This window comes from Flammeovirga sp. EKP202 (assembly GCF_014534745.1).
In the GTDB taxonomy this organism is placed as follows: domain Bacteria; phylum Bacteroidota; class Bacteroidia; order Cytophagales; family Flammeovirgaceae; genus Flammeovirga.
In genome coordinates this window covers 1-57,671 of record NZ_JACVVP010000033.1, presented here as the reverse complement: position 1 = coordinate 57,671, position 57,671 = coordinate 1, and the positions used below count along the sequence as shown (strand labels likewise).

Below are 57,671 nucleotides of genomic sequence, written 5' to 3'. Positions count from 1 at the left end.
ACAGCTTTTGGGAATGTTCCATTAAACAATGAATTAGAGGCTATAAACCTAATTCAGCTCACTCCAAGTGAACTCAAAAACTTCAGAACCTATTATGAAACGCATTGGAACCAATACCATACCATCAGAACTGTAGCATCAATGCTTTCATTTATCTTTTTACTCATCGTAACATTTATCCAAACATCACTTTAAATATTTATCATTATGAACTCAAACATTTTAGTCATTGGCGGTACTGGCAAGACAGGCCGTCGAGTTGTAACGCAATTAGAAAACAAAGGCATCACCCCAAGAATTGGCTCTAGAACTGCCCCTATTCCTTTTGAGTGGTCCAACCCAAGTAACTGGACAGAAGTCCTCTCTGGCATTGAAAAAATGTATGTCACTTATTATCCCGACTTGGCCGTTCCAAGTGCAAAAGAAGCCATTGAAACTTTAACGAAAATTGCAAAGGAAACGGGTGTTCAAAAGATGGTTTTAATGTCAGGCAAAGGGGAAACCGAAGCAGAAGCTTGTGAACAAATCGTGATGCATTCGGGGTTAGATTATACCATTGTAAGAGCATCATGGTTTAATCAAAACTGGAGCGAAAGTTTCTTTTTAGACCCCATTCTTTCCGGCGTCATTGCATTACCAATGTCGGACGTTCTCATTCCCTTCGTTGATGCGGAAGATATAGCCGAAGTAGCCACCACTGCTTTATTAGATGAACATTATAATGGGCAAATCATAGAAGTAACAGGACCTGAATTACTTACTTTTAAAGACATTGTTCAAACCATTGGAAAGGTGAGTAATAGAGATTTGATTTTCCATGAAATCACACTTGAACAATACGTAGGGGGAATGAAACAAATACAATTACCAAATGATGTGATTTGGTTGATCGAGTACTTATTTAGTCATGTACTGACCAACCCCAAGAATCAAATTGTGAGTCGTGATATCGAAAAGGTGTTAGGAAGAAAAGCTAAATCATTTTCAGCATTCGCGGAAGAAACTGTCAAAACTGGTGTCTGGAATCAAGTCGTTTCCCCTGCCAATTATTCATAGTACCCCTGACCACTCAGTGTATTTTGGTATGCTGGGTGGTGTTTTCACCTTTTTTCAAATTTTCAAGACTATATAAATTCTACTCCTCCCAACTAAAGCATTGTAAAAAAGAAAAAGACATAGTAACTTTCCTAAAAATAGACACCCAAAACTAAAAAGCACTATGAAATCAATTCATCGATTAATGACCAATATCTGCTCTGATAATTTGGCTGAAAGCCTGAATTTCTACACCGCATTATTCGACTTTAAAGTTGAATATGAGAGTGATTGGTTTATTCATCTTACTACAAAAGATGGAAAACTGGAACTTGGGATTATTGACCGATCAAATGAGATCGTACCCAAAGGTTTTCAAAATCATCCACAAGGTTTCTACCTCACTTTTGTAGTGGAAAATGCCGATGATTTTTTCGCAATTGCAAAGTCAGAAAATTTCAAAATCGTAAGTGAACCTACTGACACTTTTTATGGACAAAGGAGATTATTGTTAAAAGACCCCAGTGGAGCATTAGTAGATATTTCTTCTCCGATTAAAGAGTTTAAATAAAAAAACACTCCACTAACTTCAAGTGTTTTGAAGTTAAACGGATTGTAAACTAAATTATCGTCAACTTTCAATCGACCTTTCTACAAGCTTTTTATGTTCTGCTTTCAAACTTCTTTCCTCTTCGTTTTGTCTTGAAACAAAAAGAAGCAAAAAATTCAAGGCTTAGAAATCAAAAGCTAAATTCCATTTCTCTCGCCTATTGAAAGGATAACTCGATCAAAACTTCATCGTTTTGAGATGCTCAGACAGCAAAATCATTTTTAACGGCTCTATACATGAAATTTCTTCACGCTTTTCTCTTCAAGGCCGAGGAAGATACTACTAAATGATTGTCTAATTATATGTTAAAAGACAAAGGTTTTATAAAATGCAGTGCTGTAGGGACGTTACATTGCAACGTCCTCAAGAACCACAATACACTACCATTTATCTAGCATAAAAGGAACTATATTAAGTCACTAAAATTTAGTTTACAATGTATTAAATTACCTTCAACTATTAATCGATAGTTTTGCACCCTTTACTATACACTACTGTCAAAGTTCCTTCTTCTTATTTTTTGTCTTGAAGCAAAAATATTCGATTCTTTAGTTTAAGTACTAAGAACTCTTTTGCATAAACTTCAATAAAGTTCCCTCTCTATCTTCTTCTAGTTGCTTGGAAAACTGTTTTGCAGGCTCGTTAATATGATCATTGAGGTATTTATTACTCCAACGAACATACTCTGCAATTACAGGAAATAAATCCATCCCCTTCTCGGTTAATCGATAAACAAACACCTTTTTATTAGTAGGGTGATTTGACTTAATGATTAAATCTAATACCTCTAATTTACATAACCTGTCGGATAATCTTGCAGAAGATATTTTTTCATCTGCATTCGAAAAATCCTTAAACGTTCTCTCTCCAAAATAGACCAAATCTCGGATAACCAATAACGACCACTTATCTCCAAAAAGATCTAATGCAGAACTAATGGGGCAGTCTGATCTAAAATTTTCTTTTTTCTTTTTTGCTTTCATAATGAAAGTGATTTATATTTACTTCCGAATTGAAAGTAAAATTACTCATTTATTAAAAATAATAAAACTCAAAACATGAATACATCAGAACAAATCCTCACCGTCAACGCTTCCAAAGAACAAGTATGGGATGTTTTATTCAATCAATATGGAGATATACATATCCACAATCCAACAATGCAATCTTCTAACTACTTGAACAATTCTCAAAAAGGAGCATTAGATGTGGTACGCCACTGTATGTTTGATGATAAGCTCTTTGTGGATGAGAAAATTACAGCCTATGAGGAGTATGAAAGTGTAAAGGTTGAAGTAATCAAACACAATTTACCTATGCTTAAACACCTATCGGCTACTTATGAACTTAAAGCATTGGACAAAAATAAAACTGAACTTAGAATGGTTTCAAAAAACTCTGCATCTCCTAGTTTTATGATTCATTTGATGAAAGGACAATTAAGGAAGTCAGTAGGGAAGCACCTTTTTGGAATGAAATACTTTATTGAAACTGGCAATATTGTGGATATGAAAAACTACAAGGAAACGTATAAAAATTATAAGTAATTAAGATTTACAAACCTTGAGAAACGGAACATTAGTAAATATTTCTTCTCCTATTAAAGATTTTGAATTTTAAGAAATGATGAAACTATTTGTATTCTACTTCTTTACTTTATATTTCATGATTACCTTTATTAATGACAGTTAAAGACTTTTTATTATCACATTACCATGCAACGAGAAATTGATATTATTTTTTTAGAACTCTTTGTTCATCGACTTAATATGTATATTCCATCAGTTACTAAAGATAATATTATATCTTTTATACATGGTTATGAGTCTGGCAAAAAACAGAATGATCTAACACAAACTATATCTGAACTGTTAGAATCAAAATATAACATTGAAAAAAAAGCTTGTGGATGGCCTCATCAAATTCAAACCTATAGTAAACGAAAACGACTGAGTTGGGTTGATGGTTTTAAATTGATTATTAATGAAATAATAGAATTGAAAGACTAAATTGCAATAGTAAACTATTGATTCATGCATCACATTATCAATGTATGCTGAGTGATACTTTCATCTTTTTTTAAGGATTTGAATCAAAGTCAAAAGCGATTATGAAGGAAATATAACCATACAAATTACTATGTAGGGTCGTTGCATTGCAACGACCGCACGAACCATTACGAACCACAATCAGCTCCACAAAACGGCATTATTATTGAACTTTTCAAACTCAAACTAACGATTCATCACTATGAAAAATAGACAAACACTCCGTTTAACAGAGTGGGATTACCGATGGGAAGCGGACTATTTCATCACAATATGTACAAAAGATTTCAAGTCGAAGTTCGGAAAAATTGAAAATGGTAAAATGACTCTTTCACCTGTAGGTATCATCGCTGAACTCTTCTGGTACCAGATTCCAACTTTTAAAACAAATATTTCTTTAGGTACTTATGTTATTATGCCTAATCATTTACATGGAATCTTACAGGTTCGAGATTTCTCAAATAAAAAAGATGCTCAAAGTTTGATCTCTCCTCAAATACAATCCTACAATAGATCCTATTCAACTGCATCTCCAAAAGAAGGAAGTATATCAGCAATCGTGCGATCATATAAATCTGCTGTAACGAAACATGCTAGACGATTAGGATATTCATTTGAATGGCAACCTAAGTTTTATGACCATATTATCAGAGATGGTAAAGACTTTGTTAGAATTGAAAATTATATTGACAATAATATTGAGAATTGGAATAAAGATCGTTTCTTCAAGTAATATCACTCTACGGAGTGAATAACATGGAACTGATTGTGGTTCGAGGTGGTTCGTGCGGTCGTTGCAATGCAACGACCCTACAAAAATGAAGTAAATGAAAGCATATTGTATAAGTGGCTTAGGTGCAGACCATAGAGTTTATGAAAGTCTGAATGTTAAATATGAAAAGGTTGATTTAAAATGGATTGAGCCGTTGAAGAATGAATCTATAAAAGATTATTCTTTAAGATTATCTTCGAGGATTGATACCAATGAGGATTATATCATTATTGGTGTGAGCTTTGGAGGGATTGTAGCTGTAGAAATCTCAAAAGTGCTTACTCCAAAATTGACGGTTTTGATATCTACTATTGAACAATCTTCTGAACTTCCATGGCATTATAAACTTTTTAGAAAAGTGAAATGGGTAGAAATGCTACCTGCTTCATTTTTTAATATCCCTTATCCAATTGCTTCTCTTTTATTTGGAACTCGAAATCAACTTTTAAAGCAAATTCTTAAAGATTCTGACCACCAATTTACGAAATGGGCTATCTCCTCCCTCTTGAAATGGAGGAATCATACAACCATCAACAACAGTTTAAAAATTAATGGAACTTCAGATCTAATTTTAGCTTCTAAACAATCTGATTTTTATATTGAAAATGGTCATCATTTTATGATTGTAGATCAAGCTGAACAAATTACAGAAATCATTAATACATATCAATCCAGTACTCACTAAGAAGTGCATAAATAGATTATGAAAAAGACAGGAATAGGAATACTGCTATTGATTCTAACCACTATCTTGGTGGTACTTGGATCAAACTATGCTATTGAAAAGAATGCTGAAAACAAGACCTTCTCCAATTCATCTAAAATTGAGAAAAACAAAGTAGGATTGGTTTTAGGGACATCAAAAGTACTCAAAAATGGGAGGATCAACTTGTACTTTACTTATAGAATTAATGCTACTGTTGAACTCTTTCAAAACGGTAAAATTGACTTCATTTTGGTGAGTGGGGACAATGGAAACGAAAATTATGATGAACCCACTGATTTTAAAGAGGCCTTGATTAAGAAAGGAATTCCAGCTCACAAAATTTTTCTTGATTATGCTGGGTTTCGTACTTTAGACTCCGTAGTGAGAGCAAAGGAAATTTTCGGGCAACTTGAAATAACTATCATTTCTCAGAAATTCCATAATGAAAGAGCCATCTACCTCGCTGAGAAAAATGGCATATCAGCTGTAGGTTTTAATGCCAAAGACTTAACGGGAAAATACGGTATAAAAACACGCATTAGAGAATACTTTGCAAGAACAAAAGCCTATTTAGATGTGTTGTTGGGAATACAACCTAAATTCTTGGGGAAAAGTATTGAGATAAAATAAGGTCATCAATTGATTACGATTTCTTATAAGATGAATAAATGAAACTTCTAAAGATAATTTTAATTGTAGTAGTCACCTTCATGATGGCATTATATGCTTTCATTTATGTTTGGTTTCATAATTCTATAGATCGAGTTTTATCTTCTGAACAGCAAGGTTGGTTAATAAATGAGATTCAAAATACACCTCAACTGCCCGATAAGATTTATGATACAATGGGTAAATATTATCCCAGCTTTTATATAACAAATAGTTGGGAGAATAAGATGATGTATTTATTAGGTTTTGATCAACCCTGCCAATGTAATGATCTCTATTTACCTTTTATCCATGGAAATAGAAAATCAAAAGTTAAATGGGTGCCTTTCAATCAACAAGACCTGATTATTAAACTCTTTCTGGAGAAAAAAATCACACAAAAAGATTGCTTTACATACAGTATGAACATTTCATCGTTTGGATCTAATATTTATGGTATTGAATCCGCCTCACACTACTTTTTCAATAAGGTCCTAAAAGAGTTAAACGAAGAAGAAATAATCGGTTTATATCTCATTCAACAAGCTCCTTCTTTTTACAATCCAAATTATAACAAAGAGAGATATCTTGAAAAAGTTAGCGATATAATCAATAAAAATTAAGAATATCACTATTGTAATTATTTAGGATATTAAAGCTGAAGCAAAAAAAAGACACCCCAAATCATGAGGTGCCCTTTGTCATTTTGGGTAATACTCGTAAGTGAATTGTATAATTATCTAAGCTTATACACTTTGGTAGATTTGTTGTAATCCTCTCCCCTTATGGCTTTGAACGCTTCTAGCATTTGTTTTACTTTATCGGGATGAACTTTTGCTAGATTGTTTGTTTGGGAAGGGTCTTCTTTCAAATTGTACAATTGCATTTCGTTGTCGTTTCCAATTTCGATTTTTACTTTTTTCAAAGAAGCAGGCCCTTTATAAGGAGGGATCAACATCCAATCATTTTTTCTGAAGGCCGTTCTTGAAGTGGCTTCTAATACCAATTCCTCCCTTCCTGTTGTTGTTTGACCTAAGAAAGCATTTAATAGATCTTGACTGTCTTCTGTTCTTTGTTCACTTCCGACTAACGAAGCAATAGAGGCCAACAAATCCATTTGACAAACAATGGCATCTGATTTTAGAGGCTTGATTTTCCCTTTCCAATACGTTAAGAAAGGAACTCGTGCTCCTGCCTCAAACAAACTGTATTTTCCACCTCTCAATACACCGGCAGGTTGATGATCACCCAGTTTTTCCTCCGCATCATCATAATAGCCATCGTTTAATACAGGGCCATTATCACTTGACAAAATCACCAATGTATTTTCTAAAAGCCCTTCCTTTTTCAATGTGTTGATGATTTCACCAATACACCAATCCGCTTCAATGATAGCATCTCCTCTTGGTCCCATTCCTGATTTACCTTTAAATCTCGGGTGAGGAGTTCTAGGCACGTGAGGCTGTTGTAATGCGTAATACAAGAAGAATGGCTCACTTTTGTGGCTCTGAATGTATTGTTTCGCTTTGTCAAGGAAATGATCTGCCATTTTGTAGTCGTCCCATTTAGCAGAAGCACCGCCTTTCATAAATCCAATTCTTGGAATTCCGTTGACAATACTATTATTATGACCGTGATGCCATTTCATGTCCAACATTTCAGGGTTTGTTTTTGCCGTGGGTTCTCCTTCAAAGTTTTCTTTGTAATCTACTTCTATTGGATCATTCGGATCTAAACCAACCACTCTTTTGTTTTCAATATAAACGGTAGGTACTCTGTCTTGTGTGGCCGCCATGATGTAACTTTCATCAAAACCTACCTCATTGGGGCCTGGAGAAATTGTTGCATTCCAGTTCACATTACCATTACCCAAACCTAAGTGCCATTTACCTACAATTCCTGTAGCATAACCTTGTGATTTGAGCATTTTTGGAAGCGTTAATTGTTCCGTTCCAATAATTAATGGAGCTGTTCCCGGTAGAATTTTGGCATTTGTATTTTTCCATGGATAAGTTCCCGTCAACAAACCGTATCTACTAGGTGTACAAGTAGCTGAAGTGGCATAACCATTTGTAAACTGTACTCCATTATGAGCAAGGAAATCCATGTTAGGTGTTTTCAAATTTTTGGAAGCTCCATACGCTCCCATATCTCCATAACCTAAATCATCCAGGTAAATCAATAAAATATTTGGCTTGTCAGGAGTGCTTTTTTCCTTTTCAGGTTTTGTTGTACTGCATCCGTAAGCAATGACAGCCCCTAACAACAGTAAGATTCTTAACTTCATTATTTCGTTTTCTTTTTGTAAAAATTTTTAGAGAAATCAATTTGCTCCGCTGATAAATCCAAGAGCTTTCCCTCTTCCAATTGAGACCATACTTCAGGCTGATGCTCCTTTAGGTATTTCACAAAAGCAACACCTTTCGTCCCATCAGGTTTTACCTCTTCAAAACCTCTGTCTTGATGCTTTGACTGCCACTCTTCCATGTACCCTCTGAGTTTTTGCAACTCTTTTTTATACTTTGGGTTCTGGGCTAGATTGACCAATTCATCTGGATCATTTTTTAAATCATACAGTTCTTCCACCTCTTTTTTTGGATTGAAAAAATAAGCTTGAACATTGTTCAATTGACCTTCAGAATTTAAACGTCGCATTACATGAACGGCTGGTCGGTTGTATTCCAAATACGCTTGATGAGCGTCATAAGGCACTTCTGGCATATAGTTTTTAATGTATTTGAAACGTTGCGTAGTGATGGCTCTTGAACGGTCTTTTACTTCATCCCAAATATCCCTTGCCGAATACACATACGTTCTTTCATTTTCATCAAACAATGATGAACCCGTGCAATAATCCGGTAATGCAACTTGTGCGATATCAAGAATAGTGGCGGATATATCCGTGAACGTACATAACTGTTGATCCACTTTTCCTTTTTTGAAAGCCTTTGGATAATGAATGATTAATGGAATTCTCAAACCTGAATCATAGACATACCCTTTTCCTCTGATATTAGCCCTGCCATTATCACCCATAAAAATGATGACAGTATTCTTATCTACTCCATTTTCCTTTAATTGATCCATCAACATTTTCATTTCTTGATCCGCGTATTCAATTTGATCAAGGTACGTCGCCCAATCCAACCTGATCTCTGGGGTATCTGCTAAAAATGGTGGTAAAACCACCTTTGCAGGATCAACGGGATGTGTCGATTTAGCCCTGATATCATTCCACCAACTCCCTCTATGCGTCACTTTTAATTGCACTTGTGCGAAGAAGGGCTTTCCATCACTTTTTAAAGCGACAGACCTTGCGTCAAAAAGGCCAAAACTTGTCGTTCCATCATAATCACCCGTAGTTTGATGTTTGAAATTACAGTCGATTTTCTCACCCTTTTTCATCACCAATTGACTACCTACAATGGTACGGTAACCTGCTTCAGAAAGTAATTTTGTAATAGGCGTATATGGCTCATCTAAAGTTACTTTTCGGTTACTTCTATGATTGTGTGTGTTGGTGATGTTCTGATGTACACCCAGCATCAAAGCTGATCTACTGGGAGAGCAAATCGAATTGGTGCCTATGCAATTGGTATAACGGATTCCTTCTTTTGCCAATAAATTAAATGTTGGTGTTTTTACCGCTGGCATTCCATAGCAAGCCAAATCGTTACTGATATCTTCGGCCATGACCAACAATATATTCGGACGGTCTTGTGCTAAGATGCTATTGGATATGAACATACACATACCCAATAGCTGTACTATTATTTTTTTCATTTCTTATTGAAAATCAACGTTAACAGTACTTTCGTCACACTCCATCATTTTAGTTGCTTTCCCTTGAAAATCGTTGTTCTTGAACACTACATTTTTGGAAGATTTGATAATAAATGCAGGGTTTTCAGGATACAATTGAGGAAATACATTACTAGACAAAATCTTATTATTTTCAAAAAGAAGTTGGTCCGTATTGCTCACTTCAAGTACCAGATTATCAAACATCTTAAATGTATTATTTCTGATTGTAATATTATGGAAAGCGATGTTTTCATTTTCTTCATCCGTCACCAAACGAATAATTCCCCTGCTTGTGCCTCCAAAATTACAGTTGTCAAAGGTATTGCCTTCAATAATTAGATTAGCTTGAGCACCCGACTCATACCATTTTGAACTTTCCACTGGTAAGAAAATGGCATCCATTTCTGAATGAAAATAGTTGTCTTTCACCAACGCTTTTTTAGGGGTTGATAATAACACACCTCTTGCTCTATTCCCTTGGAATTTATTATTGATAAGTACCACTTCAGGATAAGCGGTCAAGTTTTCAATGTAATCTCCTTGTTCCACTTCAGCAGGCACTTTCTCTTTAAAAGTAATCACTTGATAACGTTGATTGATCACTTCAATAGATTCAATTGTCAATTCTGCAAAAGGAGCAAATGAATCTTCTATTCTAACAAAACCAATTTTATCGCCTTTTCTTCCGATCACAAAACCTTCTTGTTGATGATGTCCCATTCTGATACCCAGTTTTTTAGCACCTAAGTTTTCCACCACTTCTTGGTACGCTCCGTGAATATTGATACAATCATCCAACTGATTTTCTAATAATGAATTGGTCATTTTAATCATTCCTCTACACCCCACAAAGTGAGTGGCATCGGCAGTGGTCGATACCATTCTATTGCCTGAAGGAGAAATCGTCAATCGGTCGATAAAAATATCTTCAGAATTCTCCACCAAAAAGCCCATTCCACCAGCATGGTGAATTGTAACATTATCAAGATTGAACTGCTTCGTATTGTTCACTCTAATACCTGGTGCTACTCTATTTTCGCCTTGCTGACCTTTCGTCGACAAAATATCTCCAATAGGTGGCAAGCCTTTTTTGTGATTGTAAAAACGTACTACACCTGGCTCAATTTCCTTTACCTTCAATCTACTTTCCACACCCACTTTTCGAAGTGTAAGGTCACTTTTATCCACCTTGTATTTGTATTTCACCTGATCAACGCCATGTTGAGTTGTTGATTTTTGGGATGTAGAGATAGGACTTGTTTTCTTATTATTGTAAGAGATTGCATGTCTTTTTTTATCATATAAAATAGTCTGTCCTAGATCATGTTCATAGTATTCTTTGATAAAAAAGATTTGTTCATTTCGAATATCATAAGGGTAATCATCACTAAAACGCACATCAAAAGCATGTTCCTCTTTATGGTGAGCAATGACCTCTCCTTCACTATGGAATGCCATTGCCCAATCTATTTTCACATTTTTAATTGTAATATTTTCAGAATCATCTACTAAAAATGGAATCATCTTTCCATGAAAAATAAATGTTGAACCTTGCCCATCAATCGTAAAGTCTTTGAAGCTATCAATTGGAAACGCTAAGCTTACAAATACGTCTTTGTGATTGGAAATGTATACAAACTTATTTTGTCCTTTATCAGGATAAAAATGATACGTTCCCTTTTCAAATTGTATGGCATTTGCTCCTTTGTTTTCCTTCAACTGTTGTAATACATAAGGTGTTGCATCCTCAGTAATTAACGGTGAATTTTTAACCTGAATGATCTGTTTTGGTTTTGCACAAAATCCAGATACCGAAATCAGAAGAGAAACGATTACTATTAATTTCTTTAATGTTTTCATCTGCTATGTTTTAGTAGTCTCCATAATTTAATTGACCGCAATACGTATTTCTTTGAAGGTTGTTACGATTGAGATCTGTAATAATTCTTTCACAATACAAATGTGATGTAAACCCTAAAAACAACAGTATGTGGCAGTAAATCTAGTGTGTCATAGCATACAATTCACTGAATTTCAAGGGTTATACATTAATGAATTGGTGGTTGCAAATTGTATTTTGGTGAAGTAAAACGGGCGATCTTATGAGACCGCCCGCATCAAAAAAGAGAAATGAGATGTTTCGTACACCATAGTTAAAACTATGGGTAGGTGATAGAGCAACCTTATCAAGACTGAAGTCTTGAAGGTTGATAACGTAAGCAGGTGTCGTGGACCCATAATTCAAATTATGGGTTTTTGGAATCATTCCACTTCCGCATGATGTTCCTTACCGTATTTTCCTGGAGTAATTCCGTAGTGTTCTTTGAACATTCGGCTGAAGTGTGTTCTGCTTTTAAAGCCAGTTCTCAAGTATACTTCGGAAACGGTTAGCTTTTCATTGACCAACATTTCTGCCGCTTTCTTAAGCCTATAGAGCTTCAATAATTCATAAGGGGTATAATTGGTAATCGACTTCACTTTTTGGTAAAAATGAGTACGGTTGAGGTGCAACTCTTTGATGAAAATATTAATATCCAACTCTTCATCATCAAGGTGTTTTTCCATCAGGGCATATAATTTTTCCATAAATACCCTTTCGCTTTTATTATTGTTTTTCTTCTCTACTTCTACAGGGAAGTCAATTCTAAAACGCTCTCTCAACTGTCGGCGGTTCTTCAATAACATTTGTGCTGTTGCAATCAGATGTTTTAGGTCAAAAGGCTTGCTGATATATGCATCCGCACCACTTTCAAAGCCAGATACCTGATCATCAACAGATGATCTTGACGTAAGAAGAATCACCGGAATGTGACTGGTTCTGATGTCGGCTTTGATTCCTTTACAAAGTTCTAAACCGTTTAATTCCGGCATTAATATATCACTGATAATCAAGTCAGGCCACTCTTCCTCTACCGCTTCTTTGCATTGTCGACCATTGACAAAAGACGTTACATTAAAATACTCTGAAAGCGAAGAATGAACAAAGTCTCTAAGGTCTTTATTATCTTCAACGTAATACACATTTAATTCTTTTAGTGTCTCATCTTTCAAGCTCTCTGGAAGTTCGATACCTTTTGGTAAAGTTCTTTGTTTCTCATCATCCGTTTCTAAGGTCAGAATCTCTTGCAATCGTTCTTCATTGAAAGTATCTTCCAAACTTACTTCTACCGGCAATATTACTTTAAACGTAGTTGACTCTTTTACTTTGCTATCCACCGAGATGGAACCATAATGCAGTTCAACAATCCTCTTCGAAAAAGCCAAACCAATACCCGAACCTACTGTAGCTGTATTGACATCTTCTGACTGATAATAGCGTTCAAAAACATAAGGAAGATCTTTGGGTTTGATCCCTGCCCCAGTATCACTGACAGAGAAGACCAATTGATCCTTTTCAATTCCGTAAGCGAGTGTAATTTTATCCCCCGTCTTGGTAAACTTAAATGCATTGTTCAGAAGGTTGTTCAATACAATTTCCAATTTCTGACGATCTGCCAAAACAAATAACTGATTGGCCTCACCGATCACTTCAAACTTCCTCTCTGTATGTTCAGCCATTTGGTCAAACCCTTTTTTCACTTCGTTAATCAATGCTGTAAAATCAAAAGAAGTGATTTTCAATTTCAGTAAGCTTTGTTCTGCTTTCTGGAAATCCTGCACTTGATTGACCAATTGGAACATTTTCTTTGATTGGCTCTCAATTAGGCTTAAATGCTTGTATGCATCATTATTGGATTCGAATATCTTAATTAAAACCTGTAACGGACCCGAAATTAATGTCAAAGGTGTTCTAAATTCATGTGCAATATTCATGAACATTCTCGTCCTTGTTTTATTCAGCTCATCAATACGTTCCTTATCCATTTGTTCGATTTGAAGATCATGTTCAATCTTATTCATCTTCAAAATAACACGAATCACTACTATCAGAATTAGTGCAATAAGTACGATGTAAATAAGGTAAGCCAAAGGCGTTTTCCAATACGGAGGATGAATCACAATCTCAATTTTCTTAGAAGGCGACCATTCTTTTTTAGAATTGGAAACGGCTACTTCAAAAACATACTTCCCTGGAGGAAGACCATTAAAACTCGCCCATTTCACCTCTGATGCAGTAGTCACCCACTCTTCTTCCTGAGGTAATAATCTATAGCGAATCAAATTTCCTTTTTTATTGGAATAATGCAATGAGATAATTTCAAAAGAAAAGACATTCTGATCGTAATTCAGTTCTATTTTTTCCGTTTCATTCAATCCTTTTTGAAGCACAACTTGATCGTCCAAAGTATCCAAAACATTCACTTTGGTATTGAATAATCTGAAATCGCCTAAAAGTAAATTAGGCATTTCATCTTCCTCATGAATTTGATTGGGATCAAAATACAGCAAGCCATTTCCACCGGAAAAAATCAATTCATCATTTTTCAAAATAGCAGATGAAGGTTCGAAAGGCGATATCGGCACACCATCTCCAATGGTATAATTTCTAAACTTACGCGTCTTGAGGTCAAAAGCATTCAAACCCTTATTGGTCGTGATCCATAACCTATTTTGCTTATCTGGGAGGATACTTTTCACAATGTTATTATCCAATCCATCTTTCTCTTTAAACGATTTAAAAACACACGCCAATTGAGAGTTCTCGACCAAACAAATACCTCCCTCTTCAGTGCCAATCCATAACTCTCCATTTTCTAGTCTTTGAATGTTTGAAACATAATTATTGGAGATCGAATATTTGTTTTCGGGGTTGTGTACAAACTGTACCTTACGCATTTTATTGAGTCCTCTTTTTGGCGTATTATTAATTCGAATTAAACCATCTTGCCTTGTTCCTACCCAAATAAAGTTGTATTTGGGGTCTTCATAAATATACTTTATATCTTTAATTTCTTTACTCAAAAAGCCTTTGTAAACATCCATCAATTGAATGTCTTGAATCACTCCTTTTTTTGTCAATTTCAAGCGATACAATCCTCTACCGCATGCAATCCAGTGGTAACCATATTTATCTAACGTTACCCCTTTTATTTTGATATTTGAAAACTCAGGATGAAGTTTGCTTACCAAAGGCACCCATTTTTGTAATGTTTCACTGTAATAAAATATCTTTGATAACTTCCCTTGCTTTTTCAAAAACTGTCCCCCTTTGTTGTCTATTATCAATGAAGAATTTGCTTTTCCGTCTAGATCTTGAAGATGTGCCGGCAGGCTTTCAAAACTATTAGTATGTGTATTGAAGTTCAAAATCCCCCTAAAATGAACATTGATTAAGACATTGGTATCAGTCCATTTATGAAGATTCAACACGTGATTAGACCATTCCCCAGGTTGGTTATTGGATCTTAAGTTTGAATATTTAAAATTGTACTTCTTTGTAGGTAAATGATACAATCCTTTTCGAAAGGAACCTGCCCAAAAATTTCCTTTTGCATTAGAAATCATAGTACTGACTCTATAAATGGGATAAATCTCTTTTTTTAATACCTCATTTTTTCCCATCTGTTCAAGTTCCTCTTTTGTCGTTTTGTAGATCCCAAGTTCTTTATGTCCCAACCATATATTTTTTGAGGCATCAATATGAACCGTCTGAAATTTTTGATGAACCAAAGTATGTGTCAAATGGATGGTATCTTTACTATAATCCATCACTATCAGACCATTATTAACAACGCAATAATAGCGACGATCATCATACTTTACGATATCAAGATATTTATCAATTTTGGCTCCTTCAATCAGCGTTTTAGTTCTGTTTGGATAGTTGACTTTATACAGTCCTTTTGATGTCGCCACCAAGAGGTTATTGTTGTCTAGTGGTAAAGCCTTATAGGCAATCACATTCTCACTGAGAGTGATACTATTCTTTAATTTATTGGTTTTAGGATCAAAAAATAACAACCCTTGCTTTTCGGTGGTACAGAAAATATACTGTTTGAATTTGGATACCTGTCGAATGACCGGTCCCGTTCTTACACCTTTTCTAGTTTGAGATAGATAGACGTTTTCAAAATGTTGGGTGCTGTAATCGAAATTGCTTAAACCCTGATCCGTACCAATCCATATTTTATGATCTTCATCTTGAAATAGCGACCTAATTCTATTGCTATTCAGGTTTTTGACGTTTCTGAAAGTCTTAAATTCAAAGCCATCATAACTGTTCAGGCCATCAAATGTTCCCACCCAAAGTAAACCATTATGATCCTCTAAAAGTGAGGTTACACCATAATGTGACAACCCCTGAGGCATGGAATAGGCATTTAAAATTCCTCTTTCAAAATATTCATCTTGTGCACTACATAATAAGGGCAGTAGGCCTACCCAAAGTAATAATACTATCTGTGTAATAATTCTTTTCATCAACAATTCATCTAATAATAGTATCCCTAAAAAAAATTAAAGAAGAATGCCCTTATATTTCTGTAAACTTAGTCAATTTTAAAAAAATAAGGGCATTCTATGTTAGTATTAAGTAGTCACACATCAAGTTAGTTCGTAGTCACTTTGTTGCAGAGTAAAAATGCTGCTCGTTAAATAGGTTTATAAATTCAAACCGGTCCCTTGTAAACTATAGTCTTTCTCCCAGTAGATTTTCCACGGATCTTGTGTATCCTGCTGGAACTTTTTCAATTTCTTTTTCATCATTTCAAATACCTCCTGATGTTCTTTACTATTCACTAAGTTGTTAATTTCATCGGGGTCTTTGTCAAGGTCGTATAATTCTAATTCCGCATGATGCAGATAATCTTCCACCGTACGTTTACCATAATATTTAGCACCTGATCGGTAACGTTCTTGCCATGTTGATGAAACCCATAAATCAGATGCAAATGGATATTCTAAACCTGAAGCGATATTTAAAATTAGCTTATAGTTCTTATGTCTTACTACCCTCATAGGGTAATACATTGTGATTTCATGGAAAGTATGAGAAGCATAGATTTCATCTCTCTCTTTATCTTCAGTTCCGGTAAGTACTCCTGTAAAAGATTTTCCATGAAACTGGTTTTCCTGATAATTAATATTGGCCCAGTCTAAAATTGTCGGGGTAAGATCTACCCAAGAGATCAACGCATCATTTATTTTATCTTGATTTTTCACCAAAGGATTTTTAATGATACAAGGTAAATTCATACCCGGTTCATACAATGTGGTTTTAGCTCCTGGAAATGCAATTCCGTTATCTGAAATATAAATTACTATCGTATTCTCCATTTTCCCTGAAGCTTTTAAGTGTTTCATTAGTTGACCAAAACCCGTATCGATTCGTGAAACACTTTGGTAGTATTGTGCTAACTCTTCCCTTGCTTCTTTGGTATCAGAAATAAAACTTGGAACCAATACCTCATCTGGAGAATAAGTTACTTCTTCCACCCCTTCGTAGCCTTTTTTTCTATTGCCGAAACTATTGGGATCATTCCAATTTGGGCCCGTAGGCTGTCCTCTATGTGGGTCACCTGTACAGAAGTACAAGAAGAATGGTTCTTCTTTTTCAAAAACCTCTTTACACTTGTTCGCCATTTCAACGGTATTTCTTTGATTGGCTTTGATTACATTTTGAAAATGAAATACTTTTTCCGGTGCCAAATGATATTTCCCAATTCTAGCAGTATAATAACCATTCGCTTCCATTATCATTGGTAATGAGCTAACGGTATCATAAGTACTAAAGTGATGGTAATCGTGAGTATGACCATAAGAGCCTGTTGCGTGGCCAAATTTTCCTGTAAGGATTACCGACCTACTTGCTGCACAACTTGCACTTGTACAGTATGCATTATTAAAAACCGTTCCTTCACTTGCAAGATGATCCAAATTTGGCGTTTTAATTACAGGATTTCCATAACAACCTAACGCATCTTTACCGTGATCATCTGACACAAAGAGTAATATATTTGGTCTTTTCTCTACCTCCGTCACAACGTCTTTTTTAGTGCTTTGGCAAGCCGAAAAAGTAAGTAATAATAGACAAAAGGCTATACTTTTCATCTTATTTATTTCAGTAATAATTTTCATACTATAAAAAATCTTAGATCGTTTTCTTCGTTTGTTTTGGCAATATCCTAAGAGTAGTCCACTCGTTTGTATCTATCAATATTTACGTTGTATCCTTCAGTACTAACCACTGTTATTCAACCGCTTAAGGTTAATAAAAATACTTAAAAATACAGAATGGGGTACTGATAGATACAATTATTACCCCCTGCCTTACCGATCTGGAATTAGCGATTAAAAAACAGAAAAATCGGGTGTTTTTTGTTTCTTAGTCTCCTAAGACTTGTATCTTTCAATCCCAATAAACTACCAAATACACATCACAAACTATTACAGACAGCTTTTAAAGTTTTTACGCTTTTCTTTACCATAATTCTTTCACACAGATTATTTTCAAATTTCAATACATACAGAAATGAAAAACATAAGGTATTACTTTTATTTAATTACACTGTTATTACTTAGTGGTGGATGTGTATCCTCCTCCAAAAGTCAATCAACAGCTCATCAAACGAAGAAACCAAACATCATATATATATTGGCAGATGATTTAGGGTATGGTGATTTAAGTAGTTATGGACAAACAAAGTTTACAACTCCCAACATTGATGCTTTAGCAGAGTCTGGGATGAAATTCACACAGCATTATTGTGGTTCGGCGGTTTGTGCTCCTTCCCGCTCTTCATTGATGACTGGACAGCATACGGGGCATACACCTATTAGAGGCAACAAAGAAATTGAAGGTGAAGGTCAAGTTTCACTTCCTGCTGAAGCGTTTACCGTTGCTGAATTATTAAAGGAAGAAGGTTATACCACTGGAGCCTTTGGCAAATGGGGGTTAGGATTTGTAAATCACGAAGGAGACCCTAATAAACAAGGGTTTGATGAATTCTTTGGCTATGTATGCCAAGCTGCAGCACATCGTTACTACCCAGAGTACATTTGGCACAATGATCAAAAAGTATTCCTTGAAGGAAATGACTGGACCAATACAGTGACTTATGCACCTGATGTAATTCAAGATGCAACTTTAAAGTTTATTGAAAACAATAAGGATAACACCTTCTTTGCCTACGTTCCTTTTATTCTTCCTCATGCTGAATTAATTTCTCCAGAAGACTCCATCCTATCTAAATATAAAGGTAAATTTCCAGAAACTGCCTTTACAGAAGATAACAAGTATACGTCTGATTATGGTCCAAATATTCAGAAGCAAATGTATTGTTCACAAGAAATTCCTCATGCTGCTTTTGCATCAATGATCCACCGTTTAGATACCTACGTTGGACAAATTGTGGCCAAAGTTGAAGAACTTGGTATTGCAGATGAAACAATCATTATGTTTGCCAGTGACAATGGTCCTCATGCTGCAGGAGGTGCAGACCCTGAATTTTTCAATAGTGGAGGTAACCTAAAAGGTATCAAAAGAGATTTATACGAAGGTGGTGTACGTACTCCTTTTATCATTAAATGGCCTGGAAAAGTTGAAGCCGGTTCTACAAGTGAACACGTTTCTGCCTTTTGGGATATCTTCCCTACTTTCGCTGATATTGTAGGTAAAGGCGACCACTTTGATACAGATGGTATTTCTTTTTACCCTACTATGATGGGCAAAGGCCAACAAGAAGAACATCCTTACCTCTATTGGGAATTAAACCTTAGAGGAGGTAGACAGGCTGTTAGATTGGGAGATTGGAAAGGTGTTTTATACAAAGTGAATAATGGAAATTCACACCTAGAGCTATACGATATCGTCAATGATCCTGAGGAATCTATTGATGTAAGTGAAGATCATCCTGATATCGTAAAGGAAATTAGAGAAATAATGAAAGAGGCTAGAACTGAATCTGAAGTATTTCCACTTTTCACGAAAAAGGTGAAATAATCAATACAGAGGAAGCGATTGCCTACCCAATAAAATAATATTATAGGGGTTGTCGAAAAACCTTTTCCATTTTTAAGCTCAAGTGTTAAGTCGATAGCCAGCACTTGAAACATGATGATTTTTCATCACAAAGATGGGTTTTGTGACAGCCCCTTTTTGATAGGAGCAATTTCATTATCAAATATTCTAGTACTAATGTGGATTTTTAAAATGAAAAGAAAACTACTATTACAACTGTTAGTACTTCTTCCCCTCTTGAGCTTTTCCCAGAACAACGAAGTTTATGTTGTATTACTGGGAGGACAATCCAATATGGCAGGAAGAGGGCAATTTCAAGAACTTAGTTCCAGTAATAAAGATAGGGCTAATGAAGCCTCTCAATACGTTTCCATTGCAAGTGGATCAGCAAAATTAGCTCCCTTATCCTATACTGCTTCAGGCAAACGTCAGGTCAATTTTGGACCTGAATTATTTATTGGTATACGTCTTCATGAGCATTACCCCGATCGGAAATTTATCCTTATCAAAGAAGCTCAGGGAGGCACCTCACTTTATGGAGCATGGCATCCTCAATGGACCCAAGAAAGAGCTTTAATCGGAGAAAGAGATGATAAGAGACAAAAAATGAAGCTGTATGCTAAACACACTCAAGCGATCAAAACGGTCATAGAGCAACTCAAAGCCCAAAAAAATACTGCGATCAAATTTATGGGAATGTGTTGGATGCAGGGAGAAAAAGATTCTAGGTTAGAAGTGACAGCCACTGAATATGGTCAAAACCTTCAATTGTTAATTCAGAGCTACAGACATACTTTTGATGTCGAGGACTTACCTTTTGTATTTGGTCAAATCAACTGTCCACCTCGAACAAAGTTTCCAAAAGGTACAGCAATACTACGACAACAAATGGCCAATGTTTCCAATAGTGAAGATAATATTTACATGATTCCCACCTCAATGCAAGCTGATTGGAAAGATTTTCCGAAGCGAGAGGACAACGTGCATTACAATACATTGGGGCAAGAGAAACTTGGGACTGCTTTTGGTAATCTCTTAATTGAGAGTAATACAACTTTGTAATGGTCTGAAAAAATGGAACCGTCTACAAAAACAAAAGGCTCCCAATGAGGAGCCTTTTGTTGTACGAAAGATAAGAATAAAATAAAACCATAAAAGATTTTCTCCAAAAGATTAATAAAATCAATTGAATTAAATAACACTTTTTGGCATGTAATCACATATGTTAAGCGACAGCGTCATTTGTGCCCAAAAGATCACGAGAAACCTCCTGATTTATAAAAATCACAAATACCCCAAAATTCAGTTTTCAATGCGTTTGACCTCAGTAATTACATTGCAACTTTAAACAACTCTACCGCATCCTCAAAAGTTACTTCTCTTGGATTACCAGGAGCACAAATATCTTTTAATGCATTTTCGGCCATTAACTCAATATCCTCTTCTTTGGCACCTAAAGCACCGATTCCTGATGGAATATTTACTCTTTCCGCCATTTTAGTAATCGCGTCAATCGCTGCTTCGGCCCCTTGTTCGTTGGTCATTCCTGTAACATCAACACCCATTGCTTCTGCAACATTTTTCAATTTAGCTGCACATACTTTAGCATTATAACGCATTACATGAGGTAAAAGCACTGCATTCGCAACACCGTGAGGAATGTCGTATTGACCACCTAATTGATGTGCCATGGAGTGAACAAAACCAAGTCCTGCATTGGAGAAAGATTGTCCTGCAATAAACTGAGCCCAAGCCATTTTACTTCTTGCTTCTAGGTCTTGTCCATTCTCTACTGCTTTCACTAATGATTGTGATACTAACTTGATGGCATAAAGTGCTAAATCATCTGACCAATGGAATGCACCAACTGTAATATAAGCTTCTATGGCATGAGTTAATGCATCTAGACCAGTGGCTGCAGTTAAAGATTTAGGCATTCCGATCATTAACTTCGGATCGTTGACGGCAATGGAAACTAGGCAGTTTTTATCTACCATTACCATTTTCACATTTCTTTTTTCATCAGTGATAACGTAATTAATAGTAACCTCACTAGCAGTACCTGCTGTAGTATTAATGGCCACAATAGGCGTTGAAGGTAATTTTGAAATATGTACCCCTTCATAATCAGCTATATTACCGCCATTAGTTGCTAAAATACCAATTGCTTTTGCTGCGTCTTGAGGAGAACCTCCACCTAATGAAATAATTACATCACATTGTTCGTCTTGTAATTTTTTCAAACCAGTATGCACATTCTCCGTGGTAGGATTAGGCTGTACGTTATCATAAATAACATATTCTAACCCTGCCTCCACAATCATATCAGCAATTGTTTTTGCCATTCCTAATTCATTCAGTGCTTTATCAGTCACTAATAATGCTTTTTTATAAGGAAGACCTTTTAATTCTTCCACTAATTCTTTTAAAGAATCTGGGCCAACTAAACTTAATGGGGGTAAATAAATACGTCTGCTTTCCAACATAACTCATCAAATATTTTAATAAATAATCACACAAAAAATAAAGGTTAAAGAAGGTAATTGGCCTTTCTTTCACATGATAAATATGACAGTTTAAATATTAACAAAAGCAGACATTTATCAACTAAAAAAGTGAATAATATCAATCAAATTTAAATATTTAATATTCTGTATATCAATTATTTAATTGTATTTTACAAATAAAAAAAAGACCCTCAAAAGAGAGCCTTTGTTTAACCTTTAAATATTATAAGTAGTCTAATAATTAAGTGAATTTTTATCCTTTGTCGTATCTTCTAAATCCAAATATTGCAATGATCACAAAACATATAAGTGGTAAAATAAAGGAGAAATTAACTCCATCAATTCCAAAAATAACATCTTGATCAATCATCTTTCCTTGTAAAGGTGGCATCAATGCTCCACCTACAATAGCCATTACTAATCCCGCTGCTCCAAACTCACTGTCTTCTCCTACTTTGTCTAATGCTATCCCATAAATTGTTGGGAACATTAATGACATAAATGCGGATGTGGCTACTAATGCATATAAACCTGTATCACCTCCAACAAAAATCGTAATACTAATTGTTGACACCCCTCCTATTGCAAATAGAGCTAGTAATAATGCGGAGTTGATGTATTTCATCAGGAATGTAGCTACAAAACGGCATCCTAAGAAAATGAACATTGCAATAATATTTAAGCTTTGTGCCTCAGCCTTAGTGTAGCCAATATTTTCTGCATATTGGATTATAAATGTCCAACACATAATCTGAGCACCTACATAAAAGATCTGAGCAATCACACCTTCTCTATAGTCGATGTTTTTTGCTAATTTCTTGATCGTATCCATAACACTAAATTCTTTGCCTGGCTGCTTCTCTTGAGGAATTTTTGTAAGAGCAATGACAATAAACATTGCAATTACTACTACACCTAAAAGAGCATATGGATCTCTGATTACCATAAGGTCATGTAAGCGAATTCCTTCTTTTTCAACCGCTGATAATGTGGTATAAATCAACGATCCGTCTGCCGCTTTCTCAGCTGAATCAAGGTTCGAAAGAATGAACTGCTGAGCTACAAACATTCCTGTAATTGATCCTATTGGATTGAATGATTGAGCAAAGTTAAGTCTTCTTGTTGCTGTTGCAGGTGAACCTAATGATAATATAAGAGGATTTGCTGTTGTTTCTAAAAACGCTAAGCCAAATGTGATGATGTAAAGCGATATTAAAAAGAAGCCAAAGATCTGATATTGTGCTGCAGGAATAAATAACAAACATCCTGTAGCATACAGTCCTAACCCTACTAAAATCACCGATTTATATGAATATTTTTTGATCAAAATGGCCGCTGGAAGTGCCATTGTAAAATAGCCACTATAAAAGGCAAACTGAACTAATGATGCTTTGAAGGTAGAAATTTCCATCACCGTTTGGAAGGCGGATACCATAGGGTTCGTGATATCATTGGCAAATCCCCACAAGGCAAATAATGATGATATTAAAGCAAAAGGCAACAGATATTTCTTATCAATTACTTTATCATTTTTCCCTTCATCCACTGATGGTTTCAAATCAATATTTTCGGCTACAGTACTTTCCATATTTTCCTATTTTTCATCTATTGAATATTTATATTAAAAAATAATAGATGATCTATTTTCGTTTATGAATGCCTTATAAGTAGTAAGACATATATTTCATTTCTTTTCATTAATCTATGTCACAAAACTAGACATCAGGTCACAAATATGTTATCTCAATTCTTTCAATTCATTGAGTTATTATATCATTTTATAGGATTCTAAGCTGTTTTTAAAGAGAAGCACTCTTTTTGGAAATAATTCTTTAAAAAGGATGTATAAAAAAATGGACAACCGACCCTAGAGTCAATTGTCCATTTTTGATAAAAAATACGATTTGATTTGCCTATTCAACAACAGGTCTATCGTCATATTCTTCAATACTTAGGTCTTTCAAATGGTATGGACCATTATTACCTAATTGAAGAATGAAATAAGATGCTAATTGATCATCTGAAGTTTTATCGTAAACAAACTCATAGTGTTCCCACTGATTTAATTGTCTACCTTCAAATTGGTTAGTATTAAAGATACTTACACCTGTCCACCATTGGTGATCAAATAAAGCGATCTTAAATCCTTTAGCATTTACTTCAGACCATAGGTTAAAGCTAATTTTATATTTCTTACCTTTCTTCATTTCGAATCGGCTACCTTTACCGTTCATTTGAAGTGGGCCAGAAGTTTTCACCATGTAGAATACTTTTTCACCCGAACCATCAGGAGCGTCTCTTAATTCGTAAGTTGCATTTGCATTACTTTCAGTCGTTCCTTCTGGAGTATACATATCACCTTCCATTGTAGGTACGTGTGGAGCATGAAGAATTACTTGGTGCATTTTTACAACCTCATCCGTGAAACCTCCACTTACTCTACCATCTGTAGCTTCTAAACCACCAGTATAAGTGACAGTGACCACATCATTGCTATAAATAGTTTCTGCTAATTTGATGTCAATTTGAGCATTATTATCCTCGTTTCTCATCACTGAAGAAATTGCAGCATCCGAACCATTTACTTTTACAGTAAATGCATCCATACCTACAGCACTAGTAAATGTTTCAAAAAGACCATTATAAGCCACTTTGATTGTTTGATCTTCCATTTCTACTACCTCACCTGATAATTCAAATGGTTTTGTAGATTTTACAATGTTGATTTTAGAAGGTAAGTTTAAGAATTTTGATTCGTTTGGTAAGTTTTGATCTTCTCTTTTCGAAGTAATGCTTACACTTAGTCTTCCCATAGCATTTGTAGTGTATAACACTTCCTGATCCTTAAATTCTACACCGCCAATTTTCCATAAACGAGCGTCAGGCTCACCTTTAGTAGTTACATCAACAAATCTAATCTTCTCACCAAATTCAATATCATGAGTTACTGTAGAGTCCATAATGTTCTCTAACTTCTCTCCATTTTCTTTATAGATTTCAATTTCTACTGTAATTGTATCATATACTTTCACATAGAAATCAGTGTTCATTGTCCAAAGTCCATTTTCAAATACAGACTCCATTGTATCAAGTCCTGCAAAAGAAACAGAATCTCTAAATGTATTGTAAAGATTTACGACAAAAGCAGAATCCTCACCAGCTTCATTTTTACCAGATGCTTCAGTGAAAAGAACACTGATTGATTTTTCTTCTGAATAAGTCTCCCCTTCGTTTACAATATAAGGTGTATAATCTTTTACCGTATTTTCAATTTCACCAGCCAAGAATTTAGCACTAGTTGGAATAGTCCAACCGTGATCAACTGTACCTCTTGATAAATCTGAAAAAGCGATAAAACTATTCAGACCTACTCTCATTGTATCTGCAAAATTGAAGTTTGTATTTGACTTACTCGTATACCACATGGCATCCGAGAACTCATTCGGCACATCATATTCTTTATTATTACATGCATTCAAGCATAATAATAAAGTAAGTGCACTAAATATATATTGTAATGTTTTCATTTATTTCAAAATTTGATAGTGAATGAGTACACAGACAGTACTATGCTATGGTCATGTCTGTGTACTTATTGCTATTAGTTAAAGTAAGGATTAGCTGCACTTTCCACACTTGGGATAGGGAAGTAATCATGTAATTGTGGTACATAATTTTGAGCGGAAGTTTCAAACTCCACTCTATTTAAGTGAGTTCTTCCTGCAGGATCCTCTCCTTCATAAAGTACCGATGCCCAAATATTCTTATTATCTGGAGTCACGTACTTATCTACATGATATTTACGTTCTGCTAGATCTTTGAAACGATCACCAATAACACCCCATCTTCTAAGGTCTAACCAACGAATTGCGTGCCCTTCAACAGCTAATTCCAATGGACGCTCAATGTACATTAAGTGCTCCATTAATTCTTGTGCTGAGTACGTTTTCTCATTATGCTGAGATCCCGTGTAATCACTTACTGAAGAAGGACCAATTAATTCTAAAGCTGAACGGTAACGCACTTTATTGATATATCTTAATGCTTCGTTTACACCTGCTGCATCAGAACCACCTTTAATTAAAGCTTCTGCATACATTAAATAAACATCCGCCAAACGAATTACAGTTACATTCATTCCTGAACGAGCAACATTATCATCTCCTAGTTCGGTAGTACGAGTTTCCCAACGAGAGTACTTTCTAAAGTAAGCTTGCTTTTGGTTAAACAACTTATTTCCATACTCATAAGGTAAGCTTTGATAATAAGGTACAATATCATCAATCATCACAACAGAATTAGAAGCTCTAAGTGAATAAGGTCTTAATGCTGTTTCTCCGTCATCATTTACATAATAGTTTCTAGGATCTGTAGGATCAATAGGCTCATTTTTGTAAAGTAAAGCTAACCAGAAAGAAGGTTGTAGTGTACCCCAACCACCGAAAGTTCTTGTGACAAAACCTCTTACAATATCATTTGATGTTGAAGCATCGTCGTTGATATTAAACTCCGTATTGAAATTACTTGAGTAATTAACTTCTAAAATTGATTCAGTATTAAACTCTGATTCCTCTCTGAAATTTTCAATATAATTGGTAGTCAGAGCATAACCATAATTATCAATTACATCTTTAAAATATAAAGCCGCATTTTCATAGTCACCTTCATAAAGGTAAGTCTTTCCTAATACGGCAGAAGCTGCACCTGCTGTCACTCTACCTGCTTGACTTTCTGCCCAAGAAATAGGTAAGTTTTTCATAGCAAATTCAAGATCTTCGCGAATGAACTCTCTCATCTTCTCAGGCTCTAGTGGAGCTTGATAGAAGTCTTCTTCAGCCGTCGGTACAAAATCATACTTTACTACTCTACCATTATTGAAAGTATTGTAAGCATAAAAATGGAATAAACCTCTAAAGAAACGAGCTTGACCTAATACTACACGGTGAAGATTATCTTCTGTTATTGGAATCTCCTCTCCGTTTTCATCCAACTCAAACTCTTCAGGATAAACCTTATAGTAATTTGCTATAGTTTGGTTTGCTCTGAAAATTCCTTTATAAATACGTGACCACTTATCGGCAATTGTAGCCGTTGCAGAGTTATAAGTTTTATGGTATAGCTGATCGCCTACCAATGGAAAACTTTGAGTACCTACAAAACAAATGTCATCACGTCTTACCTCATTGACGATATTCAATAAAGATTTTTCTTTGAAAGTACTGTATACCGCTGTTAAACTTGAATTTAACTGCTCAGGTGTACTACCAAAATCATCTGAGTTAAGAGCATTAGGGTTTGTCTCTTCCAAAAAACTCTGGCATGACCACATTGATGAGGCCAATAAGGTACCTAATATAACTTTATATAATTTCTTTTTCATTGTTTTAATACTGATTAGAAGCCAAACTGTAAACCAAAACGGTATGATGCTGTTACAGGGTAAGTACCCTTATCAATACCTCTTGTACTTAATCCATTGTTTCCAACCTCAGGATCAAAACCTGAGTAATTTGTAAATGTCAATGGATTGATTGCTGTTGCGTAGAATCTTAATTTACTGATTCCCATTTTCTTCGTTAATGTGTTTGGTAATTGGTAACCCAATGTTACGTTACGTAAACGAATAAATGAGCCATCTTCGATATAGATATCATTTCGACCTCTATAGTTTTCGTGACCACCACCTCTGTTGGCAGGAATCTCAGAATCAAAGTTTGCTTCAGTCCACTGATAAACCATATCTCTATGAACACCTTGTTGGTAAGCATAAGCCTTATTACCATTGATTACTTCACCACCAATGGCTGCATAGAATTGTACCGTTAAATCAAATCCTTTGTAAGATCCACCTAAGTTAAGACCTACTTCGTAGTCAGGCATACCACTACCCATATATACTCTATCTTGATCATCAATGATACCGTCACCTGAATCAGGAATACCATCGCCTGTTGTATCTACAGTTGGTTGATCTACTAATCTTAAATCACCAATTCTTGCACCAACGTTGAAGATTTCATTGTACTCGTCTACTTCTTGTTGTGTTCTTAAGATACCATCTGATTCGATCAAGAAGAAAGCACCTGCTTCATATCCTTCTTTCAACACAGACAGTTTATCTTGTGCATTACCACCAATTGTTACAGCTTCACTACCTCTCATGTAAGATTCTTTGTTAGTACCCGCCATTTTAGTGATCTTATTCTCATTTTTAGAGAATGTTGCTCCAACGTTCCAGCTGAAATCTTTCTTGCCAACATGCTTATAATTCGCTGAGAATTCCATACCTCTGTTATTCATGTTACCTACGTTCAATACTACTTGAGGTGTCATACCACCACCCGTAGAAGAAGGAATTAGAACAGGGAATAACATATCCTCTTTGTCAGTGTTATAAACATCAGCTGTCAATGTTAGTTTATTATTGAAGAAACCTAAATCTAAACCAAGGTTAGTTTGAATTGTAGTTTCCCACTGTACATTAGCGTTAGCATAACTTCCTTGAGCCGCACCAGAACTTAAACTTTCAGATCCACCAGTACCAAATACAGCATCCTTATAAAGATCAACACTTGCTGCATAACTATAGTCTAAGAAGTTTTGGTTACCAGTAGTACCGTGGCTACCTCTAAACTTAAATGTATTTACCGTTTCACCTACACTGTTTTTCCAGAAGTTCTCTTCTGCTACGTTCCAACCTACTGAAACTGATGGGAAAATCCCCCAACGTTTTCCTTCAGCAAATCTAGATGAACCATCTCGTCTTACACTAGCACTGAATAGATAACGACCTTTGTAGTTGTATTGTAATCTACCCAACACACCTACTAAGTGTGTTGTTTTATTTTGTAAGAAACCAGTTTGGTTACCTGCTAAGTTATCTGAAGTAGCACCGTTAATTACAGTGATATCATTACTAACTAAATCTCTTCTTGAACCAAAGAATGAATTGTAATTATAGTTTTCTAAAGAGAATACACCCAACACTCTGAACTCATGACCTTCGAATTTCTTAGTGTAATTCACCATACTTTCCCAAGACCAGTTATCTCTGCTACCACTAGTTTGTCTCACACCAGATCTGTAACCATTAATAGATACCAATTCACCTTGGTTATTGTAAGATTCAATAATTGGTTCAATCAACGTACGAGTATCTTCTGTTACACTACCACCAAAACGTGTTGACAATTTCAAGCCTTTCATCACTGCATAATCCAACTTGAAGTTGTAGTTTGCTTGATTTAAGATACTTTGATCATCACGGTGTAATTTTGTTTGGATGAAAGCAAGGTTCTGAACGTTGTTCGTGTTTTCATCGTCAATTAATGTTATAGTTGAATTTGGATCAACCGCTTGTTGGTAAGGTTTGTGTCTATAGGCATCTGTTAATAATGTGACAGGAGTGTAAGCTCTTTCTTCTCTTTTTAAGGCTAAGTTTGTAGAAAAAGTAAACTTCTTTTTCTTGTATACTGAGTTTGAACGAAGACTCATACGCTCAAAACCTGAGTTGATCACTGAACCATCTTGTGAGAAGTAGTTACCAGTAAGGCTATATCTAAAACCTTTTTGACCACCTGAAGCTGTTAAACTGTAGTTTTGAACTGGAGCGTTATCTCTCATGATTACACTCGTCATTTCAGTATCACGCGTAAACGCTGCTGCATTTTCCTGAATTGGAGTCCAGAAATTCTCTTTATTGTTTACATCATTCAAGTTTCTGATTCTGATGTTCTCAGCATACATATACTCTTCAAAATTCATTGTGTGAACACCAGATGTAATTTTTTGGATACCATAGTAACCATCGAAGTTGATTTTCATCTGACCCTCATCACCTTGCTTCGTAGTAATCAAGATGACACCTGCGGCACCTCTTGTACCATAAACTGCTGCAGAAGCGGCATCCTTTAATACGTCAACTGTTGCAATTTCATTTGGAGATAATCCCGGATCGCCGTCAAACGGGACACCATCCACTACATATAAAGGAGTACTAGAACCCGTTACTGAACTCAGACCACGGATCATAATGTTGGCCGCCGCACCTGGCTGACCTGAAGAGGCTTGCACGTTTACACCTGCAATCTGACCTTGTAATGCACTGGCCATATCAGAAGTAGCATTTTTAAGTAATTCCTCTCCGTCCATTCTACCAACGGCACCGGTTACTTCTTTCTTCTTCTGCTCGCCATAACCAATCACCACAATTTCATCCAATGCTTTCACATCCAATTCCATGTTGATGTTGATCACAATACGATCACCTACTTTTGTTGTTTGGTCTCTATAACCAATTGAAGAGAATTTTAAAACTGTTTGTTTATTTGGGACTATCAGTTTATAAATACCCTCAAAATTAGTTACGCTACCTTGCGTTGTTCCCTCAATCACGACATTTACTCCAGGCAATGGGTAACCATTTTCATCGACTACTTTACCTGTAATAACATTTTTCTTTTTCTGGCCATAGGCCTCTACTGAAAGCATAGCACCAACCATAAGAAATAATATCAATACCTTATGGAGACTATACGACAGTTTAACACATTTCCACATAGTTCGCTTTTGTGTAATAAGTTGAACATTCATTTCATACTTCAAAATTAGCTTGGACTTTTAAAATTCTTTAAAACAAATTGTGCATAAATAGGGGGATAAATGAGCACTGTTTTGAAGAAATATGGAGCTATGAGGGAAGGATCATTTCAAAACATCCCCTTTTTGAAAAAAATACCTAAACAACAGATTACGAACATGGATATTCTTCATTTTTGGACAGATAGTAATGTTTTTCATATAAAAGTGACTATTTTACGTTTAAAATATAGGGGGATAGATTGTATAATTAAAAAATGGTAAATTGAAAAAAAGAAGCCCCCCTGCAGCGTTACCAAAAATACTACATTATTTGTAAAAAAAACATTTATTTTTCAATGATTTTTTTTAAGATTCTCTAACATTTGAGTTTTCAAATTAAAAATCCCCCACTACTTAGGCCTTATTTTTGGCTAAGGATCTGATTTTAGTAGTCTAACTTGCCTTCTGTAAAATTACAACTACATATTTTAAGCATTTCAACGAATGGGCCAACCATAATTGAATAACTTTGTACATCTTAATCAATGTACTTGAGCATGTTGCAAATGAGATGTTGAAATTCATATATTATATAATAAGGTATAATTACTTCATCAGGAATTTAAAACAAGCTTATCTTAGATGGTGACTACTTCCTAATTTTTTGAAATGTACTTTAAACTTTTTTTTCTAAATCTTAAGAATGAAATGAGAAAGACAACTTTTTACTCTTGTTTGATCTTCTTCATGTGCCTTAATAACTACTTAATGGCACAAAGCAAGCCTAATGTCCTATGGCTTCTAACTGATGATCAAAGACATGATTCTATCCGAGCATTCAATAAAATGCTAACAGGTGAGAAAAACAGTAAACTAGGCTATGTTGAATCCCCCAATGTAGACCGCTTGGCTTCAATGGGAACTACCTTTATTAATACCTACTGTCAAGCTGCAGGATGTGCTCCTTCTAGAACTTCTATGCACTTAGGAAGGTACCCATTCCGTTCTGGCGTTTATGAGTTTGAATACTATAATAATAGCTTACCTCACTTTAAGCCTACGCTACCGGAACAAATGCAGGCTTTGGGTTATCAAACATTGCATATTGGTAAACTAGGGGTCAGAATCAAAGAGTTACAGAAAAATGGCAAAACAAAAGGCCATAAGATCTATGAAACTGATATTGATTTTAAATCCCTTCATAAGGATCGATTGACAGACTGGGGGAAAGACTGGGCTTCTCAAGTGGAAGGTGAGAAATTAGAGAAACCTATTAAAAACCTTGAATATGTTGTACAAGAAAATGGTGAGGTCATTTATATCTCCAAGGATTTGGAAGAAATGAAGCCTGAATACAAAGGTTCTGCACAAAAAGCCTACGATAAATACGACCTACTCAGACATTATAATGATAAAAAAGGGCCTCAAACACCGTTTTCAGGGGGTATTTTATCTGGGGTAAGTTCACAACCTGCCGGTAAAACACGTGATGGCGTGTATGCACAAGCGCTAGTGGATTATCTAGAAAATGATGCTTCTACCTTTAAAATTGGCAGTAAAACCTACAAGGGTATTGACGACTCTAAACCACTTTTCTGTCATGTAGGTTTTGATTTCCCGCACACGCCTGTCCTTCCTCCTGCTGATTACAGAAAACGTTTCCAAAAATACACGTACAATGTTCCTGAATTGGATGCGAATGAAATGAACAAAATGCCTAAACAACTTAAGAATCAGGTAAAAAGAGGGTATTCAGATCATTTTACGGATGAGGAAAAGCAAAAAATGGTACAGGATTACTATGCATTCTGTGCTTATGGCGACCGTTTAATCGGTGAAACGGTAGATGCTTTTATTAAATACAGTGAAAGTAAAAACCAAGAATGGTTGATTGTTTATGTATGTGGTGATCATGGTTGGAAATTAAATGAACACGGTTCTGTTTCTAAATTCTCTCCTTGGGATGTAGACGTACACAATCCAATTATTGTGGTTTCTTCAGATAAGAAAAAATTCCCTAAGGGTAAAGTTGTAAGAGATTTCACTGAGTTTGTAGACATCGCTCCTACTATTCTAGCAGCTGGTGGTGCAGATATTCAAAGTGATGACTTTGCTTACTTAGATGGTTTGGATATGGCAAAGGTAGTAGCTGAAGAAGCACCAAAAAGAGATTATATCATTGGAGAAAGTCATGCAGTGACGGGTCCTAGAGCATTCATTAGAACAGAGCGTTTCATGTTTTCTATTCAATCAAGACCAAATAAAGTAAGAGGTAAAGATATGGAATGGGCTACTACGGCTAGTTATAAAGATTTGGACCCTTGTCTTTATGATTTACAAAAAGACCCTAACGAATTGAACAATCTGGCATTCTCTAAAAAATATCAGAAAGTTGCTGAGCAAATGAAAGAGAAATTAGTCAATATCGTAATTGGGGATAACCGAGTGGAAGTAAACTGGAAAAAGTGGGGTACTGGTACAGATGTTTACAAAAGTAACTTTGCTGAAGGTGCTCATGATTACAAGTTAAAATTGGACGAAAGCTTATAAAATAGAAGGACAATAATTGTCAATAAATTGACATTTGTTCCAACAAATTCAAAACACCCCCTTTCATTGAACTTAGTTTTTTGAAAGCGGGGTGTTTTTATATTTCAAAAAAAGGTGGGTTATGCAACAAATAAGGTGGGGTATTTTTGCAAAAAACAGTTTAAGTAGCTTATTTGACACTCCCTCTAGGGGGAAAAACTAAGAAAGTCCCCTAATTGTACTCACGAAACGACACGTCTCTAATGGTGGAGATACTTTTTTAATGAAATTGAATTATAGGATGAAATTATTACTACACCATATACTATTCGCTTTACTCTTACTGAGTACAACCTGTTACGCCAATACTAAAGATTTAATTTTTAATCATTACACCACTCGTCATGGCTTGTCACAAAATGACATCAACTGTCTCTATCAAGACAGTCAAGGGTTATTGTGGATTGGTACTAACGATGGTTTCAGTAGCTTTGATGGTTACGAGTTCAAAGACTATAGAAAAAACACACACAATATCCCTACAAACATTATCAATCGTATTGTAGAAGATCACTTCGGCAACCTATGGTTAGGCACAGCAGATGCTGGTATTTGTAGATTCAACCTTGAAACGGAAGAATTCACAGCATTCATGAATTCAAAAGAAACGCCTAAGTTATTTACCAAAAATAATGCTTCACGAATGATCCTTGATGCTGAAGGCAACCTATGGTTTGGTAATTCAAAGGGTTTGAATTGTGTCAAAAAGAAATATTTGAATAAAGATCAAATTGAGGTCAATAAATATCAGGCTAATCCACATAATCAAGAAAGTCTTTTACAAGATCATGTCCGTGACATCTATATTGATGCAGATGGCAACCTATGGATTGGTACTTTAAAAGGGTTACAAAAATTTATCCCGCCCACAGGCAATAAAGATTATGGTACTTTTAAAAGTTACCCTAATACCGCTAGTAAAAACAATGGCATCTTAGGGATTACTGAAAGTGATAAGGCACTGATCATTGCTTATTACAATGGTATTTATGAAGTGACTAAAGAAGGTGATAAACCGGAAGACTTCAAGTTTAAAAAATTATCTGACCTGCGTAGTGATTATGTGTTATGCGATAATCAAAATAATGTATGGGCGGGAACGAAGGCTGGACTTTTCAGATTGAAATTCGGTCCACAAAAAGATAAGCTTGTGGTATTGGAACATTATGATAAAGATGAATACCTCAACACCAACATCATTCATATGATCTACGAAGACAAAACGGGCATTGTTTGGATCGGTACTAATGGTGGAGGAATTAAAAAATACAACCCTAAGAGAAAGAAATTCCAACACATCAAAAAAGAGAGAGACCAAAAAAGCTTGTCTTACAATAAAGTGAGATCTGTTTTTGAAGACTCGTATGGTAGACTTTGGGTAGGTACTGAAGGTGGTGGGCTGAATTACTTAGAGCCTAACGCTACTGAATTCAAAAAAATGAATGTGGCTACTGGTATCAGAGGTCAAAATATGGTCTACGATATTGAAGAGTGGAACGGACAGTTGATATTTGGAGTGGGTTACCCTCTTCGTTCTCTTGCCATCCCTATTGAAAAAGCACACTTATTGGAAAAGCAATTATGGAAAAGTTCTTTCTTTCACCCTGCTAATTTGAAAAATTCTGTTTTCTCAATTGAAACAGATGGTGATTCTACAATTTGGTTGGCCTCTTATGGTGGTGGGTTGACAAGAGGAATTTTACAAAAGAACAATTCTATTCTTTGGAAAAAAATTGACATCCAACAAACTGAAGAGTACAAAGATCCATTTGAAGTGATCAGAAGCCTTTTAGTAGATAGTAAAGGCAACTTATGGGTAGGTAGCAATCAAGGTTTGATTATCATTCCAAAAGAAGAGAAACTGAAGGATAGACCCGATTTCAAATTATTTATCAGTGATGATGATGACAACACTTCATTGAGCTACAATTACGTTCTGCCTATGTATGAGACGAGCAATGGCGAAATTTGGGTAGGTACAATGGGCGGCGGTCTTAATGTCGTTACGGCCGATTATGATATCAACTCCATCAAGTTTGACCGTATCACTGTCAATGATGGCCTTCCGAATAATGCCATCAAAGCTATTCTTGAAGATAACTACGGCAATGTTTGGGTATCAAGCAATAAAGGTATTAGTAAGATTTCCATCAAAAATAGAACGATCAAAAACTTTGATGTAAGCGATGGACTGCAAGACGATGAGTTTGGAGAACTCACGGCCTGTAAGCGTAAAAATGGTGAATTAGTATTTGGTGGTGTAAACGGTATTAATGTTTTCAACCCTCATGAAATCGTTGATGACATCACAAATGCAGATTTAGTATTTACGGAATTAAAGATTTTAAACAATGTCATTAGCCCTGCCGATGAGGATAACGATATTTTGAATAAATCAATTCGCTACACTAAGTCGATCACAATTGATGCAAACCAAAATAGCTTCTCAGTGAAGTTTGCCTATTTGCATTATGCTTCTCCAAACAAAAACAGCTACAAATATAAATTAGTAGGTTTGGATAAAAATTGGGTAACAGCAGATGCGATGCAAAGAGAAGCAAAGTATACGAATTTATATCCAGGTGAATACACCCTATTGGTGAAAGCTTCGAATGGTGATAATATTTGGAAATCTGACCCGATTGACCTTAAAATCACAATTCTTCCCCCTTGGTGGATGACTTGGTGGGCAAAATTAATGTATTTCGTGATCTTCGTTGGACTTGTGTATTTCTTCTCTCGCTTTACGATCATTACAGCAAGAAGAAAATCTCAATTGGAAATGGTGAAATTCGAGAACGAGAAATTGGAAGATTTGAGTCAGTTGAAAATGCAATTTTTCACAAATATCTCTCACGAGTTACGCACACCATTAACCTTGATCAATACGCCAATAGAACAACTCATCAAGAAAGGTAGAGAATTATCAGAATATGATAGAGAGAAATCTTATCAGTTGATTCATAAAAATATCCAACACTTAATGCGTCTAGTAAATCAATTATTGGACTTCAGAAAAGTGGAGCAAGGCAAAATGAAACTCAACTTAACGAGAGGAAATTGGAACACATTCATTGAACAAATCTATTTTTCTTTCAAGGAGTTTTCTGAACAAACGAATATCAATTATACGTTCCAAAAGACAGATGATAATATTCATGGCTTGATTGATACGGATAAAGTAGAAAAAATACTTTATAACCTACTTTCCAATGCTTTCAAATTCACTACTGATGGTGAAATCAATTTAAGCATCAAACAAGAAAATGACCGCATTTTGATCACACTTCAGGATACTGGTATTGGAATTCCAAAAGAAAGACAACAACATCTTTTTGAACGTTTCTATCAAGTGGATAACTTAAAAAGAGCACGTCATAGAGGTACCGGTATTGGTTTGGCCTTTACGAAAAGTCTTGTGGACCTTCACCATGGTGAAATCACTTTAGAAAGTGAACAAAATAAAGGCACTACATTCTTCTTATCTTTCCCAATCAATGACGAAGCTTATGATGGAGAATTTATTGAAGAAACACCTCAAGAAGAGACAAAATCTTTAATTGAAGATGAAGAATATTTAGAAACTTCAACAAAGGCTAAAATTGTGGTGATCGATGACAACCTTTCGATCAGAGAATTATTAAAAGACCTCTTGAAAGATACGTATGATGTATTCTTGGCTGAGAATGGTGCGAAGGGATTAGAACTTGCTAAAGAAGTAATGCCTAACCTAATTCTTTCGGATATCATGATGCCTGTAATGGACGGCTATGAACTGACTAAAAAAGTACGTGAAGACAATCAGATTTGTCACCTTCCGATTATCTTACTGACGGCCAAGAAATCGGAAGAGAGTAAACTGAAAGGGTACGAATACGGCGTGGACGCTTATGTCACCAAACCATTTAACTCTGATGTTTTACTAGCTAGAATCTTCACAATCATTGAAAACAGACGCAACCAACAAAAACGCTTTAGAGTAGATGTAGACATTCAACCTAGTGAAATCACGTTTACAACGATTGATGAGAAATTCTTGAACCGATTGGTTGAAATCGTAGAGGAAAATATTTCAGACTCTGAGTTTACAGTTGAAAAACTAGCCTTGGAATATGGAGCTACACCACTCCGATTAAATCAAAAACTAAAAGCCTTAACAGGTCAAACTGCAAAAGGATTTATCCGAAATATAAGACTGAAACGTGCGGCTCAAATGCTGAAATTAGGTCGATTTAGTGTCAGTGGCGTTACTTATGAAGTAGGTTTCAATGACCTTAAGTATTTCAGAAATTGCTTTAAGAAAGAATTCGGTGTACTTCCTTCTCAATACGCAAAAGAGATTGAAGCGGACAAGATTCCATAGTGACAAGATGTTTTACCTTTATCACTGTTAGAAATCGGGCGATTTCTGATGATTTACGAGATACGAATGTTGCTAACGCTTAATATTCGCTTAGGTAATAGCTTAATAAAGATTGCAGCAATGTAGAAGTGTAATTATATATAGAATAGAATATTAAAGGCCCACTAGTTCGCTTGTGGGCTTTTTGTACCTTGACTATTTGGGAGAGAGTATAAAATAAACGTTACCCGTTTTTTTTAAAAATTTATAGAAGTACTTATTGAAAACTGTGGCAAATCAATCCTCAAAAGAAAGTGCTGAGTTTAAGCAAATACGTGACTTGGCACTTCAATAACTTCTATCTATTCAATCCTTACAGGGGAAGGTGATGTATTGACAACTCTATTAAAGCAATATTTAATTTGACAAATAATAACTAATTTAAGAGTTCAGAAGAAAAACGAGACAGTGTTCAACTGACATTCCCATTAAATTACAGCTCTAATTTTATTTGATTGACCCAGACCTGAGATCTATCTCTATTTTGTTCAAAACTCAAATGCATAAACTCTTTATCATATTTCACTTTTCCATTAAAATATAACTTTTGATTGATGAATACCTTCACCTTTTTATGAAGGTCCACCATTTCTGGAGAAATATTAATAGCCAAAGATGAGATACGTGAAGTTTTAATTTCAAATGTATTGTCTTCGTATTTTGCAATCACCTTTCCTGATTTTCTAGGAAAACTAAATGCATCTTTATGAACATCAATTGTAATTAAGCTATCCTCTTTATTGTATTCTTGCCACTGATCTATGGTGAAATTGATTTCTTTTTGCCAGCTTTCTTGGGCTTGTAAAGTATCCAATTTTATTGCTGATAACCAATCAATATTCGCGTAATTATTGTCGTCAAGTTCCCAGGATATTGAAGTCGGGAATGGATTTCTTGTTCTCTTATTTAAATCTTCAAAAAGTAGTTGATAAGCCGGTTCTGATTCATCAAACTTTGGAAACCAATGAGGAAAGCCCTCGTACCTATAGTCTTTATAATCCATATTCAATGAAAGCATTACACTATCCATTTGATCATTGGCGTTAGGTGGATAATAATAATCTTGATTCGTTGAGAAATTAATAAAAGATCGGTTCGTCATATTTTCAACAAAGGTCCCTCCTGTAAAAACTTTTGGATAAGTATTGAAGCCATAGCAACCTGCAAAATCTGTAGGTGCTTTCATCAGGTATGAAAAAGAACCCGTTGCCCCATTCGAATGTCCCGTAATAAAGATCTTATTGTCATCTATATTGATGGCTTTTTTTACGGACTTCACAATCTCCGGTATCATAAAAAAGCCATCGTCTGACATCATCCAATTGTACTGTTTGTTGGCACTTGTGAAAATCAAAACCACATTATTTAAATCTCCATACTTTTTGTAGTATCTATTCCAACCACTTAAGTTCACTTCCGGTATCTGATACTTATCCAATTTGCCATATCCTACGGCACCATGCAGGAAAAATAACATTGAATATTTTTGATTTGGATCATAATTTTCAGGTAAGTGTACGTGGTATGAAGTTGATGTAGAATCATTAATATTTAAGGCAATTGAATAATCACTTTGCTTTTTTGTTATATATGGATTGTAGGTTTGAATTGCCTTGTAGAGCCCTTTATTTTTTGGAGTTAATGTTTCACCTGAAGTCTTAAAAAATTCATCCTCACTTTGTTTTAGGGTTTGAAAAAAAACAAGACTGTCTTTTTGAGCTTGCTGTTTCAATGTTTTCCAACGCGGATCACTCATCAGGTTTTTATAATCATCCTCTGCATAATCGTCTAATACATAACTCCACCCAGGATAGCCATCTTCATCTTTTTCCATTTCTGCCAATGGTATCAAGTACTCAAATGCTTTATCATAGTTTTTCATCATTGCATTTAAAGTTGAAGCATAATAAAGACCTGTTCCATCAATGCTATCTGGAAAGGCTTCAAATGCATTTTCTATCATTTGATATGCTTTCTGATATTTCGTTTCCTCTTCTACATTAATGATATGAATAGCTTCACTCGTTAGGTCAGAATAGCTTTCTTGTGCCATCACTTTTGATACAAAAAGAGAGAATAGTAGTGTTACAATACAATAGTTTTTCATTTGAAAGTTTAATTCAATTGGTTGATTTAGAAATAAAAATGAAGTTACAATTTTATTTTCGAATGACAATTATAATAAAAGGTATTTTTGCTTCTGACTTTTATCCGTAACGATAGACTTTTTGAAAAAAATTAAAGGCTGCCTCATTGTATTATGAGACAGCCTCTTAGCACTAATTTATAGATTGATTATATTTTCATCTCCTTTTTTAATTACAAATGATTTTTGAATCTCGCTTGATAGATCATTTTGTTTTACAAATTCAAGTAGTAATCTACCCAGAATTTCATGATCGTCACCGTGCATTTCATGGATGAAAGCTGTTTTGCCTTTTTTTCCGAAAAGATCATAGAAATGATTGTCTTTTTTACCGTTTACAACTTGATTATCTGCGTTGAATATTGTCTTTAAAGAAGAAATTGCCTTTTCGAGCTTATCATCTCTGAAACGATGCCAGTTTAAAAATTTTAGAATTTTATTGTTATTGCCTACAGGTTTAAATCTATTCTTCATTTTCAGTTTCCATTTAGAGTCATACTGGCTAAAAGTGTCTGTCTGAAAGATTAATTCTACCTTTTTATATGGGTTTAACCTACTAAAAAATGCTTCATAAAATGCACCTCTTACATTGGCAATATAAGATTCTGGAATATCCTCAAAAGGCTCCTCTGCTATACCCAACAACCTCCAATAATTATCTTTAGCATAATTTGCACTAATTTTTGGTACTATCAATCGAAGTAGTTTGTCAGGAAAACGGAGTACTAATTCAGAAGTCACTCCCTCAAAATCATTAATCTTAGTACATGCCTCATCAAGTGTTTTTTCGTATTTCTCATCTTTGAGTAATTCAAAAATTGAAGCACTATTAAAATCCCATCTTAAATGCTTTTTGGCCTTCTTGAATTTACTTCCGAAAGTCGATTTCATTTTAATGGTGATTGAATGTTCTAGATCAGAATACTTTAGTACTTCTTGGGGTTCAGTAGTGATAACATCATAATCAAAAATAACGCTTCTTGAGTAGTCCTTATGATATTTCTCTTGCGTAAAATTCTTGGTAACGCCAAAGTCAATTTCCCTAAGGTCTTTATCTCCCTTATATATTGTTTCTTTAACATCAATTTCAGTTGAACGACTTCTTCCAACTCCCCACTTTCCTAGTCTAAGAGAGAAATTAAATTGATGAAGTTTATTTTCTCTTTCTATTCCCAAGAACTCTTTCACATTCACAACGTCTTCTAAATCTGAATGCTGAAAATGATCAATTTTAAAGGTCAACAACTGTTTTAAATTATTAGAAATCGTGGCTTTATCCGTTTCAAAAGTAATAAGTGATTGAGAAGATTTTAACTTTCTAATTGCGTAGGACATTTCTGCTACTAAAGTTTCGTTCAGTGTTTCAGATATACTTTCCTTATGATCAGAAACTGTCTTTTTAATTTCTTCATATTTATCCTTGATCTCATCGAGGTACTCAATGTCATCTGTACCGAATAATCGCTCACCTAATTTTTTAAGTTTCTCAATATTATCATCATTAACATATTGATCTATGTTGTCAAAAGTATCTCCCAAATAACCTTCATAGTACTCGTTAATTAATTTTTCTACGGCATTCTTACTATCAGATGTCAAACTAAAGGACAGTTTTCCAGCTAATTTCCCTTCGACAACTTTTTCCTTTAATTTAGAGATTTGAACGATTACTTTCCCATCAGGTTTAACTCTTAAACACGTTTCATAATCTCCAAGCCTCTTCATTTCAAAAGAAAGCTTTAAGTCTGTATTTACCTTAAAAAGAAAATTGTTATCTATAAGCGTTGTAGAAGGATTGAGAATTGTTGACATCAATTCAACGACATCAACACTAAAGTTTAGCCCTACACCAGCATCAAAAGCAAAACGAACCCCTTCATTTACATCTAAATTTTGAATGTAATCATTCGTTAGAATGTGTTTAAAATTAGCCAAATCATTACTTACAGCCTCCTTGGTTGTTACATTTAGGCCGTGCCATTTTAAAAAGGATAACTTTGCACTTGCAGAAGTGTTTGCCTTTAATGTAAAAATATCTTTAATCGAAGTAGAACCTTTACCCTTCAAGTTGGCTGCCAATTGATATTCTATCATTGAAGATGAATTCAACAATGAACTGATATCTTCTCCACACCCAACGTTTTTCAAACTTAAAGATTTTTCACCCTTCTCATCAAAATCATCCTTATCATTGTAAACATTGATTTTTAAACCAGCATCTGTAGTCAGTTCTAAATTTACTGCATTATTAAAAACAGTTAGTGGAAATTGTTGTGTGTCATCAAAAGAAATGTCTTCTAAAGAAAATTCCTTTTTGTCTAACAATGTTTCGTCACTAAACACCTTTAAGGTTGATGGCAAAATTGATTTTAAATCCATGGATCTAATGTTGTTAAATGAAAAATATTTTGGTACAATTTCCCTATTTAGTCGAGTTACTTCGAAGTCTACTATACTAATTATATACACCTACAAACCCAGTCATCAAAGAATAAACAACGGTAAAAACATACCGTTCTAAACTCATTTTAAAGAGGTTAAAATAGTGGATTTGTGGAAGTGTTTTGATTAGAAAAAGCTGGTCTCATAGTTAATTTGTTTTAGTCAATATAAGACTTTGGTAGAAGTAAATTGAAGTAGCATACATAGGGTTGTTAAACATACAATGAAAATTAGCTTGTCATTTGCTGTTTAATCTCTTTCAATTTAAATACTTTTTTTGATTATAAAAATGTAATACTAATTATTAATTGCTATAACATTTTGCATACATTAAAATGACAGCAATGGTGTTCAGCTCACTATGTATTAATAATAAAACCTCAACGGCTAAATCATTTTATTCAAACAATTTAATCGTTGAGGTTATTAAATAGAAAACCGTATTGTTTAGCAAATTACTCTAGTTCGCTAAAACGGGAGTTTCTTTTGGTGATACAGATCTGATATCAATGATATCGTTCACAACTTGAGTGGTCAATGCTTTGATGCCTTCAAAATCTATATTGCCTGAAGCATCCTTAACAATAAGATTTGATCCGATTCCCACACAATGTGCTCCGGCTTTCAACCAAGAAGCAATATTTTCTTTCTCAGTAGTCACACCTCCTGTAGGCATGATGGTGGACCAAGGGCATGGTGCTTTCACTCCTTTTATAAAACCTGGACCGCCTACCTGTGCTGCTGGGAATACTTTCACTAACTCTACACCTAACTCTTCTGCTCTACCTATCTCTGATACCGATCCACAACCTGGGCTTACTGCCACTTTTCTGCGGTTACAAATCTTAATTACTTCTTCATTTAAAAAAGGACAAACGATAAAATCTGCACCCATTTGAATGTATAAGCTTGCAGTGGTTGGGTCTACAATAGAGCCAATTCCCAACATCATTTCGGGAAGTTCTTCTCTAACATAATCCAATAAGGCTTGAAAGATGACGTGTGCTCCGTCTCCTCTATTGGTGAATTCAAAAACTCTACATCCACCTTCATATGTAGCCTTCAAAACTTGTTTTGCTACCTCTATATCTTTATGAAAGAAAACGGGAACCATACCAATTTCACCCATTTTCTGTATTACTTCAATTCTTGAAAACTTTGCCATTTGTTACTGCTTTTATGTCTTTATTGTAAAGGGCTTCTCTCCGTCAAACACATACAAAACAAGACAGAGATTAGCCCTTGCATTCAATCTTTTATTGTTTTATATAAATCAAGGATTAGGGAATAAAAACACCTTTTACTATAGGTATGAAAATGATTTTTAGGTGGTTCGTAAGACGCAATGCAGAGGGTAAACTTTCAATTTGATGAATTACCATATTGAAAAAAAACTACCCTCTCATACCTCTTACCTGTTACCTCTTACCTGTTACCTCTCACCTAAAACACTCCTTCTATTATAATTTTAAGTCTGAGAAAGCATATTGCTTGATATTATTATAGCAAATGTCTTGCACCAAGCTTCCTACCCAATTGATGTCATTAGGGACCAATCCTTTCTCAATATCATTCCCTAATAGGTTGCAGAGTGTTCTTCTGAAATACTCATGCCTTGGGAAAGAAAGGAAACTTCTTGAATCAGTAAGCATTCCTACGAATTTGCTTAGTAAACCAATGTTAGAAAGCGTGTTGATTTGCCATTCCATGGCTTCCTTCTGATCTAAAAACCACCAACCAGAACCCAATTGAATTTTACCTGGAGTGATCCCATCTTGGAAATTCCCCACCAATGTACCCATTGGATAGTTGTCAGCTGGGTTAAGATTATAAATAATTGTTTTCGGCAATTGTCCTTTTAAATCCATATCACTCAAAATCTTTGAAAGTGGAATCACATGATTGCTATCAGAAATGGAATCGAAACCTGTATCTGGACCTAATTTTTTAAATTGTCGTTCAGAATTATTTCTTAATGCTCCAACGTGTAACTGCATCACCCAACCTAAACGATGGTACTCTTTACCCATTTCGATCAATAAATGCTTTTTGTATGCATTTTGATCTTCTTTGGTCAACGTTATTCCTTTTAATGACTTCTTAAAAATACCTTCCACCTCTTCAATTTCAGCCTCACCCGTGGGTACTTCTGATAAACTATGATCAGACATTTTACAACCCACCGCATTGAAGTGAGCCATTCTATCTTTCAAAACTTCCAATAAGATTTCATATGAAGTAATCTCTTTGCCTGCCACTTCTTCCAAGCGATTCACATAGTTTAGAAAGTCTTTCCCTTTTTCAATTCCTAATATATTATCAGGTCTCCATGTCGGGCATACCATGGTCACTTTGTTTTCATTGTTATTTTTCTGGTGGTCCTCTAAAGTATCTAAAGGATCATCTGTAGTCCCTACTAACTTTACATTCTTTTGAGCTAATAGATTTCTACAACTGTTTTCCGGGAGTTGTAATAAATTGGAAGTTTGATCATACACTTCATTCGCTGAAGATGAAGAAAGTAAAGTATCAAGATTGAAATAAGTCTTCAGCTCTAAATGCGTCCAGTGAAATAACGGGTTTCTTAGCGTATGTGGGACAGTTGCTGCCCATTTCAAAAATTTCTCCTTTTCAGATTTATTTCCCGTTATGTATTCTTCGCTGACACCATTCGCTCTCATCGCTCTCCACTTGTAGTGATCTCCTTCTAACCACGCTTGCGTGATGTTCTGATATTGTCTATCCTCCGCAATGTCCTTCGTTGAAAGATGATTATGGTAGTCTATGATGGGCATATCCTTCGCAAAATTGTGGAAAAGTTGTTTAGCGTATTTATTTTCAAGAATGAAATCTTCGTGTATAAATGCTTTCATGTTAGTATTTTCTTATACGACACGATCATTTTTTGAGTGAAGAGTTTAGAATGAAGAATGAAGAGAGTGGATCGTGTTGTGATTCAGAAGTTGTATTGCAAAGTCTATACGAACCACCTTAACTCTTCACTCAAAAAAAGATTAGTATCTGAAAATAGAATACACCGCACAACACCATTATGTAAGTACGCTCTATGCTTCATCATCAGCCCACGACTTAAGTCGTGGGCTGATGATGAAGAGTTAGCTATTCTCCTTTGTTACCAATGATGGAGGCAATAGTGTTTCTATTTTCTTGTGTTGTTTACTTTTTACTATTTTGTAAAGATTTTCCAACACCTCTCTACCCTGTCTTGTAGAATCTTGGGTGATTAGAAAATCAATTTTCTCTGATTTTAAAAGCTCTTTATTGTCTTCCAACAAATCATGTCCTATAAAGACCGTTTCTTTGTCTTCAAAATGTTGAACTTCTTTCATCAAAGCATAAGTTTCTGCTACTCTAGAGTTGGTAACATAGATTGCTTTTGGACTATCCTTACCTTCAAAAAAAGAAGATGCATTTTTATCTTTTAAAGGAAGATCGATAATGACAATATTAGATCGATCCTGCCCTCTTTTTGTTAAGAAATTCACCACTGCTCTTTCCCTTTGAAAAGAGATAGGTAAGCGTTCATCGTGATAAGGATTGACCACCCAAATATCTTCTTTTGCTCTAGTAGAAATCTCAATTAATCTTCCCACTAAAGCTCCGCAAGCATCAATGTTTTGACCGATGAAATAATCAGGTTCAATTTCCATGACATTCATATCAATAAATGCCAATTTCATTTCATCCTGTTCTGCTCTTCGGATCAGCTCAAAAGTAACCTCCTTGTATTTGGGGTGAACAATCATCCCCTCCAGCTTTGCATCCAACAACTGATGCCCATTTTGTAGGTAATCGTTTTCGTTGTTGTAATCAAAAAGCTGAAGGTGGATGGATAAGCCTGTATCATTCAAAAGATCTGCGGCCTGTACTATCCCTTCCAATGGTTTTTCCCAATATGAATTTGTACTCGGATCAGGAAGTAAAACACCTATTTCGATTTTTCGGTCAATGGTTTTGGGGACTGCGTAGCCTAGTTCAGCAGCAATTTTCATTACAGTATCTTTGGTTTTTTGCGCTACTCTCCCTCTGTCATGAAGAGCACGGTCTACCGTACCTACTGAAACACCTGCCTTTTCTGCGATCTCTTGAATTCTTATAGACTTTCTTCTATGCACAATACTTCTTTTTGTTCAGATAAAATTATTCCATGCATCAGTCCTCTCAACTCTGCCAATCCTCTCAGTCTACCAATACCAGAATAACCTGGGTTTGTCTTTTTCACCAAATCATCCAACATTTTATGTCCATGATCAGGGCGCATTGGCATCCTTACCTCTCCTTTCCCCTCATTGATTCTTCTGGACTGTTCTTCTAAAAGTGCTTTCATCACACCAAACATATCCACATCTCCTTCTAAGTGATTGGCTTCGTAGAAGTTACCGATATCATCTCTTTTTGTGCTTCTAAGATGGATAAAATTGATTCTATCAGCAAATTGTTTCACCATTTCCACTAAATCATTATCTGATCTTACCCCAAAAGAACCTGTACAGAAAGTCAAGCCATTATGTAATGAAGGCACTTGCTCAAATAACCATGCTACATCTTGTGCAGTGCTTACCACTCTTGGCAATCCCAAAATCTGATAAGGAGGGTCATCTGGATGAATGGTTAAATACACGCCTTGTTCTTCGGCTACAGGGACAATCTCTGACAAGAAATCTTTTAAATTCTCTCTTAATTTCTGAGCATCAATGCCGTTATAACTGTCCAATACAGATTGGAATTGCTCCAAGGTATACCCTTCTTCAGCACCTGGAAGACCTGCAATGATGTTTTTCACCAACTCTGCTTTCTTCTCTTCTGACATTTGATCAAAAACAGCTTTGGCTTTCTTTTGATCCTCTACTGAATATACTTTTTCTGCCCCTTCTCTTTTTAATAAGAATAACTCAAAAGCAGCAAATTCATACACATCAAAACGCAATGCTTCTGAACCATCTTCTACTTTATAAGACAAATCTGTTCTTGTCCAGTCTAAAACTGGCATAAAGTTGTAGCAAACCGTATCGATACCACAAGCCGATAAGTTCTTGATCGACTGTTTATAGTTTTCGATATAAAGTTTGTAATCTCCCGTCTGCTTCTTAATGTCTTCATGCACCGGTATACTTTCAACCACTGACCAAGTCAGCCCCACTGCTTCAATCACTTCCTTTCTCTTTGTGATTTCCTCTACTGTCCAAACCTCTCCGTTAGGGATGTGATGCAATGCTGAAACGATACCCGTAGCGCCTGCTTGCTTAATGTCCAATAACGATACAGGATCATTTGGCCCGTACCATCTCCATGTTTGTTCTAATCCTAAATTTTTCATTATACTCCACTATATGCGTTATAACCACCATCAATTGGAATGCAAATTCCGGTCACGAAAGAAGAAATATCAGAGCATAAATAAAGGACTGCTCCTTGAACATCTTCTGGTTCCCCAAACTTTGCCATTGGTGTTCCATTTACAATTTTTTGACCTCTGGCAGTGTAAGAACCGTCTTCATTGGTCACTAAAAATCTATTCTGATCTGTGATAAAAAATCCTGGAGCAATGGCATTTACTCTAATTTCTTGAGGTGCTAAATGCATTGCCAACCATTCCGTAAAATTATTAATCGATGATTTTGCTGCTGAGTAAGCAGGGATCTTTGTCAAAGGCTTGTAAGCGTTCATTGAAGAGATGTTCAATACTACACCTTTGTTTCCTTTCCCAATCATATCTTTGGTAAATACCATAGAAGGAAGTAATGTACCTTTGAAGTTTAAGTCAAACACAAAGTCAAACCCCTCTAAATCAAGATCATAGAAAGCACCTTCTTCATCATCTTCCACCATTTGCTCTACTTGCGTTGTCGCTTTTGGGTGATTTCCTCCTGCACCATTCACTAAAATGTCAATGCTTCCCAGTTCATTATTGATAATATCTTTTGCATCAAGCAAAGATGGTTTGTTTAATACATTGGCTGATAAACCAATATTAACGTTGCCAAACTCTTCTCTCATCTCTGCAGCCATTTTTTCTGCTTTCTCTTGATTGAGGTCTACAATAGCCAACTTCGCTCCATGCGTCGCAAATGCTTTACAAATGCTTAACCCCAAAACACCTGCCCCTCCAGTCACAACAACTACTTTATCTTTTAAGTCAGTAAATGCTAGTCCCGTCATTTTATGTGTTTTTAATTATATATAAATGATGTATTACACCATAAACATACACAATTTTTTATTTCATATATTATTATATAATCAAAAAAGATAAAATTACACATCAAAATATTGTATTACACGCTTTATACTGAAATGTTAAAATGTTATTCTAATATGGAACCTCCTCAACCATAAGGAAGCCCACTCCACTTTTTACCTTGTCCTAGTGTATCATTATTTTAGGACTGTACAAATTTCCATGATTTTAAAAATTGTGTTGTTTTCTTGTAGTCATCGTAGTTATTGAAGAGTGAAAATGAAGTGTTTTTATTACTTATTCAGCATTCCCTTTTCTTAAAGTAGATGCTCTAATGATTAGTTTACTATCCAAAACTGTAGTTTCAGAAGCAAGAATACTTTTATCTCTCTCTTCGATATGATTAATGATCTTTTTGGCTGCTAATTTCCCAATTTCTGCGGCAGGCTGATGCACAGTAGTAATGGGTGGGCTCACCAAGTTGGCAATCGGTTCATTACTAAAACCTGCCACCAAAACGTCATCCGGTATTTTATATCCTCTTTCCTGTAAAGCTCTTTGTGCTCCAATTGCCGCCATATCATTCATGGCAAATACAGCATCGAAATCTACCTTTTTATCAACCCAACTATGAATCAAATTGTACGCTTCGTCCATAGAAAGGTTAATTTGTTGCATGATCAATTTGCTTTCAGCATTAAGACCTGATTCCTTAAAAGCATCATAAATTCCTTTGACCCTATTGTCATAAATACTCACTTTGGTATCTCCTGTCAAAATAGCTAATTTATGGATACCTTGAGAAAGCAAATGCATTGTCAATGCTTTTGAAGTGTTACGATCATCTGTAATTACTTTAGTAGTGGACACTTCTTTGATATAACGGTCAAAAAAGAAAATGGGAACATTACTCTCCATCGCTTTTTGAATATGACTAATCTTCGATGTTTTGATTGCCGGAGATAACAAAATACCATCTACTCTACTGGAAATCAATGTATTGATATTCTCAGTTTCTAAACCTTCAGAATCCTTTGACTGACATATAATTACATTATATCCCGCTTTGTGAGCCTCTTCTTCAATACCGCTGATGGCTGTAGAAAAGAAGTATTTTGTGATATGAGGAACAATAATTCCTATGGTATTCGACTTCTGCGTTCTTAAGTTGGAGGCCAATGTATTCGGTCGATAGTGCATTTCTTTTGCTTTGGCCTGCACTATTTTTTTAGTCTTTGCAGATACCCTTGGATTATCATTCAATGCTCTTGATACTGTTGAACTATCTATTTTTAACGCTCTTGCGATGTCGTGTATAGTAACCGATTTCTTATTCTCCATAATTGCCTATCCCACATTTTTTAAATACTTGTACTTAAAAAAATGTGACTCATTTTTACATACCTGTTGTCTATTGATTTTTCATCAATTATTGACTTAAACTCTGTGCAAGTATACTAATAAAAAGAGTGTAAGTACTAAGCCAAAAATAAATGATAATTAATTCTTAGTTATTTTTTGTGAGTACAACACTCAAAAACGTATAAATAGTGGTTCTATTTAAAGTTTTTGAAAGGCAGTAATCGGGAAAAATAATATGAATTAGTGATATATAATTTTGTCTTAGTACTTACATAAGTATTAAGAACAATAAATAACTGCTAGAAATTCCAAATTACACCCTTAAAAATACAATCGATTGTATTTTTAAGGGTGTAATTTGGAATTATGAAACAAACATTTGTAATATTACGATAGAAAAGAAACCAAAAGGATAGTTTTATATTTTTGAATCATTGTACAATCGATTGTATTTTTAAATATCAAAGGTATGAAATATGAAAGTAGATATTCTGTCCATCCGACAGATGCTAAAAAATATGACACACAAGAATTAAGAGAACATTTCTTGATTGAGAAAGTATTTGAAGAGGATGAAATTAATTTAACTTACTCTCACGAAGACAGATACATTCTCGGAGGAGCAAAACCTGTCAATACCACTTTAGAGCTTCAACCTATTGATCCTTTAAAAGCAGATTATTTTCTTGAAAGAAGAGAATTAGGTATTATCAATGTGGGAGGACAAGGAATTGTAATGGTTGATGGTGATGTGTATACGCTCAATTTTAAGGAGGCATTGTATGTAGGCAGAGGTGTAAAAGATGTTTCTTTCAAAAGTGTAAACCCTTCTCAACCTGCATCTTTTTATTTGAACTCCACTCCAGCTCACAAAACATATCCTACTAAAAAAGTAACAAGAGAGGAAGCGGATAAAGTAGTTTTGGGTTCTCCTGAGACGTCCAACCACAGAGTTATCAATAAGCTATTAGTAAACTCAGTAGTAGAGACTTGTCAATTACAGATGGGAATGACAGAGTTGAAATCTGGTAGTGTTTGGAATACTATGCCGGGTCATGTACACGACAGAAGAATGGAAGTTTATTTCTACTTTGAAGTTCCTGAAGAGCAAGCAGTTTGTCATTTCATGGGCCAAAAAGAAGAATCAAGACATATATGGATGCATAATGAGCAAGCGGTGATTTCACCAGTTTGGTCAATGCACTCGGGAGCAGGTACAAGTAACTATACTTTTATCTGGGGTATGGCCGGTGAAAACTTAGACTATGACGACATGGATAAGTTTGCCATCACTGAGCTAAAGTAATCCAATAGCATTTTCAGCACTGAGGCGAAGTAGAAACGATATTTAGTTATTTTAATAATGTAGTGAGCAGTACTCATTTATGATAGATTAAATAATTACTAAACTGACAAACCACGAATTACAAAGCTAAAATCAATGACATTTAAATAGTGTTTTATAAGTAGAAGTTAGAAGTGAAAACAAAGTTGATTTGGTAGACAGTTTAGTTAGGTTAGTTAGTACTAGAACGATAAACGTTTTAGTACTTTCTTAAATAAAGCTTATTTTATTCGTTCCATTCTATCTCAGAACCAACTTCACCTACCTCTATATCACCAACTTTGAACCCTAAAATTATTGTGGCTTGTTTTTTAAAATCGGTGATCCATTCTTCCCATTCATTTGACTCCATCAAAGCTGTAAACTGAAGACCACTAGGTTCTACTGATACAGAAATTGACTTCTTTGATTCATCAAAATTATACCAATAAGGAATCCCTTCTTCTCCTCTTTCCTCGGTACCAAACCCAAGCCAGCCGTCCATTTTCTCATAGACTAAAGGTACTTTATCCCAAACTTCTTCAGGTAGGTGATACCATATATTTAAATTACAATGTTGATATTCCATGTGTGCTAATTTGCTTATGTAAACTATTAAAAAAATCTCTATCAAAGTTAATTTAAAGATCAGCATTTCAAAGACAACAATTCATTTTACTCAATGTTAAAACAAAAAAAAGCCACTACTAAACTATCTAAATTATTAATATTCAACACATAATAATCCCCTACCGATCCACCCCCTATTAATGCTTAGTGAACACCCCCATAATGAATATTAATATAAAGATGTTTGTGTTACCAGCTTTTTATTACACTTAACATAAATCTAGTATTGAAATGAAATTTTTTTATTCAAACAAAAAAATGAAGCGTCTCTACACTAAACTCATTTACTTGGGTTTTGTGTTGTTACTCTTCAATCAGCAATCACTTATAGCCCAGACATCCGTGTATGTCAATCCCAATCAGGTACTACTTGATGATTTTGAAGGTTGGGGAACTTCAATGGCATGGTGGGCTGAAGATGCCGGTGATTATCATAAGAACGATGAAGCCAAAATCGATTCTCTTTCAAAAATGCTCATCGAAGACTTAAATTTCACAACATTTAGGTACAACATTGGGGGATCTTGTGATGAGGACAAGGAAAGCAACTGCCCTACGATTAATCAAGGTGTAAACCCACAACGCTTAATCCCTAACATGGGTGCAGCTGACCGAGGTCTAAACCAACGAAGAATGTTGAAGTCTATCGCTAAAATTGGACAAGCCAACAGCTTACCAATGAAATTTGAAACGTTTTCAAATTCACCCCCCTATTGGATGCTCAAATCGGGTTCTCCCACTGGTGGATACAATGGTCAAAACAACTTAAAAGATGATCAGTATGAAGCTTTTGCGAAGTATTTAGTAACAGCTACAGGCTATATCAATGATGATCTTGCTCCATACGGTTTTGATGTGGAATCTATTGAACCTTTTAATGAGCCTTTAGCAAATTGGTGGCGTTTCCATACCAACAATAATCCAGGAAAACAGGAAGGTTGTTCATTTAGTCTTGAAAACCAGTATAAAATGATCAATGCTCTTTACGAGGAAATGAACGCACAAGGTAGTACTGCATTTATTGCTGCTAACGATAATTTCAAGATGGATCCATATGTGATAGAATGGTATGAGCAATATGGATTAATCGGTAAAATCGGAAGGCTTAATTTTCATGATTATCAAGGGTCAACAGCAGATAGAGCAAACCTCAAGAGTATGGCAGAAACCTTAGGTAAAGATCTTTGGGTATCAGAAGGTGGATTAATTGGAATTCAATGGCCTGGAAATGCTTATAGTTTTCAATTAGGATTTATGCAAAGAATCAGCGAGGATCTTAAATACCTTAGGCCTAAAAGATGGGTCGATTGGCAAGTAATGGACACTGATGCATCATGGACAGCCATTGATTATTATGAATACATGAACAATGGTAATTTAATCCCAAACAAAAGGTTTTACATGATGCAACATTTCACTAAACACTTTAATATTGGTGATGATGAAATGTTTAGTAGCACAGATGTAGGATCAGTAACGGCATATAGGTCTCAAGATCAAACACAACTTTCCATTGTGATCGTCAATACTAATGCAACCTCTCAAGCTTTTGAAGTGGATTTGAGTGACTTTAATGCTACGAGCAATGCTTCAGTTGAATACTGGCTCACAGACAAAAATTCAAATAATCACACCCAACAAAGTAATATTTCTTTAAATGCAGCTGGCCAATTAAATATTACTATGGGTGCAGAAACTATTGCAACATTTGTGGTACCTATTGGCTCAGGAAGTACAACTTCACAATGTACAGCCACTTCACTTTCTCCTTATTATAACGCAGGAAATGGATGGGCATCTGGTACTAATATTACAATTGATGCAGGAACAACAATAACATTTGGCCCTCAACAAACTGCTGGCGGATCATGGTCTTGGTCTGGAATGGGTTTAATGGGATCAGATAGAGAACAAACCATCACACCAGTAAATTCAGGTACTGCTACTGCCTCTTTTACGAATCATTGTGGAGAGACAAGTGTTATTGATTTCAATATCACGGTCAATAGCGTATCATGCCCATCAACTACTATTTCACCTAATGTGTATTTCGATGGAAGCTGGTCTCAACAAACGAGCTTTACGGTTGAATCAGGTAGTTATGTGAAATTCGGGCCATATCCCAATTCGGGTGGATCTTGGGAATGGACTGTCTGTGGCATCTCTAGTAATGTATCAGCTAGAGAATTAATTTTATATCCAACTAGTAGTTGTACCGTTACTGCTACTTATACGAACGTATGTGGAACTCAAAGTACATTGGATTTTATCATCACTGTTGATGAAACATTGACCAACGGTACTTATAGAATCATCAATAAAAATAGTGGAAAATGTTTGACGACTTCCAATGCATCACCTACAAATGGTGCTCAAGTTGTTCAAAAAACCATTGATAATAACGACTCCAATCAGGAATGGATTATTACTGATATTGGTTCAGGAATTTATACCATAGTTCACGCTGAATCCGGTTTGTATGCAGACATTAATGGTCAATCGACCACTGCCGGTGCAAGTAATATACTTTGGAGTAGTAATGGTGGAAATAATCAAAAATGGAATATTCTTAGTCAAGGGGAAGGTGATTACCAAATCCAAAATGTAAATAGTCAACTTCTTCTGGACATTGCGGGTGCAGGAACCCATGATGGGGCATGGAACATTCAATGGAGTGATAATGGAGGAGATAACCAAAGTTGGTCATTTGTTGAAGTGCAAAATTCTTCTGCAAGGGTAAGACAAAGTGAGCTTTCTGAGACCAACTCCGTTGAAGTTGTGGTATATCCTAATCCCGTTACAGATGGTGAATTTAACATCCATATTCCTGAACACTTCATCAATGGTCAGTTGACTATTAGTGATATCAATGGTAAACAATTTTATAAAAAAGATATCAATAGCAATAAGGAAAATATAGATACCGAAGGCTTTACACCTGGTATATATATCATTATAATCAGCAATAATAATAAGGTAATATCAAAGAAAATTTTAGTAAGTAATAACTAGTGTGTTTTTAAAATTTGTGTGACTTAGGAGGTTGACAATTCATCAAATAATTTGATAGAACTGTACAAAAACGGCGATATAAAAACTATTAACAGTTTAGTAATTTTCATTATTTTAAGGTTAACCATCGTCAACTGAGTAGTATAGAGTTTCTCTATACTACTCTTTTATTTTAATCCGATAAATACTATAGTATAAACTAAGTTTTCGAATATTTATGGTATTTAGAAATCAGGAGATTTCTGCTGACCTGTAGGACACGAATGACGCTATCGCTTAACATTCTGGCAGTGGATCAACTTTTAATCAACCTTTCTACATGATTTTATAGGGTCTACTTTCAAGCTTCCTTCTTCTTCATTTTTGTCTTAACACAAAAACGAAGCAAAAAAGTCAAGGCTTAGAAGGCCGAGGGAGATATTAATAAATGATTGTCTGATTACATGTCAAAAAACAAAGGTTTTATAATAATCTTCTAAACTGCAATTCTGTAGGACACAAATAGCACTGACGCTTAACATTCACACCAGTTATTTTTATACCTTATTTGTTTGAAAGCAAATCCTATAAATGCTTGCAGAAAGATCGATTAGAAGTTGACAAGGTATTAAGGCTTCATCTGTTGAAGCGTCTGCTCAACTTCTGTAACTGGCAGTTGACAAGATTTATTATGACATACGTAAATTAAAGTAGAACTTTCATTGTATTTTCCGTTTAGCAACTTCAAAGTTCCTTCGTAATGCCCTCCTAAGATTATTTTATTAGGTAAATAAAGTTTAGCAATGGCCTTTCTTTTTGCTTCGAAATCACTTCCTACAATTGCTACTTCGTAGTGAGTTTGTCCTGATATACTATAAATTCTAGCCCAATTACTATAAAAATCAGGGTATTCTACAACGTTATTTAGGCTATTAGCTATCATTTGTTCAGCATGATTTAAATCTTCTTCATTGAATAAATATTGTCCTAAAAGGATCAACACATTTGCCATCATCGAGTTGGATGAAGGAATAACATTATCCGAAAGTTCCATTTTTCTCGCAATCAGTTTTTGATTCAAAGCCGAAGTATAATAATACATTTGAGTTTGATTGTCCAAAAAGTGAGCATTTACATAAGTCTTTATTTTCTCAGCTTTATAAAGCCATTCCTCATCAAATGTACTTTCATAGAGCTTTATAAATGCAAGTGCCGTAATAGCATAGTCATCCAAAAAGGCATGAATTGTAGACTTTCCTGCCTCATAATTTCGAAAGAGCATCCCATCTTCTTGCAGCTGATTACCTTCAATATAACCAGCCGTTAGAAGTGCATCTTTTAGGTAATCCTGTTTTCCAAATGCTGCATAAGCATCCAAAAGACCAATGATCATGAGTGCATTCCAAGAGGTTAAAGATTTATCATCAATATTGGGTTTCACTCGTTGTTCCCTGTTGGTCATTAATCTTTTTTTTGACTGTTCAAGTGATTGCTCTAATTCCACTAAACTTCTATTATACTTCTGAGAGAGTTCAAAAAACGTCATCTTCTTTTCAAGGATATTCTTTGATTCAAAATTACCTCCTTTACTCACTCCATAATAAGATTTAAATACTGCTGATTGATCTTGAAGTAAATTATCAATTTCTTTTTCAGACCATAAATAGTACTTCCCTTCTTCCCCTTCACTATCTGCATCAATAGATGAGAAGTAAGCACCATTTGGAGCTCTGAGTTCACGATTACAAAAATCTATTGTTTCTTTTACCACTTGAGCATAATTAGGGTCTTTGTACTTTTGGTAAGCATGACTGTATAAACTCACTAATTGTGCATTATCATAAAGCATTTTTTCAAAATGAGGTACAGTCCAAGTATCATCCACTGAGTACCTTGCAAATCCACCACCTAAATGATCGTATATTCCACCAAAAGCCATCGCGTTTAAAGTTGTTTTTACGACCTCTTCAAACTGTGGATCTGGATGATAAAAATCTTGAGTTAATAAGTATTCAAAAACTGAAGGCATTGGAAATTTTGGAGATCCTTTTTTTCCTCCATTCTTTAAATCTATTCCATTCATTAGTGAAGCATTAATTTGATGTACTATAGAATCATTAAATGCCCCTTTTTGAGAAAAGGTTGGTTGATCAACTTCTTTAATTCCTTGTGTTAATTTTTCAGCTTGTTCAGTAAGTCTAGCAGGATCATTTTGATATAAATTCGAAAAATAATCTAGTACCTTTTCCCATTGTTCTTTTGGAAAATAAGTCCCTGCATAGACAGGTTGACCATTTGGAAGTGCAATAACATTAAGAGGCCAACCTCCCTTTCCGGTTAAAAGATAAGCCGCATTCATATAGATTTGATCAATATCAGGACGTTCTTCACGATCTACTTTAATAGAAATAAATGACTTATTCATTTTTAAAGCCACTAAAGAATCTTCAAACGATTCTTCCTCCATCACATGACACCAATGACATGCAGCATAACCAATACTAATAATTATTAATTTACCTTCCTGAACAGCTTGCTCTAATACTTGGTCACTCCATGGGTTCCAATTCACGGGATTGTGAGCATGCTGTAGTAAGTAAGGGCTTGTTTCGTTCATTAGACCATTGCCCTCTTGTTGTTGAGCTACGGGTTTACAACAAGTTAGTATTAGAATACACAATGAAAAAGTAAAAAATTTCATACGCTAAAAGTTATTGATGCCTTATTTGTATTTTTAAGTACTAAGTACCAAGACAAAATTATATACCACTAATTCCATTTATTGTTTTGCGATTACTTCCTTCAAAAAACTTTCAATAGAACCACTATTTATTCGTTTTTTAGCGTTGTACTCACAAAAAATAAATAAGAATTAACTATGATTTATTTTTGTCTTAGTACTACGCTGTAAACTAAATTATCGTCAACTTTCAATCAGCCTTTCTGCCAGCATTTATAGGATCAACTTTCAAACTTCC

Annotated in this window: 36 protein-coding genes (1 of these 36 running past the window's edge); 15 read left to right on the top strand and 21 right to left on the bottom strand. The window is 35.1% G+C overall.

From position 1 onward, the window contains the following. The 3 genes from IC221_RS18985 to IC221_RS18975 all read left to right on the top strand — a co-directional run. A protein-coding gene (locus IC221_RS18985) for a DUF1772 domain-containing protein (protein ID WP_188170474.1) crosses the window boundary here: on the top strand, positions 1-195 show its 3' portion. It extends 291 nt beyond the left edge of the window; the window shows 195 of its 486 coding nt (coding positions 292-486); its start codon lies off the left edge, out of view; its stop codon occupies positions 193-195. A gap of 12 nt (positions 196-207) precedes the next feature. Then, on the top strand, positions 208-1,056 hold the full coding sequence (locus IC221_RS18980) for an SDR family oxidoreductase (RefSeq protein WP_188170473.1): 849 nt from the start codon (positions 208-210) through the stop codon (positions 1,054-1,056). A 163-nt stretch (positions 1,057-1,219) separates the two neighbouring features. Next, entirely contained in the window at positions 1,220-1,606 is a 387-nt protein-coding gene (locus tag IC221_RS18975) for a VOC family protein (protein WP_188170472.1), read from the top strand. A 599-nt stretch (positions 1,607-2,205) separates the two neighbouring features. On the opposite strand, the gene IC221_RS18970 is transcribed toward IC221_RS18975, so the two are convergent. Further along, positions 2,206-2,628 (bottom strand): helix-turn-helix domain-containing protein, encoded by a 423-nt coding sequence (locus tag IC221_RS18970; RefSeq protein WP_188170471.1) that lies wholly within the window; start codon positions 2,626-2,628, stop codon positions 2,206-2,208. A gap of 75 nt (positions 2,629-2,703) precedes the next feature. Between IC221_RS18970 and IC221_RS18965 the strand changes: the two genes are divergently transcribed. From IC221_RS18965 to IC221_RS18940, 6 genes are all read left to right on the top strand, one after another. Further along, complete coding sequence (locus IC221_RS18965; RefSeq protein ID WP_188170470.1) at positions 2,704-3,192, top strand: hypothetical protein; 489 nt, start codon at positions 2,704-2,706, stop codon at positions 3,190-3,192. A 168-nt stretch (positions 3,193-3,360) separates the two neighbouring features. Beyond that, positions 3,361-3,654 carry a hypothetical protein gene (locus IC221_RS18960; protein ID WP_188170469.1) on the top strand — a complete coding sequence of 98 codons (294 nt, stop codon included), beginning with the start codon at positions 3,361-3,363 and terminating at the stop codon, positions 3,652-3,654. 241 nt (positions 3,655-3,895) lie between these two features. Next, positions 3,896-4,426, top strand: coding sequence for a transposase (locus tag IC221_RS18955; RefSeq protein WP_188170468.1), 531 nt, complete (start codon positions 3,896-3,898; stop codon positions 4,424-4,426). 94 nt (positions 4,427-4,520) lie between these two features. Continuing rightward, positions 4,521-5,150, top strand: coding sequence for an alpha/beta hydrolase (locus IC221_RS18950; protein WP_188170467.1), 630 nt, complete (start codon positions 4,521-4,523; stop codon positions 5,148-5,150). Positions 5,151-5,168: 18 nt separating this feature from the next. Beyond that, positions 5,169-5,801, top strand: coding sequence for a vancomycin high temperature exclusion protein (locus tag IC221_RS18945; protein WP_188170466.1), 633 nt, complete (start codon positions 5,169-5,171; stop codon positions 5,799-5,801). Positions 5,802-5,839: 38 nt separating this feature from the next. Further along, positions 5,840-6,442: a transglycosylase domain-containing protein gene (locus IC221_RS18940; RefSeq protein WP_188170465.1), complete on the top strand. Its 603-nt coding sequence runs from the start codon at positions 5,840-5,842 to the stop codon at positions 6,440-6,442. 113 nt (positions 6,443-6,555) lie between these two features. Here IC221_RS18940 and IC221_RS18935 read toward each other — a convergent pair whose 3' ends face one another. The 5 genes from IC221_RS18935 to IC221_RS18915 all read right to left on the bottom strand — a co-directional run bounded on the left by IC221_RS18935 (position 6,556) and on the right by IC221_RS18915 (position 17,639). Next, positions 6,556-8,106: an arylsulfatase gene (locus tag IC221_RS18935; RefSeq protein ID WP_188170464.1), complete on the bottom strand. Its 1,551-nt coding sequence runs from the start codon at positions 8,104-8,106 to the stop codon at positions 6,556-6,558. After that, positions 8,106-9,602, bottom strand: a complete 1,497-nt coding sequence (locus IC221_RS18930) for a sulfatase (protein WP_188170463.1) — start codon at positions 9,600-9,602, stop codon at positions 8,106-8,108. Before IC221_RS18930 ends, IC221_RS18935 begins: the two co-directional genes overlap by 1 nt. A gap of 3 nt (positions 9,603-9,605) precedes the next feature. Further along, a complete protein-coding gene (locus tag IC221_RS18925; protein WP_188170462.1) occupies positions 9,606-11,483 on the bottom strand; it encodes a right-handed parallel beta-helix repeat-containing protein in 1,878 nt (625 codons plus the stop codon). A gap of 402 nt (positions 11,484-11,885) precedes the next feature. Beyond that, on the bottom strand, positions 11,886-15,983 hold the full coding sequence (locus IC221_RS18920; protein WP_188170461.1) for a two-component regulator propeller domain-containing protein: 4,098 nt from the start codon (positions 15,981-15,983) through the stop codon (positions 11,886-11,888). Positions 15,984-16,163: 180 nt separating this feature from the next. Then, positions 16,164-17,639 carry a sulfatase gene (locus IC221_RS18915; protein WP_223241430.1) on the bottom strand — a complete coding sequence of 492 codons (1,476 nt, stop codon included), beginning with the start codon at positions 17,637-17,639 and terminating at the stop codon, positions 16,164-16,166. Between the two features lie 394 nt (positions 17,640-18,033). Here IC221_RS18915 and IC221_RS18910 point away from each other — a divergent pair, with 394 nt between their 5' ends. After that, complete coding sequence (locus IC221_RS18910) at positions 18,034-19,503, top strand: arylsulfatase (RefSeq protein ID WP_188170460.1); 1,470 nt, start codon at positions 18,034-18,036, stop codon at positions 19,501-19,503. A gap of 210 nt (positions 19,504-19,713) precedes the next feature. After that, a complete protein-coding gene (locus tag IC221_RS18905; protein ID WP_188170459.1) occupies positions 19,714-20,583 on the top strand; it encodes a sialate O-acetylesterase in 870 nt (289 codons plus the stop codon). Positions 20,584-20,852: 269 nt separating this feature from the next. On the opposite strand, the gene IC221_RS18900 is transcribed toward IC221_RS18905, so the two are convergent. The 5 genes from IC221_RS18900 to IC221_RS18880 all read right to left on the bottom strand — a co-directional run bounded on the left by IC221_RS18900 (position 20,853) and on the right by IC221_RS18880 (position 30,587). Beyond that, a complete protein-coding gene (locus IC221_RS18900) occupies positions 20,853-22,007 on the bottom strand; it encodes an iron-containing alcohol dehydrogenase (protein WP_188170458.1) in 1,155 nt (384 codons plus the stop codon). A 274-nt stretch (positions 22,008-22,281) separates the two neighbouring features. Beyond that, on the bottom strand, positions 22,282-23,616 hold the full coding sequence (gene fucP, locus IC221_RS18895; protein ID WP_188170457.1) for an L-fucose:H+ symporter permease: 1,335 nt from the start codon (positions 23,614-23,616) through the stop codon (positions 22,282-22,284). 325 nt (positions 23,617-23,941) lie between these two features. Beyond that, the gene (locus IC221_RS18890) at positions 23,942-25,555 is read right to left on the bottom strand and encodes a SwmB domain-containing protein (protein ID WP_188170456.1); all 1,614 of its coding nucleotides are present in this window, start codon (positions 25,553-25,555) and stop codon (positions 23,942-23,944) included. Between the two features lie 74 nt (positions 25,556-25,629). Continuing rightward, complete coding sequence (locus IC221_RS18885) at positions 25,630-27,408, bottom strand: RagB/SusD family nutrient uptake outer membrane protein (protein WP_188170455.1); 1,779 nt, start codon at positions 27,406-27,408, stop codon at positions 25,630-25,632. A 14-nt stretch (positions 27,409-27,422) separates the two neighbouring features. Continuing rightward, positions 27,423-30,587, bottom strand: coding sequence for a TonB-dependent receptor (locus IC221_RS18880; protein ID WP_223241429.1), 3,165 nt, complete (start codon positions 30,585-30,587; stop codon positions 27,423-27,425). A 789-nt stretch (positions 30,588-31,376) separates the two neighbouring features. Here IC221_RS18880 and IC221_RS18875 point away from each other — a divergent pair. Further along, a complete protein-coding gene (locus IC221_RS18875) occupies positions 31,377-33,158 on the top strand; it encodes a sulfatase-like hydrolase/transferase (RefSeq protein WP_223241428.1) in 1,782 nt (593 codons plus the stop codon). Between the two features lie 280 nt (positions 33,159-33,438). Beyond that, positions 33,439-37,560 (top strand): two-component regulator propeller domain-containing protein, encoded by a 4,122-nt coding sequence (locus IC221_RS18870; RefSeq protein WP_188170453.1) that lies wholly within the window; start codon positions 33,439-33,441, stop codon positions 37,558-37,560. A gap of 472 nt (positions 37,561-38,032) precedes the next feature. Here IC221_RS18870 and IC221_RS18865 read toward each other — a convergent pair whose 3' ends face one another. From IC221_RS18865 to IC221_RS18830, 8 genes are all read right to left on the bottom strand, one after another. Then, entirely contained in the window at positions 38,033-39,706 is a 1,674-nt protein-coding gene (locus tag IC221_RS18865; protein WP_188170452.1) for an alpha/beta hydrolase-fold protein, read from the bottom strand. Between the two features lie 177 nt (positions 39,707-39,883). Beyond that, a complete protein-coding gene (locus IC221_RS18860; RefSeq protein WP_188170451.1) occupies positions 39,884-42,124 on the bottom strand; it encodes a hypothetical protein in 2,241 nt (746 codons plus the stop codon). 523 nt (positions 42,125-42,647) lie between these two features. Beyond that, positions 42,648-43,352: a bifunctional 4-hydroxy-2-oxoglutarate aldolase/2-dehydro-3-deoxy-phosphogluconate aldolase gene (locus IC221_RS18855; RefSeq protein WP_188170450.1), complete on the bottom strand. Its 705-nt coding sequence runs from the start codon at positions 43,350-43,352 to the stop codon at positions 42,648-42,650. 295 nt (positions 43,353-43,647) lie between these two features. Then, positions 43,648-45,060, bottom strand: a complete 1,413-nt coding sequence (gene uxaC, locus IC221_RS18850) for a glucuronate isomerase (protein ID WP_188170449.1) — start codon at positions 45,058-45,060, stop codon at positions 43,648-43,650. A 243-nt stretch (positions 45,061-45,303) separates the two neighbouring features. Then, positions 45,304-46,323 carry a LacI family DNA-binding transcriptional regulator gene (locus IC221_RS18845; RefSeq protein ID WP_188170448.1) on the bottom strand — a complete coding sequence of 340 codons (1,020 nt, stop codon included), beginning with the start codon at positions 46,321-46,323 and terminating at the stop codon, positions 45,304-45,306. Further along, on the bottom strand, positions 46,302-47,525 hold the full coding sequence (uxuA, locus tag IC221_RS18840; RefSeq protein WP_188170447.1) for a mannonate dehydratase: 1,224 nt from the start codon (positions 47,523-47,525) through the stop codon (positions 46,302-46,304). The genes IC221_RS18845 and uxuA overlap by 22 nt, the downstream gene beginning before the upstream one ends. Continuing rightward, positions 47,525-48,367 carry an SDR family oxidoreductase gene (locus IC221_RS18835; RefSeq protein ID WP_188170446.1) on the bottom strand — a complete coding sequence of 281 codons (843 nt, stop codon included), beginning with the start codon at positions 48,365-48,367 and terminating at the stop codon, positions 47,525-47,527. The genes uxuA and IC221_RS18835 overlap by 1 nt, the downstream gene beginning before the upstream one ends. 316 nt (positions 48,368-48,683) lie before the next feature. Continuing rightward, the gene (locus tag IC221_RS18830; RefSeq protein ID WP_188170445.1) at positions 48,684-49,727 is read right to left on the bottom strand and encodes a LacI family DNA-binding transcriptional regulator; all 1,044 of its coding nucleotides are present in this window, start codon (positions 49,725-49,727) and stop codon (positions 48,684-48,686) included. 490 nt (positions 49,728-50,217) lie between these two features. Between IC221_RS18830 and kduI the strand changes: the two genes are divergently transcribed. Continuing rightward, positions 50,218-51,054 (top strand): 5-dehydro-4-deoxy-D-glucuronate isomerase, encoded by an 837-nt coding sequence (gene kduI, locus IC221_RS18825; protein WP_188170444.1) that lies wholly within the window; start codon positions 50,218-50,220, stop codon positions 51,052-51,054. A gap of 265 nt (positions 51,055-51,319) precedes the next feature. On the opposite strand, the gene IC221_RS18820 is transcribed toward kduI, so the two are convergent. Further along, on the bottom strand, positions 51,320-51,661 hold the full coding sequence (locus IC221_RS18820; protein WP_188170443.1) for a hypothetical protein: 342 nt from the start codon (positions 51,659-51,661) through the stop codon (positions 51,320-51,322). Positions 51,662-51,933: 272 nt separating this feature from the next. Between IC221_RS18820 and IC221_RS18815 the strand changes: the two genes are divergently transcribed. After that, positions 51,934-54,714: an RICIN domain-containing protein gene (locus IC221_RS18815; protein WP_188170442.1), complete on the top strand. Its 2,781-nt coding sequence runs from the start codon at positions 51,934-51,936 to the stop codon at positions 54,712-54,714. 607 nt (positions 54,715-55,321) lie between these two features. Here the strand turns inward: IC221_RS18815 and IC221_RS18810 are convergent. Further along, on the bottom strand, positions 55,322-57,394 hold the full coding sequence (locus tag IC221_RS18810) for a thioredoxin domain-containing protein (RefSeq protein ID WP_188170441.1): 2,073 nt from the start codon (positions 57,392-57,394) through the stop codon (positions 55,322-55,324). Positions 57,395-57,671 lie beyond the last annotated feature (277 nt).

Excerpts from the sequence above, each read along its gene's own strand:
- IC221_RS18870 (WP_188170453.1), top strand. The coding sequence starts at position 33,439 with ATGAAATTATTACTACACCATATACTATTCGCTTTACTCTTACTGAGT.
- IC221_RS18920 (WP_188170461.1), bottom strand. The coding sequence starts at position 15,983 with ATGAAAAGAATTATTACACAGATAGTATTATTACTTTGGGTAGGCCTA.
- IC221_RS18900 (WP_188170458.1), bottom strand. The coding sequence starts at position 22,007 with ATGTTGGAAAGCAGACGTATTTATTTACCCCCATTAAGTTTAGTTGGC.
- uxuA (WP_188170447.1), bottom strand. The coding sequence starts at position 47,525 with ATGAAAAATTTAGGATTAGAACAAACATGGAGATGGTACGGGCCAAAT.
- IC221_RS18880 (WP_223241429.1), bottom strand. The coding sequence starts at position 30,587 with ATGTGGAAATGTGTTAAACTGTCGTATAGTCTCCATAAGGTATTGATA.
- IC221_RS18830 (WP_188170445.1), bottom strand. The coding sequence starts at position 49,727 with ATGGAGAATAAGAAATCGGTTACTATACACGACATCGCAAGAGCGTTA.
- IC221_RS18945 (WP_188170466.1), top strand. The coding sequence starts at position 5,169 with ATGAAAAAGACAGGAATAGGAATACTGCTATTGATTCTAACCACTATC.
- kduI (WP_188170444.1), top strand. The coding sequence starts at position 50,218 with ATGAAATATGAAAGTAGATATTCTGTCCATCCGACAGATGCTAAAAAA.
- IC221_RS18940 (WP_188170465.1), top strand. The coding sequence starts at position 5,840 with ATGAAACTTCTAAAGATAATTTTAATTGTAGTAGTCACCTTCATGATG.
- IC221_RS18980 (WP_188170473.1), top strand. The coding sequence starts at position 208 with ATGAACTCAAACATTTTAGTCATTGGCGGTACTGGCAAGACAGGCCGT.
- fucP (WP_188170457.1), bottom strand. The coding sequence starts at position 23,616 with ATGGAAAGTACTGTAGCCGAAAATATTGATTTGAAACCATCAGTGGAT.
- IC221_RS18905 (WP_188170459.1), top strand. The coding sequence starts at position 19,714 with ATGAAAAGAAAACTACTATTACAACTGTTAGTACTTCTTCCCCTCTTG.
- IC221_RS18865 (WP_188170452.1), bottom strand. The coding sequence starts at position 39,706 with ATGAAAAACTATTGTATTGTAACACTACTATTCTCTCTTTTTGTATCA.
- IC221_RS18975 (WP_188170472.1), top strand. The coding sequence starts at position 1,220 with ATGAAATCAATTCATCGATTAATGACCAATATCTGCTCTGATAATTTG.
- IC221_RS18970 (WP_188170471.1), bottom strand. The coding sequence starts at position 2,628 with ATGAAAGCAAAAAAGAAAAAAGAAAATTTTAGATCAGACTGCCCCATT.
- IC221_RS18915 (WP_223241430.1), bottom strand. The coding sequence starts at position 17,639 with ATGAAAATTATTACTGAAATAAATAAGATGAAAAGTATAGCCTTTTGT.
- uxaC (WP_188170449.1), bottom strand. The coding sequence starts at position 45,060 with ATGAAAGCATTTATACACGAAGATTTCATTCTTGAAAATAAATACGCT.
- IC221_RS18890 (WP_188170456.1), bottom strand. The coding sequence starts at position 25,555 with ATGAAAACATTACAATATATATTTAGTGCACTTACTTTATTATTATGC.
- IC221_RS18855 (WP_188170450.1), bottom strand. The coding sequence starts at position 43,352 with ATGGCAAAGTTTTCAAGAATTGAAGTAATACAGAAAATGGGTGAAATT.
- IC221_RS18860 (WP_188170451.1), bottom strand. The coding sequence starts at position 42,124 with ATGGATTTAAAATCAATTTTGCCATCAACCTTAAAGGTGTTTAGTGAC.
- IC221_RS18950 (WP_188170467.1), top strand. The coding sequence starts at position 4,521 with ATGAAAGCATATTGTATAAGTGGCTTAGGTGCAGACCATAGAGTTTAT.
- IC221_RS18930 (WP_188170463.1), bottom strand. The coding sequence starts at position 9,602 with ATGAAAAAAATAATAGTACAGCTATTGGGTATGTGTATGTTCATATCC.
- IC221_RS18835 (WP_188170446.1), bottom strand. The coding sequence starts at position 48,367 with ATGACGGGACTAGCATTTACTGACTTAAAAGATAAAGTAGTTGTTGTG.
- IC221_RS18885 (WP_188170455.1), bottom strand. The coding sequence starts at position 27,408 with ATGAAAAAGAAATTATATAAAGTTATATTAGGTACCTTATTGGCCTCA.
- IC221_RS18815 (WP_188170442.1), top strand. The coding sequence starts at position 51,934 with ATGAAATTTTTTTATTCAAACAAAAAAATGAAGCGTCTCTACACTAAA.
- IC221_RS18960 (WP_188170469.1), top strand. The coding sequence starts at position 3,361 with ATGCAACGAGAAATTGATATTATTTTTTTAGAACTCTTTGTTCATCGA.
- IC221_RS18925 (WP_188170462.1), bottom strand. The coding sequence starts at position 11,483 with ATGAAAACATTAAAGAAATTAATAGTAATCGTTTCTCTTCTGATTTCG.
- IC221_RS18955 (WP_188170468.1), top strand. The coding sequence starts at position 3,896 with ATGAAAAATAGACAAACACTCCGTTTAACAGAGTGGGATTACCGATGG.
- IC221_RS18810 (WP_188170441.1), bottom strand. The coding sequence starts at position 57,394 with ATGAAATTTTTTACTTTTTCATTGTGTATTCTAATACTAACTTGTTGT.
- IC221_RS18875 (WP_223241428.1), top strand. The coding sequence starts at position 31,377 with ATGGCACAAAGCAAGCCTAATGTCCTATGGCTTCTAACTGATGATCAA.
- IC221_RS18820 (WP_188170443.1), bottom strand. The coding sequence starts at position 51,661 with ATGGAATATCAACATTGTAATTTAAATATATGGTATCACCTACCTGAA.
- IC221_RS18965 (WP_188170470.1), top strand. The coding sequence starts at position 2,704 with ATGAATACATCAGAACAAATCCTCACCGTCAACGCTTCCAAAGAACAA.
- IC221_RS18935 (WP_188170464.1), bottom strand. The coding sequence starts at position 8,106 with ATGAAGTTAAGAATCTTACTGTTGTTAGGGGCTGTCATTGCTTACGGA.
- IC221_RS18910 (WP_188170460.1), top strand. The coding sequence starts at position 18,034 with ATGAAAAACATAAGGTATTACTTTTATTTAATTACACTGTTATTACTT.